The sequence below is a fragment of the Microbacterium jejuense genome (genome assembly GCF_019511665.1).
In the GTDB taxonomy this organism is placed as follows: domain Bacteria; phylum Actinomycetota; class Actinomycetes; order Actinomycetales; family Microbacteriaceae; genus Microbacterium; species Microbacterium jejuense_A.
On record NZ_JAEUAW010000019.1, the window covers coordinates 1 to 57,671 of the forward strand.

The following is a 57,671-nucleotide window of genomic DNA, read 5'->3' on the forward strand; positions in this document are numbered from 1 at the left end:
TGAACGCCGTCACCGTCACGAAGATGACGGCCACCACGATCGCGATCGCGCCGATCCCCACCGCGGTCGCGGGTACGCCGGCGGTGCGCTCCGCCTCCCGCTCCAGGGGCTTCTCGCGCGAACGCGTCTCGGACCGGATGAGGAAGAGGATGGTGATGGCCAGGAACACGAACCCCATCACGTCGACGTCGCCCGGCACGGCGATCGCCGGGATGAGCGAGACGGCGATGATGCCGACCGACCCCAGCAGCGGCATCCGCGCCGTCACGACGACGTGATCGACGATGATCGTGAGCAGCCCCATCGCACCGACGACCACGAAGGCGAGCGAGAGCGTCGGCTCGAGCGGGGCGGCGCCCAGCGTGATCTCCTCCGTCGCGTTGCCGATGAGGATGGGCACGGCCCGGAAGGTGTCGAGGGTCGGGATCACCCACAGCAGCGCCGTGTCGCGAAGGAACACGAGCGTCATGAACACGACCCACACGGCCAGCTCGATGAGGGTGACCGCGACGGCGGGGAGCCGGAGCCGGCGGGCGTTGTAGCCGGCGGCGAGCACGAGGGCCGCGAGCGCCAGCGCGCCGATGAGCCACGCTCCCGACTGCACCACGCGGGCGACCGGCAGCAGCGCCGCGAGCAGCGCGGCGAGGATCGCGAAGGCGAGGAGGCGCTGGCCGCTGCGGCGCGCGCCGCGTTCGGAGTCAGCCGAGGACATGGCTCACCCCGCGTCCGACCGCGTTGCCCCACGCGACCGAGAGGTCGCGGTCGGGGTCGATGCGGGCGATGTGCCAGCCGTGGTCGGCGGCGCGGTCGAGCGCGTCGCCCACGGGATCGGTCGAGAGCACGAGAGGCATCGTGCTGTGGTGGGCCACCGGCGCCAGGGCGTCGGCGTCGACCGGCTCGAACCGGCCGACGATCACCACGACCGGACCCGTCGAGATGCCGGTGAAAAGCCGCGGCAGCCGCCCCAGCAGGTCGTCGCGCTGCGCGGTGACCGTGGCGAACTGCGCCAGCATGCGGTCGACCTCCGTCATGTCGCCGCCGTCGATGCGCTCGGCGAGCACGTGCCCCTCGCTGTCGATCACCTCGACCGCGTACCCGTCGTGCACCAGCCGGGCGACCACCGACACGCACGCCGACACGCCCGCCTCGAAGGCCGGGTCGGCGCCGGGCTCGCGCACCGCCTCCGCCGACCACCGCTCGGCCGACCGGTCGAGGACGACCGTCGCCTCGGGCGTGGACTCCTGCTCCTCCTGCCGCACCATCAGCTCGTCGCGGTGCGCGGTGGCGCGCCAGTGGATGCGACGCATCGAATCGCCGGGCGCATACGGGCGCGCGACGAGGTTGTCGGCACCCTGGCCGATCTGGTTCGTCGTGGTGTGCAGCGTGCCGCCCGTGGCGCCGGCGTAGTCGATGAGCGGTGAGAGGTCGATCACCGCGGGGGCGACGGTGACCGGCGTGCGGCCCGAGAAGGCGATGGTGCGCCGCGCCAGCCCGAACGGATCGGACGAGGTGACCGTCAGAGGCCCGATGGAGTGGACGCCCCGCCGCGCCCCGGTGATCGTATAGGTCAGGTTGACGACGCGCTCGCCGCCGCCCGCCCCGCCGCGCAGCCCCGAGCCGAGCGCCGGGAACGGTCCCTCGGTCACGCCGCGGAGTCCCTTCGGAAGCGCGTCGCGCCACGTGCCCGGCGGCGTCGGCAGCGCCGTGCGCACGCCGACCCGCACCGAGACCATCGTCTCGCGCCCTACGGCGGCGACATCGGGCACGAGCGAGCGCGTCACGACGTCCGTGCGCCGGCCGAGGTATAGCGACGCGACGCTCGCGGCGACCGTAGCCAGCAGCAGGATGCCGAAGTACATGAGCTCGACGATGCCCGCCTCGTTCGCCACGATGAAGCACCCGATGGCGAGCACGACGGCGCCGGTGCCCCGCACGGTGAGCGGCCACGCCCGTCTCATCGCAACCTCCCCGTCGTCCCCTGGTCGCCCGGTCTCACTGCCGCGCGGCGATGGGCACGCGCACGCTCGCGGCGACGCGTTCGAGGATCGTGGTGATGGCATCGGCCGCGGTGCCGGCCCGGGCGCCGCCCGCCGAGCGGGTCGGGATGAGGCGGTGCGCGAACACGGGCAGCAGCAGCGCCGTGATGTCGTCCGGGATGACGAACGACCGCCCGTCGAGCGCCGCCCACACCTTGGCGGCGCGCACCAGCTGCAGCGTCGCGCGGGGGCTCGCGCCCAGGCGCAGGTCGGCATGCGTGCGCGTGGCCTGCGACAGCGCCACCGCATAGTCCTCGATCGCCGGGGCGACGTGGACGGCGCGCGCCCACGCGATGAGGCTCGTCACCTGGTCCGCCGACACGACGGCCTTCAGCTGATCGAGCGGGTTGACCGTGTCGCGCTGGCGCAGCATGAGCGCCTCGGACCGCGCGTCCGGATATCCCATCGAGATGCGCATCATGAACCGGTCGCGCTGCGCCTCGGGCAGCGCATACGTGCCCTCCATCTCGAGGGGGTTCTGCGTCGCGACGACGAGGAACGGCTCGGGCACGAAGTGGGTGCGGCCGTCGACGGTGACCTGTCGCTCCTCCATGGCCTCCAGCAGCGCCGACTGCGTCTTGGGGGAGGAGCGGTTGATCTCGTCGGCGATGACGATGTTCGCGAAGATCGCTCCCGGCTTGAACTCGAACTCGCGCTCGACCGGGTTGAAGACGCTCACGCCCGTGACGTCGCCGGGGAGCAGGTCGGGGGTGAACTGGATGCGGCGCACGGTCGCGTCGACGGAGGTCGCCAGCGCCCGGGCGAGCATCGTCTTGCCGACGCCCGGCACGTCCTCGATCAGCAGATGCCCCTCCGCCAGCAGGCAGACCAGGGCGCTGCGCACCGCGTCGGGCTTGCCGTCGATGACGCTGCCCACGGCGTCGAGGATCGCGTCGGTGACCCGCGCGAACCCTTCCGCCGTGAGCGTTCCGGACGCGCGCGTCGCGGCATCCGTCCCGGTCATCTGCGCATCCGTGGCGGTATCGACCATCGAGGCCTCCTGTTCCGCCTCCCATCAGGCGGTTCGGCGGGTGGACGCGGGCGTCCTCGCCCACGGCTCGATCCTAACCACGGCGCGCGGGGCGCGGCACTGGGAGATCGCTGGATGCCGGCGGCCGCGGCGTGCGGCTCAGGCGAGGGCCGCGACGCCCATCAGCAGCACCGAGACGGCCATGCAGGCCAGCTGCACGCGATCGAGAGCGCGGTGCGAGCGGGTGAGCAGGCCGGCCGAGAGCACCGCGTACGCGATCGCCCCGGCGATCAGCGCGGCCTCCAGCAGCGGCGTTCCGGAACCGCCGTGCGCGTGCGCGGCGGCGGGGCTCGGGACCGCGGCGGCCGGCGCGCCGTGCGCCATGCCGAGCTGCAGGGCGGCCATGGCGACGAGCCCGAGGGCGGTGTGGACGACCATGCCGTTGCGCAGGCCGGCGGGCGGGACGCGCCGGCGGCGGGGCGAGCTCGCTGCGGCCACCGCCATCGCCGTCACGAGCATCGCCGCCGCCCAGTACACCGGCGCGACGACGCGGGTGAGCACGGAGTCGACCATCGCGGCCAGCATGAGCAGCGTCGCGACGGCGTCGGGCCACCGCGCCCGGCCGCGATCGGCTGCCAGACAGCAGGCGCCGAGCGCGGCCGGGGCGATGGCCCAGGCGTGGAGCAGTTCCGTCACGGATCAACCGTGGTGGTGGTGCTCGCTGTGCGCGTGACCGTGGGCGCTCGAGTCGTGTCCGTGAGCGCCGGACGTCGAGCAGTGCGCGGACTCGGGGGCGGGCACGTTCAACGTGGGGTTGCGCTCGAAGAAGTTGTACGGCTTCAGGGTGAACTTCGCGTAGTCCATGGGCATCACCGGCCAGTCCTCGTTGCGGGGGAAGTGGGTGAGGCCGAACGTGTGCCACAGCACGACGTCCTCGCCGATCAGCGGCTCGTCGCCCTCGATGAAGGCGGGGATGCCGCCGCCGCCCGGATGCTGGTTCACGAAGTCGCCCGCGGCGTAGCGCTCGGCCGGGTCGTACTTGGTGACGAACAGGTTCTTCGTGGCGAAGGCCGCGCGAGAGGCGATCGAGGATTCGTCGTCGGCGAGCAGCACCGGCGTCTCGGTCGGGAACAGCACGTACGAGGTCGGCTGGCCCATCGACGTCGTCCTCTCGGTCGACGCGATCTGCCACACGCGGTTGCGCGCGCCGTCGGCGAGGCGGCCGGACTCCTTCTCGGAGGCGATGGGCGTGACGCTCTTAGTGAAGGCGTTGCCCGCGGGGTTCGCCGCCGAGATCGGCACCCGCACGGCGTCGATCTCGTTGACGACGTTCGCCACGCCGTCGACGGTCATGTCCAGCCGCGCCGAGAAGAGGTGCTGGTGGTACGGCGCGCCGAGCCCCGGTGCGACCTCCGACGCGAAGCCGTAGGGCGAGCCGTCCTCGTTCAGACCGGGGTAGGCGGACGTGAACAGGATGCCGGTCAGCTTCGCCTCGCACTCGATGGTGCCGTCGAGGTACAGATACCAGAAGAAGCCGTAGTCGTAGTTGCCGACCGTCGTGAAGAACGAGATCACGAGGCGGCGCGACCGCCGCACCTCGGAGGCTCCCGTGAACAGGTCGGTGTGCTTCCACAGCGACCCGAAGTCCTCCTCGTGCATGCAGACGCCGTTGCGTACGGTGCGCGGCATCCCCAGTTCGTCGGGCAGGACGGCATCCACATAGGTGATGTCGCCCACGCAGTCGCAGCCGAGCTCGAGCTCGTTCGTGTAGCGGCCGAACAGGTACTCGCCGGTGTCGAAGTAGTTCTGCCAGAAGCGGTTCGGCTGCGGGTCGGCGTACGGCACGACCATCTCGCTGATCGACCCGCGGTACATGACGGGGCGCCCGGCGAACGAGAGCTGCCGCAGGATCAGGCCCTCGCGCGTGTCGAAGCCGATGCGGAAGTCCCATTCGCCCCACGTCACGTGCTCGTCGTCGACGGTGAAGCTCGACCCCTCGGGCTGGGTGATCACGATGGGCGTGAGGCCCTCCAGCGGCGCGCCCTGCAGTTCGGGATCGTCGTAGTTGCCGCTCGTCTGCGGTACGGCGTAGCCGGGGTTGTCGACGATCTTGATGAGCGTGCGCGCCGCGACGTCGATGTAGGCGGTGAGCCCGTCGACGGGATGCGCCCACGGGTGGTCGGCGGGGTGGAACTGCTGGAAGGCGAACGTGCGGAGGATGCGGCGCCCGGCCTCGTCCTCGTACCCGTAGTTGCCCGCCGACAGCGGCACGAGCACGACGTCGTCCGGGGTCAGACCGCGTGCGGCGAGAGCGGCGACCCACTCCTCGCTCTCGTTCGCGATGATCCCGACCTCCTCGAACTCGGCGTCGAGGATGGGGAGCTGCCCGGCCGTCCCGTCGAGCGTCGTCGAAGAGACCACCTCACCCGTCGCGAGCGACACGACCAGGTCGAGCGACAGAGCGGAGCGCATGTCGAGCAGCTGCACGCGGGCCCGCCGCTCAGGGAGCGGGCCGGTCCCCGCCTCCCACTCGAGCACCTGCGGCTTGGGCGCCTCCTCGAGGCCGACGTACGCGAACCGCGTGGCGTCGTTCGTCGTGTCCAGCCCGAGCACGATCGCGCGGACGGCTTCGATCTCGGCGGGGGTGAGCGAGGCGAGCGGATGCCGGGGCGCCGGCGGTGCGGCGAAGCCCGGGGCGGTCGCGATGTCGGTGATGGTCATGGTTCTCCTTTGCTGCGGGTGACGCGGTGGGGCGGGATCGGTCGCGGGCTTCAGCCGGCGATCGAGTCGGTGAGCTTGGCGTAGGCGGCGGGACGCCGGTGCTTGATCCAGGCGGCCTGCACATAGCCGATGACCGGCACGGCCACGACGAGCCCGAGCAGGAACCAGCTGACCGCGCCGAACACGGGATTCCCGTCGACGTCGACGTCGCCGACCATGATCGGGAAGTAGGCCACGATGAGGGCCGCCGACAGCACCAGCCCGACGAAGCCCAGTGCGGGGGCGACGACGGTGTTCCACACACGGCCGTCCTTCTTCGTCCGCACGAAGTACACGATGACGGCGACCGAGGTCACGGCCATGAGGATCGCGATCGCGAGCGTCGCGACGCCGGCGAACCACGTGAACACCTGCAGCACGGGATCGAGGCCCAGCGCGGCGAAGACGGCGATGAGCACGACCGCGGTGCCGGTCTGCACGAGCGACGACACGTGCGGCGAGAGGTGCTTGGCGTGGACGCCGCCGAGCTTGTCGGGCAGCACTCCGGCGTTCGCCATCGAGTGCTGGTAGCGCGTGACGACGTTGTGGAACGACAGGACGCACGCGAACATCGCCGTGATGAGGAGGACGTTGACCGCGATCTCGCCGAACGGTCCGAGGTAGCGGGCCATCGTCGCGATGATGAACGTGCCGGGGTCCTCGGCGATCTTGTCGATCACGCCGCTCGGACCCCACGCCATGACCAGGCCCCACGAGGCGAGCGTGTAGAAGACGCCGATCCCGATGACGGCCGCGTAGGTCGCACGGGGGATCGTGCGGTTCGGGTCCTTCGCCTCGTCGCGGAAGATGGCGGTGGCCTCGAACCCGATGAAGGCCGCGATCGCGAACATCAGCCCGACGCCGGGGGAGCCGCTCGCGATGTTTGCCGGCTCGAACGGGGCAAGGCTCAGCCCCTCGGCGCCGCCGGTCGCGGTCACGACGACCACCATCGCGAGCACGATCCCGACCTCGGCGATCAGCAGAACGCCCAGCACCTTGCTCGACAGGTCGATGTGGCGGTACCCCAGCACGCCGACGACGGCGATCGTCGCGAGCGACATCAGCCACCAGGGCAGTGCGGGGCCGCCGAGGGACTGCAGCGTGACCGACAGGATGTACCCGATGTAGCCGTACACCGACACCTGGATGGTCGTGTAGGTCAGCATGGCGACCCACGCGCTGGCGAGGCCCGTCGAGCGGCCGAGACCGTAGCCGACGTACGTGAAGAAGGCGCCCGGCTTGGGCACATGGCGGGTCATCGCCGCCAGGCCCACCGAGAACAGCAGCAGGATGACCGCGCTGATCGCGTAGAGGGCGGGGAAGCCGATCCCGTTGCCCAGGAGCATGCCGAGCGGCGCGGCGCCGCCGATCACGGTGAGCGGGGACGCGGCGGCCACCACCATGAACACGATGGCGGTGACTCCGAGCGAGCCGGTGAGCGTCCGCGTGGCGGAGGCGGCGACTCCCTTCGATTCGAGCTGGGTCATGGCGGGACCTCCGGGACGAGCGGGAACGGGATGCTGCGAGCCTCGCGCCGCCCGGTTGCGCGGCCGTCTCCCGCCGATGAAACCTCCCGCACGCCGACTGAGACGGTCGCCGCGGGGCGTCTCATTCGGGCGATACACCCGCGAAACACACGGGAAGCCGGACGGCAACCGCGGCCGGATAGCGTCGAGCGCGCACCACCGGAGGCGACATGACCGCACTCGAGCGCGCGATCGCGCGTCCTGACCCCGTCCATGAGTTCGGGGCGCGCTCGCCCCTGTACGGCCTGGACCGTCGCAGCGTCGGCTTCCTCGACGTCCTCGCGCAGTCGGTCGCCGCTGTCGCACCGGCCGCGGCCGCGACCACCGTCGTGCTGCTGGTCGCCGGGATCTCGCCGGCCGCCACCGTGCTGTCGATCGTGCTGGCCGGGGTGCTCAGCCTGCTGGTGGCGCGCACGATCGCGCAGTTCGCCCGCCGCTTCGCCGCCGCCGGCTCGCTCTACACGTACACGGCGCGCGGTCTCGGGCCCGGTGCCGGCCTTGCGGCCGGTGCGGCGGTGCTGGTGGGCTACGGCGCCATCGCGATGTTCGCGCTGCTCGGGGGCGCGTACTACCTCACCTTCCTGGTGCAGCCGCTCTGGCCGGCCGCCGGCGGGCCTGGCGGGCTGGCCGCCGCACTCGCCGCCGAGTCGGCCTTCGTGGCCGTCGTCCTGGTGCGCGGCATCCGCCTCTCATCCCGCATCGCGCTGGTGGTCGAGGTGCTGTCGGTGGCGCTGATCGCGGTGCTGCTGGTGGTGCTGCTCGTGCGCATCGGTCCGATCGACCCCGTGCAGGCGCTCGGTCTCGACGGCTTCGACCCGGCGGCCCTCGCGGCCGGTTCCGTCATCGCCATCACGGCCTTCGTGGGGTTCGAGAGCGCCTCGACACTCGGGGTCGAGGCGAGGTCGCCGCTTCGGACCGTGCCGCGGGCCATCGTGTGGACGGTGGTGCTCTCGGGCGGCCTCTACGTGCTGGCGGCGATCGCCCAGGTCGCGGGGTTCGACGCCCTCGGCGCTCCGCTGGCCGACAGCGCCTCGCCCATCAACGAGCTGGCGTCCGCATACGGTCTCGGCGGCTGGGGCGTGGTGGCGGACGTCGGCATCGCTGCCTCCTTCCTCGCCTGCGCGATCGGATCGACCACGGCCCTCACCCGCGTCCTGTTCACGATGGGTCGCGACGACGTCCTTCCCGCCCCGGCCGGTCGTGCGCATCCGCGCTTCGGCACACCCATCGGGGCGGTCGCACTCGCGTTCCCGGTGATCGCCGGCGTTCCGTTCCTCCTGCTGCTGGGCGGGCTCGACGTCCGCGCGGCGATGCACATGACGATCGCCGTCGGCGGGGCGGGCTACATCGTCGGCTACATCCTGGTCTGCGTCGCCGCGCCGGTGTTCCTGCGCCGCATCGGCGAGCTGACGCCCGGAACGGCGGTCGCCGCCAGCGCGTCCGCGGTCGCGCTCACCGGTGCGCTCGTGACGTTCTTCGCGGTCGATGCCGCCGCGGGAAGCCCGGCGCTGTGGATCGTCCTCGCCCTCGCCGTGATCGCAGGCGTCGCGGTGGCGTACCGGCTGCGGCGCGGCCGCCGGTCGCTGGCGCGGATCGGATCGTACGACGAGCCGGTCGCCTCGCAGGTTCTGGGCGGTGTCGCGCGCGACGAGCGGAGCGGCGGTGACTGACGGACGCGCGGCGCCCACGCTGACCGCGCGCCAGCCGAAAGCCGTGCACAGCGCACTCACGGTGCTCGAAGCCGTCGCGCGCCTCGGCGCCGGCGCGAGCGCCCGCGACATCTCGCGCGAGCTCGGGCTGCCGCGCGCGACGACGTACCGGCTCCTCAATCTCCTCGTGCAGGACGAGTACCTGGTGCGCACGCCGGACCTCGCCGGTTTCGCGCTGGGTGCCAAGGTCGTGCAGCTGGCCAGCGTCGCCGCGCCGCCCGCACGGCTCACCTCGGCGGCGCGCGGCGTCCTCGCCGACACCCGCGCGTCCCTGCGCGGAGGTGTCCATGTCGTGTTCTTCGTGAACGGGCGGCTGACGGTGGTCGACGCCGACCCCGACTTCCCGCTGTCGGACGCCGTGCGACTCGTGCGCGAGCCCGACCGCTTCGCGATCGGCCGCCTGCTCCTTGTGGAGCGCGGTGTCGCCGATCCCGGCGCCGTCCGGGACTTCGAAGAGATCGGGGCCACTCGCCAGCTCGGCGAACTCGCACCCGGATACGGCTGCGTCGCCGTGCCCATCCTCGACGGCGCCGGCGGCTTCGCCGGCGCACTCGGGTTCTCGGGTTCGCGGCGCCGCGCGGAGGATCCCACCGAGGTGCTCACTGTGCTGAAGCCGGCTGCTGCGCGCCTCGGTCCGCTGGTCGTGTGACTCCCCACCTCGCGGACCAGGTAGACTCGAGTCAGCTCTCCGCGAGGCGGCATCCAGGCCAACTCCCCCAGGACGGAAACGTAGCAAGGGTAACCAGGCTCTGCCGGGTTCGCGGAGAGTCTTACTTTTCCCGGCGGTCGCCTGTCGCCGTGTCGCCGGGCGACCCTAGGCTGGACGCGTGGCGCAGAGCATCTACATCACGTCGGCAGAGGGCCACTCGGGCAAGTCCACCGTCGCACTCGGCGTCCTCGACGCGCTGAGCCATGCGACGCCGCGCGTGGGGGTGTTCCGGGCGATCGCGCGATCGACCGTCGAGCGCGACTACGTGCTCGAGATGCTGCTCGACCACGACGGCGTCGACCTGCCGTACGACGACTGCGTGGGCGTCACCTACGACGACGTGCGCCGCGATCCCGACGCGGCTCTCGCGACGATCGTCGAGCGGTACAAGGCCGTCGAGGCGCAGTGCGATGCGGTCGTGATCGTCGGCAGCGACTACACCGACGTCGGCAGCCCCGCCGAGCTCGCCTACAACGCGCGCATCGCCGCGAACCTGGGCGCGCCCGTGCTGCTGGTGCTCGGCGGGCGGTCGGCGCAGAGCCAGACCCGGCCCGAGCAGCTGGGCTCGTCGGTGGCGCGCACGCCCGCCGAGGTGGGCCAGATCGCCGACCTCGCGCTCGCCGAGCTCGCACACGGCAGGGCCAAGCTGTTCGCGGTCGTCGCCAACCGTGCCGACCCGGCGCTGACCGCCGAGACGATCATCGAGATCCGGCGCGCGGTCGCGGCATCCACTTCCGCCCCCGCTCCCGGCACGGCGCCCGTGCCGGTGTGGGCGATCCCCGAGGACCGCTTCCTCGTCGCACCGTCGATCCGCGGCATCATGCGGGCCGTCGACGGCGAGCTGCTCTCGGGCGACCCCGATCGACTCACCCGCGAGGCTCTGGGGGTCGTGGTGGCGGGCATGTCGATGGTGAACGTGCTGCCGCGGCTGCTCGAGGGCGGGGTCGTCATCATCCCGGCCGACCGCTCCGAGGTGCTGCTCGCGACGCTTCTGGCCAACGCGTCGGGCACCTTCCCGTCGATCTCGGGCATCGTCCTCAACGGCGGCTTCGAGCTGCCCGAGCCGGTCACGCGCCTGCTGGACGGGCTCGGCTCGAAGGTGCCGATCATCACGACCGAGCTCGGCACGTACGAGACGGCCGTGCGCATCATGAGCACCCGCGGGCGCCTCGCCGCCGACTCGCAGCGGCGCTACGACACCGCGCTGTCGCTCTTCGAGCAGAACGTCGACATCGACGAGCTGCTGACCGCCTTCGGCGTCGCGCGCGCCACGGTCGTCACGCCCCTCATGTTCGAGTTCCAGCTCATCGAGCGGGCTCGCGCGCAGCGCAAGCGCATCGTGCTGCCCGAGGGCGACGACGACCGCGTGCTGCGCGCCGCGGCGACGGTGCTCAAGCGCGGCATCGCGGATCTCGTGATCCTCGGCGAGCCGTTCGAGGTGCGCGCACGGGCGATCGAGCTCGGCATCGACATCCAGGGCGCGGAGGTGCTGTCGCCCCTGGACGCCGTGCACGTGCACAAGTTCGCCGAGGAGTACGCGCGCCTTCGCGCCCACAAGGGCGTGACGGTGGCGCAAGCGGCCGACACCGTGACCGACGTCTCGTACTTCGGCACGATGATGGTGCACCTCGGCCTGGCCGACGGCATGGTGTCGGGCGCCGCCCACACCACCGCGCACACCATCCGTCCGGCGTTCGAGATCATCAAGACCAGGCCGGGCGTCTCGGTGGTCTCGAGCGTCTTCCTCATGGCGCTCGCCGACCGCGTGCTCGTCTACGGCGACTGCGCCGTGATCCCCGATCCTACGAGCGAGCAGCTGGCCGACATCGCCATCTCGTCCGCCGCGACGGCCGCGCAGTTCGGCATCGACCCGCGAGTGGCGATGCTGTCGTACTCGACGGGCGAGTCCGGCTCCGGCGCGGACGTCGAGAAGGTGAGGGATGCCACCGCCCTCGTCCGTACGAGAGCGCCCGAGCTGCTCGTCGAAGGGCCGATCCAGTACGACGCCGCCGCCGACGCCGCCGTGGCGGCGGCCAAGATGCCGGGATCCCAGGTCGCCGGGCGCGCGACGGTCTTCGTGTTCCCCGACCTCAACACCGGCAACAACACCTACAAGGCCGTGCAGCGCTCGGCCGGCGCCGTCGCGATCGGCCCCGTGCTGCAGGGGCTCAACAAGCCGATCAACGACCTGTCGCGCGGCGCGCTGGTCGACGACATCGTGAACACCATCGCCATCACGGCGATCCAGGCGCAGGGGGAGTGAGCAGTCCGGTGGTCGAGCGAGCGAAGCGAGACGAAACCGTGCTCGTCATCAACAGCGGCTCTTCGTCGTTCAAGTACCAGCTGCTCGACATGGCGACAGAGCGCACGCTCGCGTCGGGCCTCGTCGAGCGGATCGGCGAGGCGGTGGGCGTCGCGCGCCACACCGTCTACGCGACGCCGACCGACGGCCCGGCCCCGGCCTTCCTCGACGCGACGCGCACGCGCGAGCTGCCGATCCCCGACCACACCGCGGGCTTCGCGGTCATGCTGGAGGCCTTCGCATCGGACGGCCCGTCGCTCGACGAACAGCCGCCGGTCGCGGTGGGGCACCGCGTGGTGCACGGCGGTGCGCGGTTCTTCGAGCCCACCCTCATCACGCCCCTCGTCGAGATCAACATCGACGAGCTGTCGGTGCTCGCGCCGCTGCACAACCCCGCCAACCTCGCGGGGATCCGCGCGGCCCGGCGCGCGTTCCCCGACGTGCCGCACGTCGCCGTGTTCGACACCGCTTTCCACCAGACCCTGGCCCCCGCGGCCTTTACGTACGCGATCGACGCCGAGGTCGCGGCATCCCATCGCATCCGCCGGTACGGGTTCCACGGCACGTCGCACAAGTTCGTGAGCGAGGCGGCGGCCGCGTTCCTCGGCCGCCCGCTCGACGAGCTGAAGCAGATCGTGTTCCACCTGGGCAACGGTGCGTCGGTCACCGCGATCGACGGCGGACGCTCGATCGACACGTCGATGGGGTTCACACCGCTGGAGGGCCTCGTCATGGGCACACGGTCCGGCGACATCGATCCGGCCGTGCTGTTGCAGCTCACCCGGCGCGCCGGGATGGACGTCGACGCCCTCGACGATCTGCTCAACAAGCGCAGCGGTCTTCTCGGCCTCGCCGGCTCCAACGACCTGCGCGACATCCGCGCCGGCATCGAGCGCGGCGACGAGCGGGCCGTGCTCGCGTTCGAGGTCTACGTCCACCGCCTGCGCGCGTACGCCGGCGCCTACCTCGCGCAGCTCGGCGGGGCCGACGTCATCTCGTTCACCGCGGGTGTCGGCGAGAACACGCCCCTCGTGCGCGCCGGCGCCCTCGAAACGCTCGGCTTCGCCGGCGTCGAGATCGACCCCGACCGCAACGAGAGCCCGGACCGCGGCATCCGCGTCATCTCGACCGACGCCTCGCGCGTGACCGTCCTCGTCGTGCCCACCGACGAAGAGCTCGAGATCGCGCGACAGACGCTCGCCGTCTCCCGCGCGTAACGTGCCCCACGTACCCTGAAGCCCATGGACGCCCTTCCCGATCTCACCGCCTACGACGCCGTGCTGTTCGACCTGGACGGCGTGCTCACACCGACCGCCGAAGTGCACATGCACGCGTGGCAGACCATGTTCGAAGAGCTCTTCGCGGCGTGGGGCATCACGCCCCCGTACACCGAGCGCGACTACTTCGACCACCTCGACGGCAAGAAGCGCTACGACGGGGTGGCGAGCCTGCTGCGCTCGCGCGACGTCGAGGTGCCGTGGGGCGATCCGTCCGACCCGGTCACCGCCGACACGGTGTGCGGCATCGGCAACCGCAAGAACGCCGTCTTCGAGCGCGTGCTCCGCGCTGACGGGATCAACGCGTATCCTGGATCGCTGCGCCTGCTCGACGTCCTGGCCGAGGCCCGAACCCCGGTCGCCGTGGTGTCGAGCTCGAAGAACGCCGAAGAGGTGCTGGCGGCCGCCGGCATCCGCGACCGCTTCGCGGTCGTGATGGACGGTGTGATCGCGGAGCGCGACCACCTCGCCTCCAAGCCCGCTCCCGACGTGTTCGTCGAAGCGGCGCGGATGCTGGGGGTCGAGCCCGCGGGCAGTGCCGCGGTCGAGGACGCCATCAGCGGAGTGCGCTCCGCGGCTGCGGGCGGCTTCGGCCTGGTGGTGGGCGTGGACCGCGGAGTCGGCGTGCAGGACCTGGTGGATGCCGGGGCCCATGTGGTGGTGAAGGACCTGGAGGAGTTCGTACGATGATCGATCGCGATCGGTTCCCCGTCGACCCGTGGCGGCTCGTCGAGACGTCGTTCGACGTGGACGACGCCGGCGTCACCGAGACGCTGTTCGCCGTCGGCAACGGCTACCTGGGGCTGCGCGGCAACCACCCCGAGGGGCGGTTCGCGCACGAGCACGGCACGTTCATCAACGGATTCCACGAGACGTTCCCCATCCGCCACGCCGAGCAGGCGTACGGGTTCGCCGAGGTCGGGCAGACCATCGTCAACGCACCGGACGCGAAGGTCATGCGCGTCTACGTCGACGACGAGCCGCTGTCGCTGGACGTCGCGGACGTGCGCGAGTACGAGCGCGTGCTCGACATGCGCGAGGGCGTGCTGCGCCGTCACATCCTGTGGGTGACGCCGTCGGGCAAGGAGGTGCGCATCGACTTCGAGCGCCTCGTGTCGTTCGAAGAGAAGCACCTGGCGGTCATGTCGGTCGACGTCACGGTGCTCAACGCCGATGCGCCGGTGACCGTCAGCTGCCAGATGATCAACCGCCAGGACGGCGAGGACGTGTACGGCGGCACGCCGCCGACGCGGCGAGCCAAGGCCGCGTTCGACCCGCGCAAGGCCGAGCGCATCCACGAGCGGGTGCTGCAGCCGCAGGAGTACTGGCAGGACGGCACGCGCGCGGCGCTGTCGTACCGCGTGACCGAGTCCGGGATGTCGCTCGCCGTGATCGCCGACCACCTCGTCGAGACCGAGAACGAGTACAGCGCGCGTTCGCTCATCGAGCCCGACATCGCCAAGAACGTGTTCCGCGTGCAGGCCAAGGCCGGCGTGCCGGTGCGGGTCACCAAGCTCGTCAGCTACCACACGTCGCGGGGCGTGCCCGCGCGCGAGCTCGTCGACCGCTGCCGCCGCACCCTCGACCGCGCCCTGGGCGAGGGCGTCGAGGCGATCCGCACCCAGCAGCGCGCGTGGCTCGACGGGTTCTGGGAGCGATCGGACGTGCGCATCGGCGGTCACGACGACCTGCAGCAGGCCACGCGCTGGTGCCTGTTCCAGCTCGCGCAGGCGTCGGCGCGCGCCGACGGCCAAGGCGTGCCCGCCAAGGGCATGACGGGGTCGGGCTACTCAGGCCACTACTTCTGGGACACCGAGATCTACGTGCTCCCGTTCCTCGCGTACACGACCCCGCTGTGGGCGCGCAACGCGCTGCGCATGCGCTACCTCATGCTGCCCGCCGCGCGCCGCCGTGCGTTCCAGCTCAACGAGGCCGGAGCCCTGTTCCCGTGGCGCACCATCAACGGCGAGGAGGCCTCCGCGTACTACGCGGCGGGCACCGCGCAGTACCACATCAACGCCGACGTGAGCTACGCACTGGCGAAGTACGTGCGCGCGACGGGCGACGACGAGTTCCTCTACCGCGAGGGCGTCGACATCGCCGTCGAGACCGCACGCCTGTGGGCGACGCTCGGCTTCTGGCGCTCCAGCGACGGGGCGGCCGGCGCGAGCGGGGCCGGCGACGGCGAGGTCTTCCACATCCACGGCGTCACCGGGCCGGACGAGTACACGACGGTCGTCAACGACAACCTGTTCACGAACGTCATGGCGCGCTTCAACCTGCGCTTCGCTGCGCGCACCGTCCGCGAGATGGCCGAGATCGACGGCGAGGTGTACCGGCAGATGGTCGACCGACTCGCCCTCGAACCCGGCGAGCCCGAGGCGTGGGACCGGGCCGCCGAGGCCATGCACATCCCGTTCAGCCCGAGCCTCGGCATCCATCCGCAGGACCACGTGTTCCTCGAGCGCGAAGTGTGGGACCTCGAGAACACTCCGGCCGACAAGCGCCCGCTGCTGCTGCACTTCCACCCGCTGGTGATCTACCGGTACCAGGTGCTGAAGCAGGCCGACGTCGTGCTCGCGCTGTTCCTGCAGGGCAACCACTTCTCGCCGGAGGACAAGCTCGCCGACTTCGAGTACTACGACCCGCTGACCACGGGCGACTCGACGCTGTCGGCGGTCGTGCAGTCGATCCTCGCGGCCGAGGTGGGGTACCAGGACCTCGCGCTGGACTACTTCCGGCAGTCGATCTTCGTCGACCTCGCCGACCTGCACCACAACGCGGCCGACGGCGTGCATGTCGCGTCGGCGGGCGGCGTGTGGACGGCGCTGGTGTCGGGCTTCGGCGGCATGCGCGACCACTTCGGCGAGCTCTCGTTCGATCCGCGACTGCCGGCGGCGTGGCCGTCGCTGGAGTTCACGCTGCACTGGCACGGAACGGCGCTGGACGTCTCAGTCACCCGCGACGAGCTCCGCGTGAAGGCCGGCGACGGCGACCCCGTCGGGTTCAGCGTGCGCGGGGTCGGGTACGTCGTGGGCGCGGGCGAAGAGGTCGTCGTGGCTCTGGACGGTCAAGGACCGGTCATCGCCGGGCGCCCCACGCTGCGGCAGCTGGGCGAGGCGCGCCGCGAGGACGGCTCGCTGCTGTCGGCGTCCGTGCCGACCGTGACCTCGACGATCCCGATCATCGTCACCGAGACCGAGGCCGCCGCGCACGACTGACGTCGGCGGCACGGTGCAGCGACGAAGGGATGCCGCGGCTCACGCCTCGCCGGCGGCCGCCGCCCGAGCGGCCTCGGCGGCGCGTGCCACCCACTTCGGCACGTCGCCGTAGCGCTGGAACGGCACGAGCTCGCCCGCCGCGCTGTCATGGATGAGCTGCGCGAGGCGCCGTTCGCGCGTGGCCTCCTGCTTGGCCGACAGCACCCAGTGGATCACCTGCCGCCGGTAGGTCGGCGTCGCGGCGTCGAGGAACGCCGTCGCCGCCGGGTCGGCCGCGACGCGGGCGGCCCACTCAGGGGGCAGGGACTGGTCGGGGTTCTCATGCGAGTACACGCCGGTGCGGTCGTCGCGGCGGCGGGCGTACGCCGCGAGCCCGGCCTCGGTCATGAGGCCCTGGGCGATGAGCTGCTCGACGAGCTCGATGTTCACCTTCGACCAGTTGCTCGACGGCTTGCGCGGCGACCAGCGCTGGCGCACGGCGTCGTCGTCGATGCGCTGAGCGACCGAGTCGATCCAGCCGAAGCACAGCGCGACGGGAACGGCCTGCTCCCATGTCAGCGGGCGATCGGCCACGTGCTTCTTGTACAGGCCCATCCACAGCTCGGTGGCCGTGTCGTGGTTGGCCTCCAGCCACGCGCGGAACTCGTCGGGACCCGAGAAGAACACGGCGGGGCGCTCGGGAGTGCCGCCGGGGGTGCCGATCATCGCCATGCGCCGAGTCTGCCAGCCGGGGCCGACATCGGGGCGCTCCGCGGCGGGCACGATGTCGGGCCCACGCCGTAGGCTGGGGGAGTGACCACAGCCCTCTATCGCCGCTACCGGCCCGAGTCGTTCGGCGAGATGATCGGGCAGGGACAGGTCACCGAACCGCTGATGACCGCGCTGCGCGGCGACCGGGTCGGCCACGCGTACCTGTTCTCGGGCCCCCGTGGGTGCGGCAAGACGACGTCCGCCCGCATCCTCGCACGCTGCCTCAACTGCGCCGAGGGGCCGACCGACGTTCCGTGCGGAAAGTGCGACAGCTGCATCGAGCTCGGCCGCGGCGGAGGCGGGTCGCTCGATGTCGTCGAGATCGACGCCGCGAGCCACAACGGCGTCGACGACGCGCGCGACCTGCGCGAGCGCGCCGTGTTCGCCCCGGCCCGCGACCGCTTCAAGATCTTCATCCTCGACGAGGCGCACATGGTGACGCCGCAGGGCTTCAACGCGCTGCTCAAGCTCGTCGAAGAGCCCCCCGACCACGTCAAGTTCATCTTCGCGACGACCGAGCCCGAGAAGGTCATCGGCACGATCCGTTCGCGCACCCACCACTATCCGTTCCGGCTCGTGCCGCCCGCCGCGATGCTCGAGTACGTCGAGCAGCTGTGCGCGCAGGAGGGCGTCGAGGTCGAGCCCGGCGTGCTGCCCCTCGTGGTGCGTGCCGGCGGCGGCTCGCCGCGAGACACGCTGTCGCTGCTCGACCAGCTGATCGCCGGCTCCGACGAGGGCGGTGTCACGTACGCGCGAGCGGTCGCACTGCTCGGCTACACGCCCGACGAGCTGCTCGACGAGGTCATCGACGCGTTCGGCGCGTCCGACGCGGCGGCGGCGTTCTCGGCGGTCGACCGCGTCGTGCAGACCGGTCAGGACCCGCGCCGCTTCGTCGACGATCTGCTCGAACGCCTGCGCGATCTCATCGTGGTCGCCGCGACCGGCCCGGGCGCGGCCGCCGTGCTCCGCGGCGTGTCGGCGGACGACCTCGCGCGCAAGCAGCGACAGGCCGACGCCTTCGGCACGTCGCGCCTGTCGCGCATCGCCGACCTCGTCATCGCGACGCTCGACGACATGACCGGTGCAACCTCGCCGCGGCTGCAGCTCGAACTGATGGTCGCGCGCGTGCTGGCGAGGGGAGCGGACGCCGCAGCCCCGACGGCACCGGCCGCGATGGTTCCGGCCGCCACTGTTCCGGTCGTTGAGCGACCGAGGAGCGAGCGAGACGAAACGCCCGCGTCGACGGTCCGCTCGGTCTCGGCACCGGCACCTGCCCCGGCGCCCGCGCCCGAGCCCGCCGCGCCGCGCGAGCTCACCACCGACAACCTCGTGGCCGCTTGGCCGGACGTGCTGTCGCGGCTCGAGGGCATCAGCCGATCGTCGTGGATGGTCGCGACCGGATCCCGCCCCCTCGCCGTCACGGCGAACGGCGACGACCACGTGGTCGCGCTCGAGTTCAGCAGCGCGGGCGACCTCACGAAGTTCAAGCCCAAGCCGCAGGGCCAGGGCGCGTTCCTCGACGTGCGCAGCGCGATCGAGCAGCTCTTCGGCGTCCAGGTGAAGTTCCTGCCGCGTCTCGCCGAGCCCGGCCCCGGTGGCGGTGGCGCTTCCGCCCGCGGATCGGCGCCGGTCGCACCCGCTGCGTCCGGTCCTTCGCCGGCCGCCGCCGCAGGCCCGGCCACCGCCGCAGGCCCGGCCGCAGCCGGGGGACCGGCGGCTCCGCGGGCGCAGGCCGGTCCGTCCGGTCCCGCGGGGTCGACCGCCACGGCTCCACGGGCATCGGCGTCGAATCCGCCGGCACCACGGGCTGCGGCATCCGCTCCTTCGGCACCGAGGGCTTCGGCCGCTGCGGCGCCCGTCACGGACTGGGCGGTCGCGCCGATCCCCTCCGACGACGAGGCCCCGCCGCCCGATCCCGGTCCCGCCGCGATGCCGAGCATGGGGCAGTTCGCGGTCGACGATGAGCCGGACGACGCTGCGCGCGCCCGCGTCGCCACACTTGCACCGCCCCAGCAGGCGCCGCACGACGGCGACGTGCTGCCGCGCACGGATCTGGAACCCGCGGTCGACCGCGACGAAGAGATCGACGACGACACCGACCTCGACGAATCGGGCGCCCCGGTTGAGGCGCCCCTGCCGCCGACCGTCGCACCGCCGCTCGTGCGTCCGCGGAACGACAGCGCCGCGGCCACTTCGAACAACGGAATCCAGCGGTACGGAGAAGCAGTGGTGCGCCAGATGCTCGGTGCCACCTTCGTCGGCGAGGAGCCCTACGAGCCCCCCACGAGGTTCAGCTAGGCCATGTACGACGGCATCGTCCAAGACCTGATCGACGAGTTCGGCCGCCTTCCCGGCATCGGGCCGAAGTCGGCGCAGCGCATCGCATTCCACATCCTGCAGACGCCGAACTTCGACGTGTCGCACCTCGCCGAGCTGCTCGCCGAGGTGCGCGAGAAGGTGCGCTTCTGCGAGGTGTGCGGCAACGTCTCCGAGCAGGAGCGCTGCTCCATCTGCCGTGACCCCCGCCGCAACCAGACGCTCATCTGCGTGGTCGAGGACGCGAAGGACGTCGCGGCGATCGAGCGCACGCGCGAGTTCCGCGGGCTGTACCACGTGCTCGGCGGCGCCATCAGCCCCATCGCCGGCATCGGGCCCGACGACCTGCGCATCGCGCAGCTGATGCAGCGCCTCGCCGACGGCACGGTGCAGGAGGTCATCCTCGCGACCAACCCGAACCTCGAGGGGGAGGCGACGGCGACCTACCTCAGCCGCCTGCTGCACACGCTCGAGATCTCGGTGACCCGCCTGGCGTCGGGTCTTCCCGTCGGCGGCGACCTCGAGTACGCCGACGAGGTCACCCTCGGGCGCGCGTTCGAGGGCCGGCGCTCGGTCTGAGCCCGCCGCGGCCGACGCCGTGTCGGTCATCGGTCGTAGAGTGGCGCTCGCGATCCTCGTGCCGGCCGGCCGCCCGGGTGATCCTGATCCGATGACGACGACAGCCACGGAGGCTCCCGGATGAATCCTGTCCAGCGGTTCGACACCCGTGCGTGGCTGCTCTTCGCCGCGATGGCGCTGCTGTGGGGCATCCCGTATCTGTTCATCAGCATCGCGGTCGAGTCGTACTCGCCGGCGGCCGTGGTCGCGGGGCGCACGCTTCTCGGGGCCGTCCTGCTGCTGCCGTTCGCGATCCGCGCCAAGGCGCTGCGCCCGGCCTTCGCGAAGATCGGCTGGGTGCTGCTGTTCGGCGCGATCGAGATGGCGGGGCCGTTCCTGCTGCTCGGGCATGCCGAGCAGACGCTGCCCTCGGGGCTCACCGGACTGCTGGTGGCCACCGTGCCGCTGTTCGCCGCGATCATCGCGTTCGGCGGTGGCGATCGGTCGGTGCTCAGCCCGTGGCGCGCCATCGGCCTGGTCGTCGGATTCGCGGGCGTGTTCGTCATCGTCGCGGGTCCGGGACTCGCCATCGAGGGCGGGGGTGGCCTCATCGCCGTCGGCGAGGTGCTGCTGGTGGCGCTGCTGTACGCGATCGCGCCGTTCGTCATCGCCACGAAGCTGCGCGACGTTCCCTCGCTCGGGTCCATCACGCTCGCGCTGTTCGCGGTGGGGATCTTCTACACGCCCATCGCGTTCCTGACGCAGCATCAGGTGCCGACGGTCGCGAGCACCGCGTCGCTCATCGCCCTCGCCGTGCTGTGCACCGCGATCGCGTTCATCACCTTCTTCGCGCTCATCAAGCGCGTGGGGCCGGTGCGCGCGCCGCTGTTCACCTACGTCAACCCGGTGGTGGCGATCGTGCTGGGGACCGTCATCCTCGGTGAGCCCCTCACCCCGGGCCTGCTCATCGGCTTCCCGCTCGTCATCGTCGGGTGCTGGCTGGCCGCGACCGGCGGCACTTTCCGTGCGCCGCGCTCCGACAGCGACCTGCCTCCCGTCGCCACCGGCTGACGTCCGTCCACGCGCCCGACACATGGCCGGGGCCGCATGAACGCCTCCGTAAGATGGAACGTCGGGTGCGGCATCCGGCCCCTCAACACACGCGTGGAGTTTCATCGTGGCGCTGATCGTCCAGAAGTACGGCGGATCGTCGGTCGCGGATGCCGAGAGCATCAAGCGGGTCGCTAAGCGGATCGTCGACACGCGTCGCGCGGGGCATGACGTCGTCGTCGCCGTGAGCGCGATGGGCGACACCACCGACGAGCTGCTCGACCTCGCAGGCCAGGTCGCGCCGATCCCCGCGCCCCGCGAACTCGACATGCTGCTGTCGAGCGGTGAGCGGATCTCGATGGCGCTGCTGGCCATGGCGATCCATTCGATGGGGTTCGAGGCGCGCTCGTTCACCGGCAGCCAGGCCGGCATGATCACGACCGCCGACCACGGGTCGGCGCGCATCGTCGACGTCACGCCGATCCGTCTGCGCGAGGCGCTCGACGAGGGCGCGATCGTCATCGTCGCCGGGTTCCAGGGCTTCAACCGCGACACCCGCGACATCACGACGCTCGGCCGCGGCGGGTCCGACACCACCGCGGTCGCCCTCGCCGCCGCGCTCGACGCCGACGTGTGCGAGATCTACAGCGACGTCGACGGCATCTTCACCGCCGACCCGCGCGTCGTCCCGAGGGCCCGCAAGCTCAACGTCGTGTCGGCCGAAGAGATGCTCGAGCTCGCGGCGAACGGCGCGAAGGTGCTGTACATCCGCGCCGTCGAGTATGCGCGCCGCCACGGCGTGCTGATCCACGCCCGCTCCACGTTCAGCTCGGGCGTGGGAACCTACGTGCTCGGCCCGGGGATGACCGCTCCCGACGGCCAAGAGGGAGAAGAGATGGAAGAGCCCATCGTCGCCGGAGTCGCCACCGACCTCGGCCAGGCCAAGATCACCGTCATCGGCGTGCCGGACGTTCCCGGCAAGGCGGCCGAGATCTTCAAGGTGATCGCGAAGTCCGGCGCCAACGTCGACATGATCGTGCAGAACGTGTCGGCGGCGACCACCGGCCGCACCGACATCTCGTTCACCCTCCCCAAGACCGACGCCGCGACGGCTCTCAAGGCGCTCGCGGGCGACCAGGCCGACATCGGGTTCGAGAGCCTCGTGCACGACGACCAGATCGGCAAGCTGTCGGTCGTCGGCGCCGGCATGCGCACCCATTCCGGCGTCTCGGCGACGCTGTTCGAGGCGCTCAGCGTGGCGGGCATCAACATCGAGATGATCTCGACGTCCGAGATCCGCATCTCGGTCGTGGTGCGCGGAGACGACCTCGCAGAGGCCGCGCGTGTCGTGCACTCGGCGTACGGCCTCGACGGCGACGTCGAAGCGGTCGTCCACGCCGGCACCGGTCGCTGACCCGCGTGATCGCGGCGCTCGACCTCCCGGTCACGCTGACCGCACGCGACGGCGACGTCACGCTCCGCGCTGCCCGTCCTGACGACCTCGACGCGCTCGTGGCGCTCCTGTCGGACGACCCCATCAGCGCCGCGCGCGGCGACGACGCGCGCGACGAGCAGCGGCCGGCCTACGCCCGCGCTCTGGCCCGGATTGCGGCCGATCCGGCGAATGCGCAGCTGGTGGTGACCGACGGCGAACGTCTCATCGGCACGATGCAGCTCACGGTCATCCCGGGCCTCGCGCGCGCCGGCTCCGACCGCCTGCAGATCGAGACCGTCCATGTCGCGCGCGACCGCCGCTCATCGGGCATCGGGGCCGCCATGATGCGCTGGGTCGAAGAGGTCGCCGCCCCTGCGCTCGGCGTCAGCCTGATTCAGCTCACGTCCGACGCCGCACGCGTCGACGCCCACCGCTTCTACGAGCGGCTCGGCTTCACCCCGTCGCACGTCGGGTTCAAGCTCCGTCTGCCCCTCGCCTGAAGCCCGCACCTCACGCGAGTGGATGCCGGAGGCGCCGGCATCCACCCTCCCCGTCCGCGCGGCGCGCCGTTCGCGCTGCCGAAACCGGCACTCGTGGCACTTCTCGTCCCGACCGTTCCGTGTGCGCTGTCGAAATCGGCAAGCGCTGTCGTTGTATTCGGGCGCGGGTGCCGATTTCGATAGCGCAGACGTTCCCGCATGGTCCGTCGAGTGGATGCCGGCGGCCGCGGCACGCCGTCCGCCCGGCGTAACGACGGGCCGAGGCATCCCGGAGCGGCGGTAGAATCGCCGGAACCCCGCGCGTCCGACGGTGCCCGCGCGTCCGCTCCACCGCCCTGCCCCACGCTGAGGAACACGCCATGACCCGCATCTCCGATTCAGGACTCTCCGTCGCCGTCGTCGGCGCCACCGGCCAGGTCGGCGGTGCGATGCTCGACATCCTCGAGGAGCGCGGGTTCCCGGTGCGCGAGATCCGGGCGTTCGCGACGGCCCGTTCGGCCGGCTCCGACGTCGTGTTCCAGGGTCAGGCCGTCACCGTCGAGGATGTCGCGACCGCCGACTTCTCGGGCATCGACATCGCGCTCTTCTCCGCGGGAGCGACCGGCAGCCGCGCGTACGCGCCGCGCTTCGCGGAGGCCGGGGCGACCGTCGTCGACAACTCCAGCGCGTGGCGCATGGACCCCGACGTGCCGCTCGTCGTGAGCGAGGTCAATCCGCACGCGATCGCCGAGGCGCGCAAGGGCATCATCGCGAACCCGAACTGCACCACGATGGCCGCCATGCCGATCCTCAAGGTGCTCGACGCCGAGGCCGGACTGGAGCGCCTCATCATCAGCACCTACCAGGCCGTCAGCGGCTCGGGTCTGGCGGGCGTCCAGGAGTTGCTCGGCCAGCTCGAGGGCGTGCTCGCGCAGGGCGACGTCGAACGGCTCGCCCGCGACGGCGCGGCCCTCGACTTCCCGCAGCCTGAGAAGTACATCGCGCCCATCGCGTTCGACGTGATCCCGTTCGCCGGCAACCTCGTCGACGACGGTCTCAACGAGACGGACGAGGAGAAGAAACTCCGCAACGAGAGCCGCAAGATCCTGGAGCTGCCCGACCTCCGTGTCGCGGGCACGTGCGTGCGCGTCCCCGTGCTCACCGGCCACTCGCTGTCGATCAACGCCGAGTTCGCGCGCGACATCACCCCCGACCGTGCTCGCGAGGTGCTCTCGTCCGCTCCCGGCGTGAAGCTCGAAGAGGTCCCGACGCCGCTGCAGGCGGCGGGCACCGACCCCAGCTACGTCGGGCGCATCCGGGCCGACCAGTCGGCGCCCGAGGGCAAGGGCCTCGTGCTGTTCATCTCGAACGACAACCTGCGCAAGGGCGCTGCCCTGAACGCCGTGCAGATCGCGGAGCTCATCGCGGCGAAGCTCGGCGCCAACGCCTGATCAGCACACCTGTCACGAAGGGGATGCCGCGAGCCGCGGCATCCCCTTCGTACATGGTGGACAGCAGGCCCGGCTCGGCTGGCCTTCGCGGCGACGTCGGTGCGGTGGCGGCGAACTAGGATTGACGGGTGACCGATACGCCCGCTGAATCCGTCCACGCCCCCGCCTCTCACGTCGAGACCGTCGACGTGCTGCTGATCGGCGGCGGGATCATGAGCGCGACGCTGGGGACGCTGCTGCACCAGGTGCAGCCCGACCTCAGGATCGCCGTGTTCGAACGGCTCAGCGATGTCGCACTGGAGAGCTCGAACGCGTGGAACAACGCCGGCACCGGTCACGCGGCCCTGTGCGAGCTGAACTACATGCCCGAGGGCAAGGACGGCTCGGTCGACCCGGCGAAGGCGATCTCGATCAACGAGCAGTTCCAGCAGAGTCGTCAGCTGTGGTCGTCGCTGGTCGAGGCGGGCGTGCTGGACGCCCCCACGACGTTCATCAACTCGACGCCGCACATGACGTTCGTGCGCGGCGAGAAGGATGTCGCGTACCTCAAGAAGCGCTACGAGGCGCTCAAGGACCAGCCGCTCTTCCAGGGCATCGAATACAGCGAGGACTCGCGCGTCATCAACCAGTGGGCGCCGCTGCTGATGCAGAAGCGCCGCAAGGGCGAGCCGTTCGCGGCCACGCGCATGCCGGCCGGCACCGACGTCGACTTCGGCGCGCTCACGCACCAGCTGTTCGACCGCCTCGCGGAGTCGGGTGCCGACGTGCGCACCAACACCGAGGTGCGCCGGCTCAAGCGCCTGGCCGACGGCACGTGGAAGGTGGGCTACCGCCGTACGATCGGCCGCACGCCGGGCGAGATCCGCGCGAAGTTCGTGTTCGTGGGGGCCGGCGGATGGGCGCTCAAGCTCCTGCAGCGCTCGGGCATCCCTGAGATCTCGGGCTACGGCGTGTTCCCCATCGGCGGGCAGTTCCTCAAGACCTCGAACCCCGCGATCGTCGCGCAGCACCAGGCCAAGGTGTACTCGCAGGCGTCGGTCGGTGCCCCGCCCATGTCGGTGCCGCACCTCGACACACGCATGGTCGACGGCGAGGCATCCCTGCTCTTCGGTCCGTTCGCGACATTCAGCCCGAAGTTCCTCAAGACCGGCTCGTGGTTCGACATCGTCGGCCAGGTGCGGTGGGGCAACCTCGGCCCGATGCTCAAGGTGGCGTGGGACAACCCGAGCCTCATCACGTACCTGCTCGGCGAGCTGGTGAAGAACCACAAGAAGAAGGTCGACAGCCTGCGGGTGTTCATGCCGACGGCGAAGGACGAGGACTGGACGCTCATCCAGGCCGGTCAGCGCGCCCAGGTCATGAAGAAGGACCCCGAGAAGGGCGGCGTGCTGCAGTTCGGCACCGAGGTCGTCACGGGCGCCGACGGCACGATCGCCGGCCTGCTCGGCGCCTCGCCGGGGGCCTCGACGGCGGTGTCGATCATGCTCGGCCTGCTCAAGACCTGCTTCCCCGACCGGATCGCCGAGTGGGAGCCGCGCCTGCGCGAGTTGATCCCGAGCTACGGCGAGACGCTCAACCCGCGACCCGAGGTCGCACGCGCGACCCTCGGCGAGACGGCCGAGACGCTCGCCCTCACGGCCTGATCCGCGCGTATGCGGCTGTGGTCGGTGCATCCGTCGATCCTCGACCGGATGGCGCTGGTCGCGTGCTGGCGTGAGGCGCTGCTGGCGCAGAACGTGCTGGCCGGCGCGACGCGCGGGTATACGCGCCATCCGCAGCTGGAGCGCTTCCGCGCGTGCGCCGAGCCGCTCGACGCCGTCGGGCACTACCTGACGTCGCTGCGGCTCGAAGCGGATGCGCGCGGCTATTCGTTCGACGCGTCGCGCATCCGTCGAGGGGATGCCGCGAACCCCGGCATCCCCGTCACCTCCGGGCAGCTCGCATTCGAGCTCTCGCACCTGCGCGCCAAGGTGACCCGGCGCGACCCGGCGTGGCTCGCGCAGCTGCCCGACACCGCTCGGCCGGGCCCGACGTTCGTCGAGACTCCGGGCGGCATCGAGGCCTGGGAGCGCGGCACCCCCGTCGCATGAGGCTGCGCCGGCCACCGACTACGCTCGATCCGTGGCCAAGCTCTACTTCCGTTATGGCGCGATGAACTCGGGCAAGTCGACCTCGCTGCTGCAGGCCGCGTACAACTATGAGGAGCGCGGCCAGCACGTCCTGCTGGCGAAGCCCGCCATCGACACCAAGGGCGCCGACCAGATCGACAGCCGCCTCGGCGTGAAGCGCACCGTCGACTTCCTCGTGCGACCGGAGGACGACATCCGGGCGCTGTTCGCCGAGCACCGTGCGCGGGTCAAGGCCGAGGCGGCCGACACGCTCGTGCCCGAGGTCCTCGAGCACGACGTCGATGTCGCGTGCCTGCTCATCGACGAGGCGCAGTTCCTCACGCGCGAGCAGGTCGACGACCTCCTGCGCATTGTCGTGCTCGACGGAGTGCCCGTGCTGGCGTACGGGATCCGCACCGACTTCCAGACGCAGGCGTTCCCCGGGTCGGCCCGGCTGCTCGAGCTCGCACACAGTCTCGAAGAGCTCAAGACGATCTGCCGGTGCGGTCGCAAGGCGCTGTTCAATGCGCGCCTCGTCGGTGGCCGGTTCGTGTTCGACGGCGATCAGGTCGCGATCGACGAGCTGACCGCCGAGCGCGTCACGTACGAGTCGCTGTGCGCGGAGGACTACCTGCGGGCTTCGGGCGGACGCCTGGAGTGACGGGCCGGCCTCGCCCGCCTCAGGCCGTCTCGGCGGCCGGGCGCCGGCGGTGGGGGAGCGGGACGAGCATCGACGTGGATCGCTGGTAGTCGCGGTAGGCGGGGTACTTGGCCGACGAGATCGACTCCGTGAACACCGTGGAACCGATGAACAGCACCGTCAGCAGCGCGGCGCCCACGATCGTCCAGTTGAGCCAGCTGCCGCCGTCGGCGACGAGGGCCACGGCTCCGAGGGCGTAGAAGGCCCACCACTGCGCCTGCTCGAAGAAGAAGTTGGGGTGGCGGCTGTAGGCGAACAGTCCCGTCGTGAGGAAGCCCGGCTCCAGCGTGCCGCCGGCCGCCTTCTTCGCCTGGTGGAACCGCCACTGCTGCTGGTCGGCCACGGTCTCGCCGACGAGGAACGCGACGAACAGCAGCGAGAAGACGGCATCCCATCCGTTGAAGGGTGAGGGATGCTGCCACGCGATGTACGCGGGCAGGCTGATCAGCACCAGCAGCGCGCTCTGGAACAGCACGATGAAGAGCAGGTTGAACACCTGGAACTGCCACCGCGACATGCGGCCGCGCAGGATCGCCCACCGGTAGTCCTCCATGCCGGTGTAGCCGCCCTTGCGCGCGAAGTTGAACGTGAGCCGCACGCCCCACGCCGTCACGAGCACCGCCATCACGACCAGGCGGGTCGCGTCGGCGCCCGCGATGAGCGCGGCCGCGGCGAAGATCCACACGTAGATCACGGGGACGATCGACCAGATGCGGTCGATCCACGACGTCTCGTTCGTCACGAGGGACGTGATCCAGCAGAAGGCGGCGGCGACACCCGCGACGATCAGCACGAGGAGGAGGGGATCCATGAGGTCAGGCTACCGCTCCGTGACGACATCCGGCGTCACGCGGGTTGCCTGTGGTCCGACCACACGTTATCGTGGCCTGACCACAGGGCGCAGCAGCCGTGACCCGACATGGATGAGGAGATCCGTGACTGGAACCCCCACACGATCCGGCGCGTCGCCCGCTGCGGCAGCCGCTCCCGCCGCGCGCGCCTGGCGCGTCGTGCTCGAGCGGATCGAGACCGACCTGCTCGACGGCACGCTGCGCCCCGGTGACCGGCTCCCACCCGAGCGGGAGCTGTCGGCGACGCTCGGCGTCGGGCGCTCCAGCGTGCGCGAGGCGCTGCGCGTCCTCGAGGTGATGGGTCTCATCCGCACCGGTACCGGCTCGGGACCCACGTCCGGCGCGATCATCATCGCGACGCCCCAGGGCGGCATGTCGGCGCTGCTGCGGCTGCAGGTGGCCGCACAGGGCTTTCCGTTCGACGACGTCGTCGCCACCCGTCTCGTGCTCGAGTCGGCCGTCGTCGAGGCCCTCGCCGCCGACGCCACGCGCTCCACCGCCGACGCGCGCGACATCCTCGTCGCGATGGACGCGGACGACCTCACGGTCCCCGAGTTCCTCGCCCTCGACGCCCAGCTGCACCTCGCGCTCGCCGAGGCGTCGGGCAACGTCGTGATCGCGGCGATGATGGCGGGGCTCCGCACCGCCATCGAGTCGTACGTGCAGGCCGGTGCTGCCCGGATCGTCGAATGGGATGCCGCGGCCGCACGCCTGCGCAGCGAGCACCACGCCATCCTCGACGCCGTGGACGCCGGCGACGGCACTCGCGCGCGCACGCTCGTCCACGACCACATCGCCGGCTACTACGAGGCCGCGGGACTGGCTCCCACGGCCGCCGGCATCCCGAATCCCACCCGCCCCTGAACCGGAGAGGTACCCCGATGGTCACCCGCCAGCTGCCGAAGCCCGCAGAGCTGCTCGAGCTCATGCAGTTCAAGAAGCCCGAGCTCGATGCGCGCAAGCGCCGCCTGGACGCCGCGCTCACGATCTACGACCTGCGCAAGATCGCCAAGCGCCGCACGCCCAAGGCCGCGTTCGACTACACCGACGGCGCCGCAGAGGGCGAGCTGTCGCTGGCGCGCGCCCGCCAGGCGTTCGAGGACGTCGAGTTCCACCCCGACGTGCTGCGCCCGGCCGAGCGCGTCGACCTGTCGACCGAGATCCTGGGCGGCCCGTCGGCCATGCCGTTCGGCATCGCGCCCACGGGATTCACGCGCCTCATGCAGACCGAGGGCGAGGTCGCCGGTGCCGGTGCCGCCGGGGCCGCCGGCATCCCGTTCACCCTCTCGACGCTCGGCACGACGTCGATCGAGGGCGTCAAGGCCGCGAACCCCAACGGCCGCAACTGGTTCCAGCTGTACGTCATGCGCGATCGCGAGATCTCGTACGGGCTCGCCCGCCGGGCCGCCGCCGCGGGCTTCGACACGCTGCAGTTCACGGTCGACACGCCGGTCGCGGGCGCGCGACTGCGCGACAAGCGCAACGGGTTCTCGATCCCGCCGCAGCTCACGCTCGGCACGATCGTCAACGCGATCCCGCGGCCGTGGTGGTGGTACGACTTCCTGACCACTCCGAAGCTGGAGTTCGCGTCGCTGTCGACGACCGGCGGCACCGTCGGCGAGCTGCTCGACGCGGCCATGGACCCCACCATCAGCTACGACGACCTCGCGATCATCCGCGACATCTGGCCGGGCAAGATCGTCGTGAAGGGCGTGCAGAACGTCGCCGACTCCAAGCGGCTCATCGACGCCGGCGTCGACGGCATCATCCTGTCCAACCACGGCGGGCGCCAGCTCGACCGTGCCCCGATCCCGTTCCGCCTGCTGCCCGAGGTCGTCCGCGAGGTCGGCCGCGATGCCACCGTGATGGTCGACACCGGCATCATGAACGGCGCCGACATCGTCGCCTCGATCGCCCTCGGCGCCAAGTTCACGCTGATCGGGCGCGCGTACCTCTACGGCCTCATGGCCGGCGGACGCCAGGGCGTCGACCGCACCATCGCGATCCTGCGCAGCGAGATCGAGCGCACCATGAAGCTCCTGGGCGTCTCGTCGATCGCCGAGCTCGAGCCGCGCCACGTCACGCAGCTGCAGCGCCTCGTGCCCGTCGCGGCGCCGGTCGCCGCAGCGGCCGAAACCGCTGCGTCGCGCCCGCGTGCGCCGCGCGCGACGGCCGGTTCGGCTTCCGCCTCGGCCGCCGCGAAGACCGCTGCGAAGGGGGATGCCGCGGCCTCCCGCCCGGCGAAGCCCGCTGCGTCGCGCGCCAAGGCCTGACGCTGTCACCCGGTCGTCGAGCGGAGGGCTCTCCGACGCCCGAAGACGAAACGCGCCTGACCTCGCTGAAGGTCAGGCGCGTTTCGTCTTCGCTCGTTCCTCGCTTCGCTCAACGACCGGCGAGCGGGACGCGTCAGACGCGGACGGGAAGCGTGGGGATCAGCGCCTCGAGGTACGTGACGGTGTCTTCCCAGCCGTCGACAGCGTGGCAGCGCACGCCCATGGCGAGGACGGGGTAGTCGTTGCCGTCGGGGTCGAGGCGGTCGCCGACGAACAGCATGTCGTCGAGGCTGATGCCGGTCTGCTCGGCGAGCTGGCGCATGCCGTAGGCCTTGTCGATGCCGCGCTCGGTGATGTCGACCGAGGTCGAGCCGCCGGAGCGGACCTCCAGGTCGGGCAGAAGCGCGGCGACGGCCGCGCGCAGCGCGTTCTTCTTCTCGCCCGTCGGATCCCATGCCGACTTCGCGGAGACAGGAGCCTTCTGCCCGAGGGCCGAGAAGGTGATCTGCGAGCCGCGATCCTCGAGGATCTCGCCCCACGTCTCGGACTCCCACAGGCCGAGGCGGCGGGCCTCGCCCTCGACGGCGGCGAGCGCGCGCGCCTTCTGGTCGTCGGTCAGCGACCGCTGGTAGATCGTGACGACGGCGTCGGCCGACAGACGGTAGTACTGCGTGCCGCACGTGGGCAGCAGGTGCAGACGGGTGCGCGCGTCGGTGGCCTCGGCAGGGAGCCTGTCGACGACCTGCGTCGTGAACTGCGCGAGCTGGCCGCCCGAGATGACGGCGACCTCGACGCGTTCGGCCAGCGCGACCAGCAGCTCGCCGATGCGTGCGTCGATGGGGCTCTTGGACGGCGCCAGCGTGTCGTCGAGGTCGAACGCGACGAGTCGGGGGATGAAGCTGTCTGCCACGAAGCCGGTCCTTTCATGGAAGAGGCTCCGCCTTCCGGCGGAGCCTCTGTGGTCGGGGTGACAGGATTTGAACCTGCGGCCTCTTCGTCCCGAACGAAGCGCGCTACCAAGCTGCGCCACACCCCGTTTTGCAACCCTCCGAGTCTAACCGATCGTCAGGGGTGCTGTTGACCACGCCGGGGGATCAGCGTGAGAAGCGTGGCTTCGGGACGGCACGCGAAGCGCACCGGTGCGTAGATCGAGTGGCCGAGGCCCGCGCTCACGTTGAGTGGCACCGTGTTCCCCAGGTGCGTCCATTCGCTGAGTCCGCGCGCCTGCCTCAGCGGAATGTCGCAGTTCGCGACGAGCGCGCCGAAGCCCGGCACGCGCACCTGGCCGCCGTGCGTGTGACCGGCGAAGATCGCCTCCGCGCCGAGGTCCACGAAGTCGTCCAGCACGCGGCGGTACGGGGCGTGGGTCACGCCTATCGTGAGATCACGCGGGTCCATGGCGGCCACGAGCTCCGGCAGCACCTCGAGCCGGTCCCACCCGCGGTGGGCGTCGCTCACGCCGAACCCGCCGATGCGCAGGCCGCCGGCATCCACGGATCCGGTCCGGTTGTTGAGGTCGAGCCAGCCGAGCTCGTCGGTGAGATAACGGTCGAGCGCGTCGGTGTCGAGCGGCTCCGCCGTGTGCTTCACCTTCGATGGCCCCGTGAAGTACTTCAGCGGGTTGCGCGGCGAGGGAGCCGCGTGGTCGTTCGACCCGTGGACGAAGAATCCGGGGATGCCCCGCAGCGGGTCATACGCGCTGCGCAGGCCGCGCAGGCCGTCCTCGTGGCCCATGTTGTCGCCGGTGTTGACGATCAGGTCGGGCTGGAGCTCGGCGAGCGCGGCGATCCACCGCTGCTTGCGGTGCTGCCAGGGAGCCATGTGGGCGTCCGACAGGTGCAGCACCCGCAGGGGAGCGGCGCCCTCGGGGAGCACCGGGACCTCGTGGATGCGGAGGGTGAAGAGGTAGCGCTCGATGCCGATGCCCCACACCGCGGCGCCGACACCGACCGCCCCCACCGTGCCGAGCACGGTGAGGGCGGTGCGCGTGGATGCCGTCGGCACTAGCCGTTACCGCCGCCGCGGCCGCCGCCACCACCGCCGCCGCAGTCGGCTGCGGCGTAGTCGACGGTGATCGAGGCATTGCGGTTCACGACGGTGCCGGTCGCCGGGTTCGTGCCCGTGGCCCGCGGATCCTTCGCCGCGTCGTTCACGGTGCAGGTCCCGTCGCTCACGTTGCCGAAGCCGGCCTGGCGCAGCGCCCGTTTGGCGTCTTCGAGCGAGCGCCCTGAGACGTCCGGGACCGAGATGCCCTGCCCGTTGCTGGGGTTGATCGTGACGGTGGTGCCACCCGCGACCTCGCCCGCGCCGGGGTTCTGCGCGCCGACCGACCCGGCCGGCTGGTTGGAGTCGACCTCGGGTCCGATCTCGACGGTGAATCCGGCCTCCTCGAGCTGAGCCTTGGCCGCATCCATCGTCATGCCGAGCACGTTGGGCAGCTGGACCATCTGCACCTTGGTGAGGGCGTCGTCGGGCTTGGCGAAGGCCTCACCGGGATACGCCTCGTCGACCGTCCGCTGGATCGCCTTCGAGATCGGGAAGCGGATCTGGTTCAGCGTCCAGCCGTTGTAGCGCGTCTTGGTGATGTCGCCGCCGCCGTCGACGTTGCCGACCCAGGTCGCCGTCGACACGCGCGAGCTCGACTGGACCATCCAGGTCGTGATCTCTTCGTGCGTACCGGTCTTGCCGAGGACGGGCGTGCGGTCGCCGGGGTTGGCCTGCGCGCCGCTGCCGCCGCTGGCCAGCACGCCCTGCAGGGCGTAGGCCGCCGTCGCCGCGACGTTGGGGGCGATCACCTGCGAGCACGCGCGCTGCGGCTTGGGCAGTTCGTTCCCCTTGTCGTCGGTGACGCGGTCGATCGCCTGCGGCTGGCAGTACACGCCGTTGTTGGCGATGGTGGCGTACGCCTCGGCCATCGCCATCGGCGACACGAAGTTGGTGCCGATGATCGAGTTGAGGTTGGTCATCGAGACCTCTTTGCCGTTGCCCTGCGTCACACCCATGCGCGTCGCGACGTTCTTGATGTCGCACAGGTCGAGCTTCTCGGCCATGGCGAAGAACCCCGTGTTGAGCGAGTCCTTCGTGAATCGCATGGGCGTGCCCATGTAGCCCTTGTTGCCGCCGAAGTTCTTGATGAGATCGTTCGTGGTGTTGTGCCAGTCGCCCTCGCACGAGTTCTTCATCTTCTTGAACACGTGCAGCGTTCCGTTGAGCGTCTCGTTGACGGAATGGCCCTTCTCGAGCCAGTCCACGAGGGTGAAGAGCTTGAACGTCGAGCCCGCGGGGAATCCTCGCGAGTTGCCGTAGGTCAGGTCCCCAGCGAAGACGAGCGACGAGTAGTTGGGGTCGCTCGAGAGCGCGGCGTCCTCGCTGAACTTCGTGTTCTGGGCGATCGCGAGGATGCGCCCGGTCGTCGCCTCGATGCTGACGGAGGTGGCGCCGAACCGGCCGGGGGAGGGAACCGTACGGCCGATCGGCATGTCGGCGGCCGACGGGGCGTACTCCGTCATCGCGCTCTGCGCGGTCGCCTGCACGCGCGGGTCGAGCGTCGTGTAGACGTTGAGGCCGCCGCGAGCCAGGAGCGCCTGACGGTCCTCGCGCGTCTCACCGAAGGCCGTGTCGTTGAGGATGACGTCCTTCACGTACTGGCAGAAGTACTCCGAGCCCACGGAGTTGACGCAGCCCGTCTTGGGCGGCGTGACGGCGGGCGTGATGGGCCATACCGCCGCCTCGACGTACTGCTCGCGCGTGATCTTGCCGTCGTCGAGCATGCGGCTGAGCACATAGAGCTGACGCACCTTGGTCGACGTGTAGCCGTCGGCCGCAGCGAACTTCTGCTCTTCGGTGATCTCGCCCGACTTGACCAGCTCGTCGAGGGCGACCAGGTTGGCGCCCTCATCGATGACGCCATCCGGGGCCTTGTTGAAGCTGGTGGTGCCGTCCGAGCTCCAGATCGACCCCTCAGGCTTGTCGATGCGGAAGTTGTTGGGGTTCTGCACCATTCCGGCGAGCGTCGCGGCCTGCGCGACCGTCAGGTTCGCGGCCGACGTGCTGAAGTACTGACGCGCCGCCGACTCGATGCCGTAGGTGACCCCGCCCCAGTTGGCGATGTTCATGTAGCCGAGCAGGATGTCGTTCTTGGAGTACTTCTGCTCGAGCGCGATCGCGTAGCGCATCTCCTGCAGCTTGCGGGTGTAGCCCTCCGCGCCCTCGGCGGTCGTCGCATCGCTCCAGCACTTCGCCAGCACGGCGTCGCGGCTGAGCTCGACGACGGCGGCGCCGGTCTCGTCGAGGACGACCTCGCCCTTGTCGTCGGTCTTGTAGACCGTCTTGGCGTCCTGCTCGCACTTCTGGATGAGCACGTTCTTGACGTACTGCTGGCTGATCGACGAGGCGCCCTGCGTGTTGCTGCCGCCTTTGGCGTTCGACAGCAGGGCGCGCGCGGTTCCGATCAGATCGATGCCGCCGTGCTGGTAGTACCGCGGGTCCTCACTCGACAGCAGCGCGTCGTACATGACGGGGCTGATCTGGTCGAACTCGACCGGCGTCCGGTCCTGCTCCAGGAACTGCGTCAGCAGCGTCGGCTGTCCCGTGGCCGGGTCGGTTGCGTAGAAGTTGCTGGGGAGCATGAGCTTGTCGATCTCGAGGACGCTCGGCAGATTGTCGAACATCGTGATCGCGCGCTCCGCCGCGGTGCTCGTGATCGCGACCGCGGGGGTGACGGTCGCGGCGATGAGGACACCGGCTGCGGCACTCAGGCCGACGAGCCCGGCAAGTCCGCCGAGCACGCCGGTGGCCGTGCGTTTGGTATCAGGCATAGGCTTGATCGTAGGGGAGATACCTGGGCGATCCATCAAGGACTCTCAGCCGACAGAGGTGTTTCCCAGCCTTCATCCACCGCTGATTTTGCGCACACTTGAGGAGTCGCGATGACGACGTGGGAGTACCTCACCACGCCCCTTCTGATCCACAACACGGCCGCGATCCTCAACAACTGGGGCAAGCAGGGCTGGGAGCTCGTCCAGATCGTCCCGGGCCCCGAGGGCGGCCTGGTCGCGTACTTCAAGCGTCCGTCGGGCGGCGGGCAGCAGAACGCGGGACTGGATGCCGCGGCGCAGGCCGCCCGTCAGTTCGAGGGGGAGTGACCGTGGCCGTCAGCGAGCGTCTCGCCGAGCTCGGCATCGAGCTGCCCTCCGTCGTCCCGCCCGTGGCGGCGTACGTCCCGGCCAAGGCGCACGGCGACCTCGTCTACACCGCCGGCCAGCTGCCGATGGTGTCGGGCGCGCTCCCGGCGACCGGCAAGGTGGGCGAGGGCCACGGGCTCGTCCCCGCCGAGGACGCCAAGGCCTATGCGCGCCAGAGCGCGCTGAACGCGATCGCCGCTGCCGCCGGTGCCGTGGGCGGGGTCGACCGCCTCACAGGCGTGCTGAAGGTCACCGGGTTCGTCGCCTCGGTGCCCGAGTTCACCGGCCAGCCGGGCGTCATCAACGGCGCGAGCGAGGTGCTGGGCGAGATCTTCGGCGACGCCGGCCGTCACGCCCGCTCAGCCGTGGGCGTCCCGGTCCTGCCACTCGATGCACCCGTCGAGGTCGAGGTCGTCTTCTCGTTCGCCTGAGCCTCGCGCTCGTCGCCGACGACAGAGGGGATGCCGCAGCCTTGGGCTGCGGCATCCCCTCTTCTTGTTCTTACTTGACCTGCGCCGAGATCACCGACATGACCGCGGTGTCGGCCAGCGTCGTGGTGTCGCCGACCTCGCGGCCCTCGGCGACGTCGCGCAGCAGGCGGCGCATGATCTTGCCGGAGCGGGTCTTGGGCAGCTCGCCCACGATGTAGACGTCGCGCGGGCGGGCGATCGGGCCGATCTGCTCGCCGACCCACCGGCGCAGCGTGTCGCCGAGGCCCTCCACCGGGTTCTCGTCGAGGTACGACTGCTTGATGATGACGAAGGCCACGACGGCCTGGCCGGTCGTCTCGTCCGAGGCGCCGACGACCGCGGCCTCGGCGACGGCCTCGTTGCCCACGAGCGCCGACTCGATCTCGGTCGTCGACAGGCGGTGGCCCGACACGTTCATGACGTCGTCGACACGGCCCAGCAGCCACACGTCGCCGTCGTCGTCCAGGCGCGCGCCGTCACCGGCGAAGTAGTAGCCCTGCTTCTGGAACTTCTCCCAATACGTCTCGACGAAGCGCTCGGGGTCGCCCCAGATGCCGCGCAGCATCGACGGCCACGGCTCGGTGATGACGAGCAGTCCGCCGTTGCCGTTGCCGACGTGCGTGCCGTCCTCGTCGACGACGTCGATCGAGATGCCGGGGAGGGGAACCTGCGCCGAGCCGGGCTTGGTCTCGGTGACGCCCGGGAGGGCCGAGACCATGATCGCGCCGGTCTCGGTCTGCCACCACGTGTCGACGATCGGGGCGGTCTTGCCGCCGATGATCTTGCGGTACCACATCCAGGCCTCGGGGTTGATGGGCTCGCCCACCGAGCCGAGCAGGCGCAGCGACGACAGGTCGAACTGCTTGGGGATCGCGCGACCCAGCTTCATGAACGAGCGGATCGCGGTCGGCGCCGTGTAGAGCACCGTCACGCCGTACTTCTGCACGATCTCCCACCAGCGTCCGGGGTGGGGCGCGTCGGGCGTTCCCTCGTACAGCACCTGGGTGGCGCCGTTGGCGAGCGGGCCGTACGTGACGTAGGTGTGGCCGGTCACCCAGCCGATGTCGGCGGTGCACCAGTACACGTCGGTCTCGGGGTGGATGTCGTGCACGACCTTGTTCGTGAACGCCGCCTGCGTGAGGTACCCGCCCGAGGTGTGGAGGATGCCCTTGGGCTTTCCGGTGGTGCCCGACGTGTAGAGGATGAAGAGGGGGTTCTCGGCCGGGAACGCCTGCGCCTCGTGCTCGGCCGACGCCGCCGGAACGACATCGTGCCACCAGAGGTCGCGGCCCTCGGTCCAGTCCACCTCGTTGCCGCCGCGCTTGACGACGAGAACGTGCTCGACCGTCTCCTGGACGCCCGCGCCGCGGTCGCCGAGGGCGAGGTCGACGGCCGGCTTGAGCGCCGACACCTTGCCCTTGCGGTAGCCGCCGTCGGCGGTGATCACGAGCTTCGCGCCGGCGTCGTCGATGCGGGCGCGCAGGCTGTCGGCGGAGAAGCCGCCGAACACGACGGAGTGGATCGCACCGATGCGCGCGACGGCGAGCATCGAGGCGACGGCCTCGGGGATCATCGGCAGGTAGATCGCGACGCGATCGCCGGCGCCCACGCCTAGGCCTTCGAGCACATTCGCGAGGCGCTTGACCTCGTCGGTCAGCTCGGCGTAGGTGACGCGGCGCTCGTCGCCGGGCTCGCCCTCCCACAGCAGCGCGACGCGGTCGCCGTTGCCGGCTTCGACGTGGCGGTCGAGGCAGTTGTAGGCGACATTGAGCTCGCCGTCGGCGAACCACTTCGCGAAGGGAGGGTTCGACCAGTCGAGAACCTCGGCGAAGGGCTTGTGCCAGTGCAGCTCGCGCGCCTGCTCGGCCCAGAAGCCCTCGCGGTCCGCCTTCGCCCGGTCGTACAGTTCGGCCGTCGCGATCGCGTTCGCGGCGAACTCGGGAGTGGGCGCGAAACGCCGATCCTCGGTGAGCAGGTGGTCGATCTGGCTGCTGCCGGCGTGCGTGATCGGGTTCTGTTCGCTCATGGGAGCGCGCTCCTTTGCGGGCTTGAGGGATGCCGAGGGATGTCGGCGAGTCTGCCAGGAAATGTACCCACGACGGTCGGTGGCGACTACCCCCGATAGTAGGTGGCGGCATCGACGCACGACGCAACCGATATATCAGTGAGAATCCTCTCCTTTTCGTTTTGTTCGGACCCTTGCCTCCCCTATGCTGACCGTTGGCCGAACATTCGATTCTGGCATTGCGGCACCCGACGTCACCCCCCGAATTCGGGTCCGCGCACGGCGGCATCCCATTCCCCCCATGGGATGCCGCCTTCATTCGTCTGGGAGCGGTTCCGTTCGAACCGCCCTTCCTCCACAGTCCGGCACACCGCGCAGTCATCCACGGATCCCCGGTTCCGGCCGTCGAGCGACGGCGGGCGCTCATAGCGTCGGATCATGTCCACGCCGTTCACCGTCCGACCCCGCCCGGGCGCCACTGCCGCGCGGCCGATCGGGCGGGAGGTGGATGCCGCCGACCGCGGTGCGGCGGCGGCCCCGGGTTCGCGCGCGGTGTCGACGGCGGCGTCCACATCAGTCACGTGGGTGCCCGAGCGTGCGGCGTCTGCGCGAGCGGTCCCCGTTCGCGGGATGCTGGTCGGCTCCCCGGTCGGCGGCACGGGCGCGGCGTCCCGTGAGGTCGTGGGCGAGCCCTTCGACCCGCCGCGCGGAGCGCCGGCGGCCGGTGCGAGCGCGGGGGAGCGGCATCCCTCGCTCCAGCCCTTCGCCGCGTACCTCGACGATCCCGAGGTCACGGACCTGTTCGTGAACGGAGCCGCGGGACTGTTCGTCGACCGCGGCGCCGGCGCGATGCGCGCACGAGAGTGGCGGGCGACCGAAGAAGAGGTGCGCGACCTCGCGGTGTCGCTGATCTCGTTCGGCGGCAGGCACATCGACGACGCCGCGCCGTGCGTGGACGTGCGCCTGGACGGCGGAATCCGGGTCCATGCGGTCCTGCCACCGGTCTCGCCCGAAGGCACCGTGATCTCGATCCGCGTGCCGCGCCTGACGTCGCCTCGCATGGACGACCTGCGCCGGACGGGCATGTTCGACGATGTCGTGCGTCGCCGGCTCGGCGACGCCATCGCTCAGCGGTCGAACCTCCTGGTCACCGGCGCGGCCGGTGCCGGCAAGACGACGCTGCTCGCCGCCCTGCTCTCCGAGGCGCCCGCGCACGAGCGCATCGTCACGATCGAGGACGTCGCCGAGCTGCGCATCGCGCACCCGCACCACGTGCGCCTCGAGGCCCGTCAGCCCAACCTCGAGGGCGCCGGCGGCATCGGTCTCGCGCGGCTCGTCCGCGAGGCGCTGCGCATGAGACCGGACCGGCTCGTCGTCGGCGAATGCCGCGGCGAGGAGGTCCGCGAGCTGCTGTCGGCGCTCAACACCGGCCACGACGGAGGCGCCGGCACGGTGCACGCGAACAGTCTTCCCGACGTCCCGGCGCGCCTGGAGGCGCTCGGCGCGCTCGCAGGGCTCGACGACCTCGCGCTCGCGCGGCAGGTCGCGAGCGCGATCGACCTGGTCGTGCATGTCGAGCGCGGACGCGACGGCATCCGCCGGATCGCGGCGATCGGCCGGCCGGCCGTCGACGCGGCGGGGCGTCTGGCGATGGAACCGGTCGACGGAGACGGATCGTGAGCGCGGCCGCGTCACGGGGCCGCGCGCTGCGGCTCCGCCGGCGACCTGGCGCGGTGCGCGAGCCCGGTGCCGAGGTTGTCGCCGCGACCGTGCTGCGACTGGCGGTGCTGCTGCAGGCGGGCGTCGCGCCGGCGCGCGCCTGGACGCACCTGGCCCAGGCCGGCGACGAGGCCGCCGCGCGCGTCGTTGCCGCTGTGTCGCGCGAGATCCCGCTCGCGACGGCGATCGCGCGCGCCGGCGGCGGCGCCTGGTGCGAGGTGGCTGTCGCCTACCAGGTCGCGACGACGGTCGGCGCGCCGCTCGCGGTCTGCCTGCGCAGTCTCGCCGGAGCCCTGAGCGATGCGCAGCAGGCGGCGGACGACGTGCGGGTGGCGCTCGCCGAGCCGGCGGGCACAGCCCGGCTCATGGGCTGGCTGCCGCTGCTGGCCGTGGGTCTCGGGGTCGCGCTGGGGTTCGACACCCTCGGCACCCTCGTGACGACACCGCTGGGCATCGCGTGTCTCGTGGCCGGTGCCGTGCTCATCGTCGTCGCGCAGCGCTGGACCACGCGGCTCGTCCGCGCTGCGCGACAGGCGGAGGGCGTGCCGGGGCTGGAGGCCGAGCTGGTCGCGATCGCGCTCACCGGCGGCGTCTCGATCGAACGGGCTCGCGCGGTGGTGGCCGAGGCGGCGGCCCTGCGGCAGCCGGAGGCGTCGGTCCGCGCGCCGGCGGCGCCGGCCGCGGGTACGTCGTCCCCCGCCGCCGACGATCTGGACACGGTGCTGGCACTGTCGCGCTCGGCCGGCGTCCCCGCGGTCGAGCTGCTGCGTGCGTCCGCCGCGCACGCCCGCCACCGCGCACGGGTGGACGGACGCCTCCGCGCCGCGAAGCTCGCGTCCCGCCTGCTCGTCCCGCTCGGGGTGTGCACGCTCCCCGCCTTCCTGCTCCTCGGCGTCGCCCCCATGCTGCTGAGCGTCATGTCGACCATGTCGCTGTCGCTCTGACCCGCTCGTGCCCGATTCCATCCACTGAACGGAGAACCGATGTCCCCTCGACCCACCCATCCCCTTCCCCTCCTCACCCGCCGACGCGCGGAGCGGCTGTTCCGCCCGACGGACGCGCACGGCCGAGGACCCGACGACACCGGCGCCGCGACCGCGGAGTACGCCATTGCGACCATGGCGGCCGTCGCCTTCGCGGGGCTGCTGGTCGTCATCATGAGATCGGACGAGGTGCGCGGCATCCTGACCGATCTCATCCGCCGGGCGCTCACGGTCGCCTGATGAGGACGCGGACCGGCGACGATCGGCGCCGATGGCGTCCCGACGAGCACGGCTCGGTCGTCGCCGAGTTCGCGATCGCCCTTCCCGCCGTCACGGTGGTGCTCGCGCTCGGCGTCGCGGCGCTCGCCGGCGCGTCTCGCCAGGTGCGCCTGCAGGACGCGGTGGCGGATGCCGCCCGCCTGAGCGCACGCGGCGAGCCGGCATCGCGTGTGATCGGGGCCGTCGTGGCGGCCGTGGGCGAGGCATCCGTCGAGATCTCGCCCCGCGGCGACCTCGTGTGCGTCACGGCCACGGCGCCGGCGATGCTGGGACTCCGCGTGAGTGCGTCGGGCTGCGCCCTTGCGGGTGGACTGTGAGCCTTCGCGGCGATGACGGAGCGCCCGAGGCCGGGGGCTGCTGATGGCAGGGTCGATGGCCGCGGTCGGCATCATCGCCGGCGCGATGATCCTCACCGGCGGGCTGGCCGCGGTCGGCACGGCGTCGGTCGTGGGGCAGCGGCTCGCCGGCGCGGCGGACGCCGGCGCGCTCGCCGCCGCGGACGCGGCATCGGGAGCCGTGCCGGGCGTCCCGTGCGAACGTGCGAGCGAGGTCACGGCCGCTTTCGGTGCCGGCCTTGCCGTGTGCGACCTCGATGAACTGGTCGCCACCGTGACCGTGGAGATGCGCTTCGGCCCCCTCGTCGCCCGCGCCTCCGCACGGGCGGGGCCCCCGCCGTGATCCGATCCTCACAGCCCGCACACCGTTAAGTGGCGTGTATGGTGTGCGACGAAGAAAGGACGCCCCCGTTGGCAGAAGGCAAGAAGCTCGTCATCGTCGAGTCTCCGACGAAGATGAAGTCGATCCAGGGGTATCTCGGCGATGGCTACGAGGTGCTCAGCTCGGTCGGCCACATCCGCGACCTCGCAGACAAGAGAGACATCCCGGCCGACAAGAAGGAGGCCTACGGGAAGTACTCGATCGACATCGACAACGGCTTCGACCCGTACTACGTCGAGAGCGAGCGCGGCAAGAAGACCGTCGCCGAGCTCAAGCGCGCGCTGAAGGGGGCTGACGAGCTCCTGCTCGCAACCGATGAGGACCGCGAGGGCGAGGCCATCGCGTGGCACCTGCTGCAGACCTTGAAGCCGAAGGTCCCGGTCAAGCGCATGGTGTTCCACGAGATCACCAAGGACGCGATCCAGGCCGCCGTCGGCAACACGCGCGAACTCGACCTCGCGCTCGTCGACGCGCAGGAGACCCGCCGCATCCTCGACCGCCTCTACGGGTGGGACGTCAGCCCGGTGCTCTGGTACAAGGTGCAGCAGGGCACGTCGGCCGGCCGTGTGCAGTCGGCCGCGACGCGCCTCGTCGTCGATCGCGAGCGCGAGCGCATGGCCTTCGTGTCGGCGTCCTACTGGGACATCGAGGCGCTCGCCGCCCCGAACCGTCCGCAGGGCCTCGACGAGTCCTTCTCGACGCGTCTGGCGCGCGTCGACGGCGCCGTCCTCGCCCGCGGCACCGACTTCGACGACCGCGGCCAGCTCAAGAAGGCCGTCGTGGTGCTCGACGAGGCGCAGGTGCGCGAACTCGCGGCCGCCATCGAGGCGGCGGCCGAGGCATCCGTCACGGCTCTCGAATCCAAGCCGGGAACCCGCAGCCCGAAGCCCCCGTTCACGACCTCGACCCTGCAGCAGGAGGCCGGGCGCAAGCTCTCGATGAGCGCCAAGCACGCCATGGGCGTCGCGCAGCGACTGTACGAGAAGGGCTTCATCACTTATATGCGCACCGACTCGACGGCGCTGTCGACGCAGGCCGTGCAGGCCGCGCGCGAGCAGGCCGTCGCGATGTACGGCGCGGAATCGGTGCCGCTGAACCCGCGCAGCTACCGCAACAACAGCAAGAACGCGCAGGAGGCGCACGAGGCGATCCGGCCGTCCGGCGAGCGCTTCCGCACGCCCTCGTCGGTCTCGGGCGAGCTGGACCGCGACGAGCTGCGGCTGTACGACCTCATCTGGAAGCGCACGATGGCCAGCCAGATGTCGGACGCGAAGTACGAGACGACCACCGTCACGCTCGAGGTGACGGCGGGGGGTCGGCGCGCCGAGTTCACCGCGTCCGGCACCGTGTACACGTTCAAGGGCTTCCTCGAGGCGTACGAAGAAGGCCGTGACGAGAAGCGCAGCGACGCCGACAAGTCCGACGACCAATCGCTGCCCGCCATGGCGGTGGGCGATGTGCTGCGCCTGCGCGACGTCGAGCCCAAGGGGCATGCGACCAGCCCCAAGCCCCGCTACACGGAGGCCTCGCTGGTCAAGGCGCTCGAAGAGAAGGGCATCGGCCGCCCGTCGACCTTCGCGAGCATCATCGACGTGATCCTGAACCGGGGGTACGTCACCAAGCGCGGGCAGGCCCTCATCCCGAGCTGGCTCGCCTTCAGCGTCGTGCGCCTGCTGGAGCAGCACTTCGCCGACCTCGTCGACTACGACTTCACGGCGGCCCTCGAGGACGACCTCGACGCCATCGCGCGAGGCGAGCAGAAGCGCCAGGACTGGTTGCGGGAGTTCTACTTCGGCTCGAGCGACCACGTCGGGCTGCGCAACATCGTCGACAACCTCGGCGAGATCGACGCACGTGCCCTCAACTCCACGCCGATCGGCGACGTCGCGACGCTCCGCTTCGGAAAGTACGGCCCGTACCTCGAGGTCCCGGACCCTGCGAACCCGACCGGGGAGCCCCGCCGCGTCAACATCCCCGAAGACCTCGCACCCGACGAGCTCACACCCGCGAAGGCCCAGGTGCTCATCGACGCCCCGGTCGCGGGCGACCGCGTCCTGGGCGAGAACCCGGCCAACGGCAAGCTCGTCGTGGTGAAGGACGGCCGCTTCGGTCCGTACGTGCAAGAGACCGACCCGCCCGCGGCGGAAGAGGTCGACGAGGCCACCGGCGAGGTCGTCGCCGTCGAGCCCGAGCCGGCTCCGAAGAAGCGCGGTGCCAAGAAGGAGGCGGCGCCCAAGCCGCGCACGGCGTCGCTGTTCAAGTCGATGTCGGTCGACACGATCGACCTCGAGACGGCGCTGAAGCTCCTCGACCTGCCGCGCACCGTCGGCATCGACCCCGAGACCGAGGTCCCGATCACGGCCCAGAACGGTCGTTACGGCCCGTACCTCAAGAAGGGCACCGACTCGCGCACGCTGCAGAGCGAGCAGCAGATCTTCGACATCACGCTCGAAGAGGCGCTCGCCGTGTACGCGCAGCCGAAGTACGGCGCACGCGGCGCGAGCTCGGCCCTCAAGGAGTTCGAGGCCGACCCCACCAGCGGCAAGCCGATCAAGCTCAAGGACGGCCGGTTCGGGCCGTACGTCACCGACGGCGAGACCAACGCCACGATTCCGCGCGGCGAGGACGCCATGGAGGTCACGTTCGAGCGCGCCGTGCAGCTGCTCGCCGACAAGCGCGCGAAGGGGCCCGCCAAGCGTCCGGCCGCGCGTCGCACCACGACGCGCAAGCCCGCGGCGAAGAAGTGACCGCCACCGGACTGTTCATCACCTTCGAGGGTGGCGACGGCGTCGGCAAGACGACCCAGGCCAGGCTCCTGGAGGAGTGGCTGACGGATGCCGGGCGCACCGTCGTGCGCACGCGCGAGCCCGGCGGCACCGAGGTGGGGGTGCTGATCCGCGACATCGTGCTGCACCACCGCGGCGAGGTGTCACCGCGGGCCGAAGCGCTGCTGTACGCCGCCGACCGTGCGCACCACATCGAGACCCTCGTCCGTCCCGCGCTCGCCCGCGGCGAGGTCGTGATCCAGGACCGCTACCTCGATTCGTCGGTCGCGTACCAGGGTGCGGGACGGGTGCTCGGACGCGACGAGGTGCGCGACCTCTCGCTGTGGGCGGCGGAGGGACTCCTCCCCGACCTCACGGTGCTGCTCGACCTCGACCCGGTCGCCGCGCGTGCCCGCCTCGACGCCGACGACAAGCCGTTCGATCGCCTGGAGGCCGAGAAGGAGCACTTCCACGCGCGGGTGCGCGAGGAGTTCCTGGCGCTCGCGGCGGCGGAGCCCCAGAGGTTCCTGGTGCTCGACGCCTCGCGTCCCGCGGATGAGCTCGCCGCCGCGGTGCGGGCACGGGTCCAGGCGCTGCTGGCCTGACAGCGGACGCCCCGGGCACAGCCGAGGGCCTCGACCGGCGGCATCCGCACCCCGCTTCCGAGATCAGGAGATCTGGCGAGGGCAGGACATTCCGCGCGTTTTCGTCCTGCCTGGGCGAGATCTCCTGATCTCAGGGGCGATGAGGACGGTGTCGGCCGCACGCTTTAGGCTGAGCGGGATGGATGCCGCGACCACCCCCGTGCCCGCCGCCTCGGCCGAAGCGCCGTGGGGCGACGTGTGGGGCCAGGACGCCGCGGTCGCCGCCCTGCGCGAGGCGGCGTCCGACCCGGCGGCCATGACGCACGCGTGGCTCATCACGGGGCCTCCCGGCTCCGGTCGCTCGACGCTCGCCCACGCCTTCGCGGCGGCGCTGATCGCCGAGCCCGGCGACGAGCGCACGATGCACCAGGTGCTGGGCGGCACCCATCCCGACCTCACCGCGCTGCGCACCGAGGGCGTCATCATCTCGATCAAGGACGCGCGCGCCCTCGTCGAGCGGTCGTACTTCGCGCCGTCGCTCGGTCGCTATCGCGTCATCGTGATGGAGGACGCCGACCGCATGGCCGAGCGAACCTCCAACGTGCTGCTGAAGGCCCTCGAAGAGCCGCCCGAGCGCACCGTCTGGATCCTCTGCGCGCCGAGCGACGCCGATCTGCTGCCGACGATCCGCTCCCGCGTGCGCACGCTGCGCCTGCGCGAGCCCGACGTGGCCGACGTCGCCGAGCTCATCGTGCGGCGCAGCGGCGTCGACCGGGCCGTCGCCGAGCAGTCCGCGCGCCACGCGCAGCGCCACATCGGCATGGCGCAGCGGCTGGCGACGGATGCCGCGGCCCGCGCCCGCCGCGATGCCACGCTGCGCGGCGTGCTCGGGGTGAGGGGCGTGGGCGACGCCGTCGAGGTCGCCGGCGCGATCGTGGCGGCCGCGACCGACGACGCCAAGGCACTGACCGCCGAACGCGACGAGGCCGAGCGCGCCGCGCTGCTGCGGACAGTCGGCATCGCCGAGGGCGCCGCGATCCCGCCGGCCGTGCGCTCTCAGCTGTCGGCTCTGGAGGACGAGCAGAAGCGCCGTGCCACGCGGAGCCTGCGCGACGGCATCGATCGCGTGCTGACGGACCTGGAGTCGATGTTCCGCGACGTGCTGATGCTGCAGTTCGGGCGCGACGCCGACGGACTCATCAACCGCGAGCTCGAACCCGAGCTGCGCGCACTCGCCGCGGCGTGGACCCCCGACCGCACGCTCACCGTCGTCGACAGGATCGGCGTCACGCGCGAGAACCTCGAACTCAACGCCGCCCCCGCGCTCGCCCTAGAGAGCATGCTCGTGACCGTCGCGAGCGGAAGGATCCCGTGAACCCGACCCAGCCGCGCAGCCGTCGCCGTCCCCGCCTGATCGCCCGTGCCGGGGCCGTCCTGGCGGGCGTGGTCGCGGCATCCCTCGTCCTCAGCGGATGCCTCTACTCGATGATCCCCGAGGACGCGCCTCGTCCCACCAGCAGCAAGGCGCCGGACTCCGACGGCGTCGCCGACGACCTGCTGCCGTACTACGAGCAGACCGTCGACTGGGCGACCTGCAACGGCACGTTCGACTGCGCGACGATCACGGCGCCTCTGGACTGGTCGGACCCGTCCAAGGGCGACATCGACCTGGCCCTGATCCGCCACCGCGCCGAAGGCGGCGGCGAGCCGATCGGATCGCTGCTGACGAACCCCGGCGGACCGGGGGCGAGCGGCATCGGCCTGGTGCGCGACTCGGTGGACTACGCCGTCGGCGCCCCGGTGCGCGAGAAGTTCGACGTCATCGGCTTCGACCCCCGCGGGGTCGGCGAGTCGACCGCGGTGACCTGCTACGACGCCGCCGACATGGACGCGTACCTGTTCGACATCCCGGCGAACCCCCGGGGCACGGACGCGTGGAACGACGAGCTGCTCACCAACCACAAGGCGTTCGGCGAGGCGTGCGACGCCAACAGCGACGGCATCCTCCCGTACATCACGACCGACAACTCCGCGCGCGACATGGATCTCATCCGCGCCGTCCTCGGCGACAAGGAGCTCTACTACCTGGGCTACTCTTACGGCACGTTCCTCGGTGCCACGTACGCCAAGCTGTTCCCCGACAAGGTGGGGCGGCTCGTCCTCGACGGCGCGATCGACCCGTCGATCCCCGGCCTCGACGTCGGCGTGTCGCAGGCTGTCGGCTTCGAGTCGGCGCTGCGCGCGTACATGGCCGACTGCCTGACCGACAGCGACTGCCCCTTCCGCGGCACCGTCGACGACGCGATGGCCGACCTCGGCACGCTGCTGGCCAGCGTCGACCGCGACCCGATCGCGAACGCGGACGGCCGCCAGCTCGGCGCCGACTCGCTCATGACCGCCATCGTCGCCGCGCTGTACTCGCAGGACAGCTGGGGCTATCTCACGCAGGCGCTGAGCGATGTGCTCGGCGGCGACGCGAGCGTGGCGTTCCAGCTCGCCGACTTCTACTACAACCGTCAGGACGGCGTGTACCTCGACAACCAGACCGAGGCCTTCCGGGCGTACAACTGCATGGACTACCCGGTCGATGCGACCGAGCAGCAGCAGGCCGACGCCGACGCGCTCCTGGCCGCGGAGGCGCCCACGATCGCGCCGTACTGGGACGGTCCCGACCCGTGCGAGGTGTGGCCGTACCCGGCCACGGGCGTGCGCGAGCGCATCACGGCCGACGGCGCCGCGCCGATCGTCGTGGTCGGCACCACGAACGACCCCGCCACCCCGTACCAGTGGGCGGTGTCGCTGGCCGACCAGCTGTCGTCCGGCGTGCTCGTGACGCGCGTGGGCGAAGGGCACACCGGCTACAACAAGGGCAACTCGTGCGTCGACGACGCCGTGAACACGTACCTGCTCGACGGCACGGCGCCGCAGGACGGCCTGCGCTGCGAGTGATCCCACACGCAAGGACGGGGTGGATGCCGCGACGGCATCCACCCCGTCCTTCTCGAGGTGTCAGCGGCGCAGCACCCGCCGCGCGAGCGCGTTGCCGAGGAACTGCACGAGCTGCACGATCACGATGATCACGAGCACGGCGGCCCACGTGACCCACGGGTTGAACTGCTTGAAGCCGTAGACGATGGCGAACTCGCCCAGGCCGCCGGCGGCGACGGCCCCGGCGATCGCCGTCATGTCGACCAGTGCGACCACGATGAACGTATAGCCGAGGATGAGCGGGCCGAGCGCCTCGCGCGGCAGCAGCCGCAGCAGGATGCGCGAACGGCTCGCGCCCGTCGCGCGCGCCGCCTCGATCACGCCCGGACGCACGGTGAGCAGGTTCTGCTCGACGATGCGGCTGATGGCGAACAGCGACGCGATCGTGATGGCGAAGATCCCGAACTCCGGACCGATGCCGGGGATGCCGACAGCGCGGGCGAGCGGCTGGACCGCTGCGAGCAGGATCACGAACGGGATCGGCCGGAAGAAGTTCACGATGACGTTGAGGGCGCCGAACAGGAACCGGTTGGGGAACAGGCTCCCCGGCCGGGTGGCGTACAGCGCGAGTCCGACGAACAGTCCCGCGATGCCGCCGAGCACGAGGCTCAGCGACACGACGTACAGCGTCTCGGCGGTCGCCTCCCACAGGTCGGGCAGCAGGTCGATGAGCCTATCCACGGGCGTCCTCCTCGATGAGCGGCGCGAAGGCCGAGACCGCGTCGATCGCCCGCTGGACGGCATCCGCTTCTCCCGTGAGCGCCAGCGTGAGATGACCGAACACGCGGCCCCGGATGTCGTTGATGCCGCCGTGCACGAGCTCGAACCGCACGTCGTGCGTCGCGAGCGCGGCGAAGACGTCCGCCTGCGTCGCGCCGCCGGCGCCGGCCTCGGCGCCGCCGTGCCCGATCTGCCCGCCGTCGCCGACCCGGAGCGTCACGATGCGACCGGGGTGCCGCTCGCGCAGCGTGCGCAGCTGCGCTCCCGCGGGCACGTCCTCGATGATGCTCGCGACGAAGCGCTGCGTCGCCGCGTGCTGGGGCGACGAGAGTACGTCGAACACGTCGCCGCTCTCGATGATGCGGCCATGCTCCATCACGACGACGCGGTCGGCGAGCGTGCGGATCACGTCCATCTCGTGCGTGATGACGAGGATCGTGACGCCCAGCTCGTCGTTGACGCGCTTGAGCAGGGCGAGCACCTCCTGCGTCGTGTCGGGGTCGAGGGCGCTGGTGGCCTCGTCGGCGAGCAGGATGCGGGGACTCGTGGCGAGGGCGCGGGCGATGCCGACGCGCTGCTTCTGGCCGCCCGACAGCTGCTCGGGGTAGCTCCCTGCCTTGTCGGCGAGGCCGACGAAGCGCAGCAGCTCGTCCACCCGCGCGGCGATCTCGGCGCGCGGGCGGCGGGCGACCTCGAGCGGATACGCGACGTTCTTCGCGACCGTGCGCGAGTCGAACAGGTTGAACTGCTGGAAGATCATGCCGATGTCGCCGCGCAGCGCGCGCAGCTCGCGCTCGCGCAGGTGGGTGATGTCGCGGCCGTCGATCTCGACGGTTCCCGAGGTCGGCGTCTCGAGGGCGTTCACGAGCCGCAGCACGGTGCTCTTGCCCGCGCCGGAATAGCCGATGATGCCGCACACGTCGCCCTCGGCGACGGTCAGCGAGACGTCGTCGACCGCCACGACGGGGGAGCCGTCCTTCGACGACGGCGGAAAGGTCTTGGTCACGCCGGTGAGGCGGATGAGGGTCATGCGTGCTCCTCGCGGGGAACGCGTGTGCGGCCCGCTCGCGCAGAGGCGATCGGGCCGCACACGACGGTGGTGCCGGTGTTACGAGTTCGCGCGGATGTCGTCCTCGACGTCGGTGAGCGACGCCACCAGGTCGTCGACCGGGGTCTTGACGAGCACGGCGGTGCCGCCGGACGCCTCCACCACGCCGTCGAGCACCTCCTGCGTGTTCTGGTAGATCTCCACGAGCTTCAGGTAGGTCGGGTTGTCGGCGTCCTCGGCCTTGGCCGCGAAGATGTTGATGTAGGGGATCGCGGCGGGGTCGGACGGGTCGTCCTGCGCGATCGCGTCGGCGGCAGTGAGACCGGCATCCTCGAGGAAGTCGTTGTTGACGATGGCCGCCGCGACATCGGGCAGCGAGGTGGCCGTGAACGAGGCATCCAGCGCCTCGACCTTGACCTTGGACTCCGGCAGCACATCGGCGACCGTCGAGAAGGGCGAGCCGCCGTCCTCGAGCTCGATGAGGCCCGCGGACTGCAGCACGAGGAGCCCGCGCGCCTGGTTGGACTCGTCGTTGGGCACGGCCACGGTGGCGCCGTCGGGGATGTCGTCGACCGAGTCGTACTGCGACGAGTACAGGCCGAGCGGGTAGATCGCCGTCGAGCCGATGGGCTGCAGGTCGTCGTCGCTGTTGACGTTGTAGGTGGCGAGGTAGATGACGTGCTGGAACTGGTTGAGGTCCAGCTCACCCGCCGAGAGCGCGGGGTTCGGCTGCGTGTACTCGGTGAAGTTGACGAGCTCGACATCGATGCCCTCGTCGGCGGCGGCCTCGGTGAAGGTCTCCCAGTACGGGTCGCCCGAGTTGACGACCCCGATGCGGACGGTCTGCTGCTCGTCGGTGCTTCCCGATGCCGAATCGGCGGCGGTTCCGCCGCAGCCGGCCAGGAGGAGGGCGGCCGGCAGAGCGAGTGCTGCGGCCGCGATGAGCTTCTTGGACGTGGACATGTGTGCGTGCTCCTGTGGATCGAGGCCCGTCGGGGCTTGTGACCGCGCACGCGATCCGTCGGACCGCGCACGCTTCGTCGCGGGCCGATTCGACCGTACGAGGGCCGGTGCCGATTCCCCGAACCGACGCGTAACACGTCGACACCGTGGAGGATCCAGGCCTTCAGGAAGGTGCGATCGGATGCCGCCACCCGGCGTGGTTCGCGAGCACTCCGCAAACCCTGTAATATCGATGCTTGTGCAACGCGCAAGCGAAGCGCGCCACCTTAGCTCAGTGGTAGAGCATCCCACTCGTAATGGGAAGGCCGTCAGTTCAATCCTGACAGGTGGCTCCGATGTGAAGACGGCCGCAGATCTGCGGCCGTTTTCCGTATCCCGGAGACGGAGGCCCGGTGTCAGACGCGATCGATGCCATCGCTGAGATCTTCGCCTGGATCGGATTCGGGCTCGGGGCGCTGCTGGCGGTCGTCGCGCTGATCATGCGCCTCGTGGACGGCACGTGGGTGCGCACTCAGGGGGTCGTGGACGACGGTCCGCACGGCCGTCTGGTGCGGTGGTTCGACGATCATGGCGGGGGAGTGGGTGCCGCCTACCTGACGCACGAGCAGGAGCGGCGCCTCGGCGCGGCCCAGACCGCCGACGTCTATGTGCGACCGGGGCGCCACGACCGGGTCCGGCTCACGCCGGGCTCGCCCGCCGTGCGCGCCGTCGGGCTGCTCGCAGCCGGCCTCCTGGCCCTCGGCGTGATCGCCCTGGCGACGTCGCTCGTCCTGCTGTTCGTCCGCGGCTGAGGCGGGCCTCCGCGGCTGAGCCTCCCTCCGTCACGCGAGCGCGAGCATGCCGCCGGCGACGAGCGCCAGTCCGAGCCCGAGCCACTGGATCGCCGCCACGCGTTCGCGCAGCACGAGAGCGGCGAGCAGGATCGTCCCCGCGGGGTAGAGCGCGGTCAGCGCCGACACGACGGCCAGGTCGCCCTCGCGCAGTGCGAGCAGCATGAGGGCGTTGGCGGCGGCATCCGCCACGCCGCAGAAGGCCGCGAGCCACCACGCGCGCCCGGCAGACGGCACGACCGTGACGGCGCCGCTCGCCGTGTGCTCCAGGTCCGCGCGCCCGCTCGGGGTGGCACCGAGGGAGGGCTCCGAGACGTGCAGGACCGACCTCGCCGCTGCGCCGCGGCGCACGGCCGCCAGCACGAGCACGCCGACCACCGCGAACGTGATGACGCCGCTCGTCGCCCTGCTGGCCACGAGCGGTGCAAGACCGCTCGCCGGAGAGGTCTGGTCGATGATGATCAGGAACGCTCCGATCGCCAGTCCCGCACCGGCCGCCATCGCCAGTCCGCGCGCGCTGGGACGCACGATCCTCTCGCCGGGGATGAAGCCGACCAGCACCACGGCGACGAGCGCGACGGCGAGGCCCGCGTAGCCGATCGGGGCGAGGGCCTCGCCGTCGACGAGCAGCCCCCACAGCATCGGCGCCACCGCCGAGACGACCGCCGTGAGCGGCGAGAGGATGCTCATCGGTCCGAGGGCGAGGCATGCGTACAGCAGGGCGATCGCGACGACGCTCACGACCCCTCCGAGAACGCCCCACGCGATGTCGGCGCCGCTCCCGGCGCCCCCGAGCAGCGGCTGGGCGACCGCGAGCGCGATGAGTCCCGACAGGGCGGCGACGGCGGTGACCACGAGTGAGCGCAGGCGCTTGGCGGCGAGCCCGCCGAGGAAGTCGGCGGAGCCGTAGACGAGGGCGCCGAACAGCGCGAGAGCGGCGGAGAGCATCGCCACGGAGCCTAGCGAAAAGGCGGTCGGCGACCGGGGACGGGATCCGCCGGCGATTTGCATCATCACCCAATTTGCTAGATAAGCTAGCGATATGACGCAGCCCCACCACGCGAGACGAGTGCCGACCCGATGGCTGCGGATCGGCATCCCGGTCCTTCTCGTGCTCGTGTGGCTGGCGGCAGGGTCGATCGGCGGCCCGTACTTCGGCAAGGTCGACGAGGTCTCGTCGAACGACCGCTCCACCTTCCTGCCCGAGAGTGCGGACGCGACGCAGGTGAACGCGCGGCTCGCGGACTTCCTCGGCGAAGAGAGCATCCCGGCTGTCGTCGTCGTCACCGGCGACGGTGAACTCACTGAGGACGACATCGCCGACGTCCAGGCGCTCGCAGACGACATCGCCGAACTGGACGCCATCGCGGGCGACGTCTCGCCGCCGATTCCTTCCGAGGACGGCGAGGCGGTTCAGCTGTTCGTGCCGATCGACGCCTCAGGCGAGGTGGGCGACACCGTCGCCGAGATCCGCTCGATGGCTGCCGAAGAGCTGCCGGACGACCTCACGGCGTGGGTCACCGGGCCCGCGGGGTTCACCGCCGACCTCGTCGAGGGGTTCCTCGGCATCGACGGGCTGCTGCTCGCGGTGGCCCTCATCGCCGTGTTCATCATCCTGGTGATCGTGTACCGCTCGCCGCTGCTGCCGGTCCTCGTGCTCGCGACATCGGTGTTCGCGCTGTGCGCCGCGCTGCTGACGGTGTGGTGGCTCGCCTACGCGGGCATCGTCGTGCTGAACGGCCAGGTGCAGGGCATCCTGTTCATCCTCGTGATCGGCGCCGCCACCGACTACGCCCTGCTGTACGTCGCGCGGTACCGCGAGGCGATCGCGACCGGCGCCCGCAAATGGGATGCCACCCTGACGGCCTGGCGCGGCGCGTTCGAGCCGATCCTGGCGTCCGGCGGGACCGTCATCGCGGGCCTGCTGTGCCTGCTGCTGTCGGACCTCGCCACCAACCGCGCCCTGGGTCCGATCGCCTCGATCGGCATCGCCTTCTCGGTGCTGTCGGCGCTGACCTTCCTGCCGGCGCTCCTGGCCCTGTGCGGCCGCGCCGCGTTCTGGCCGTTCATCCCGAAGCAGGCCGCGGCCGCGATCCCCGACGACCTGACCCAGCCGGCGAAGGGCCTGTGGCCGCGCCAGGCGCGCTTCATCGCCCGGCACGCGCGAGCCGTCTGGATCGTGTGCACCGTGGTCCTGCTGGCGGGTGCCCTGGGCATCACGCAGCTGAAGGCCGACGGCGTGCCGACGAGCGACCTCGTGCTCGGGGCGTCCGAGGCGCGTGACGGGCAGGATGTTCTGGCCGAGCACTTCCCGGCAGGATCAGGCTCGCCCGTGTACGTCATCGTGCCCGAGGACGAACTGGCGGCGGCCGTCGAGGTGCTCGACGACTCGGACGGCATCGAGTCGGTCTCGGTGGCGTCGGCGGACTCCCCGACGGGCCAGGCGGCCGTCGAGCTCGAGGACGGCGAGCCGGTGTTCACCGCCGTCGGCCCTCCGGGCACCCCCGCCCCCGAACCGACGGTCGCCGACGACGATGTGCTCGTCATCGGGACCCTGACGGATGCCGCCGACTCGGTGGCCGCCGAAGACACCGTCCGCGAGCTCCGCGTCGACCTGGACGACGCGCTCGGCGCGGGCACGGCACTCGTCGGCGGAGAGACCGCGACCGACATCGACACCAACGACACCTCCACGCGCGACCGCACGCTCATCATCCCGGTCATCCTCGCGGTGATCCTGGTGATCCTCATGCTGCTGCTGCGGTCGATCCTCGCCCCGGTGCTGCTCATCGCGACGGTCATCCTGTCGTTCGCGACAGCGCTCGGCGTCAGCGCCCTGGTGTTCAACGGTGTGTTCCAGTTCCCCGGGGCCGACCCGGCGGTGCCGCTGTACGGGTTCGTCTTCCTGGTGGCGCTCGGCGTCGACTACAACATCTTCCTGATGTCGCGCGTGCGCGAGGAGTCGCTCGTCCATGGCACGAGACCTGGGATCCTGCGCGGGCTCGTCGCCACCGGTGGCGTCATCACGTCGGCCGGGCTCGTGCTCGCCGCGACCTTCGCGGCGCTCGGCGTCATCCCGATCCTGTTCCTGGCGCAGATCGCCTTCATCGTCGCGTTCGGCGTGCTGCTCGACACGTTCGTGGTGCGCTCGCTGCTCGTGCCCGCGCTGTCGTACGACATCGGGCGTGCGATCTGGTGGCCGTCGAAGCTGTGGAGAGTGGATGCCGGCGGCCCGGCATCCACCCCCGCCACAGGCGACAGAACCCGGCGTACGCTCGAACCATGAGCAAGGCACTGTTCATCGTCGACGTTCAGAACGACTTCACCGAGGGCGGCGCGCTGGGGGTCGAGGGCGGCGACGCCGTCGCCCAGGGGATCTCGCAGTTCCTCGTGACGCACGCCGAGGACTACGCCGTGATCATCGCCTCGCGCGACTGGCATGACGGCGACAACGACAACGGCGGCCATTTCGCCGCCGGCGAGCCGGACTTCGTCGACACATGGCCCGCCCACTGCGTCGCGGGCACCGAGGGCGCCGAGTACGATCCGGGGCTCGACACGGCCGCCGTCACGCACCACGTCAAGAAGGGCCAGGGCAAGCCGGCGTACTCGCTGTACGAGGGAACGACCGATCAGGGCGAGACCGTCTCTCAGCTGCTGGACGCCCACGGCGTGGTCGACGTGGACGTGGTCGGCATCGCGACGGACTACTGCGTGCGGGCCTCCGCCCTCGACGCGATCGAGCACGGCCGCCACGTGCGCGTGCTCACCGACCTCGTGGCAGGTGTCGCGCCGGCGTCGAGCGAGGCGGCCCTGGCCGAGCTGGCCCACGCCGGCGCAGAGCTCGCCGAGGCGGCATCCCGCGACTGAGGCTCAGGCCGCCGGGCCCTCGATGAGCGTCACGGCGGCCGACCGCGGTGCCCCCGAGCGGTCGACCCACGTGAGCGTGACGGTGTCGCCGGGCTCGTAGCCGGCGAGCAGCGTCGAGAGCGCGTCCGCATCGGCGACCGCCGTGCCGTCGACGGCCGTGATCGTGTCGCCCGCGGCGAGTCCCGCGTCGGCGGCCGGGGTGCCGTCGATCGCACCGGCGATGAGAGCGCCCTGGGAGCCGGAACCGCCGTAGCGGTACCCGGCGGGCACGCGCGCCACCTGCACGCCGAGGAAGGCGGGCGAGCCGATCGCGACGCCGTCGGTCTCGTCTCCGGCGCGGATCTTGTCGACGATCGCGAGTGCGTCCTCGATCGGGATGGCGTACGCGACGGTGGTCGCCGAGCCGCTCGAGGCGGCGGTGGTCATGCCGACGACCTCGCCCTCGGCGTCGAGCAGCGCACCGCCCGAGTCGCCCGCCACCACATCGGCGGCGAACTCGATCATGCCGTCGAGCGTCTCGCCGGCCGTCAGGCGGTCGGACGACGTGGTCACCGACGAGTCCAGTTCGGTGATCGCGCCGTCGGCAGCGAGGAGCACGCCACCGCCCGACGCGTTCCCGACCGCGGTCACCGCGTCGCCGACGGTCTCGGCATCGTCGTCGATGGTGACCGTCTGCAGGCCGCTCGCGCCCTGCAGCTGCAGCAGCGCCACGTCGTCGTCGGCATCCGTCCCGACGACGGCCGCCGTGTACGTCTGGCCGGTGGCGGCGATCGTGACGGTGATCTCGGTCGACCCCTCGATCACATGGTTGTTGGTCAGCACCAGGCCGTCGGGGGTGAGCACCATGCCGGTGCCCGCGGCTTGGGCGTCCTCATAGCCGAGCGTGGTCTCGATGATCACCACGCCCGTGGACTCCGCGGTGTCGGCCGTCGTCGCGGGCGTCTGGCCGGACGCGCTCTGCGACGAGCCGCCGTATCGGGTCGTGCCGCCGCCGTACGCGTCGTACGGCCAGTCGCTTGCCGCCGGAGCGGCGGGGAGGGATGCCGCCACCGCCGTCGGCGGGGCGCTCGCCGTGTTCGCTGCGGCGGCGAGCGGCGCGGCCAGAGCGAGCGAGCCCGCCACGACGAGGCCGACGCACGCGAGCGGCGCGCGCCGTCGATACCAGGGTGCGGGCATCGCTCGCGTGGAGTCGGCGGCCTGTCCGGGTGTGCGGTGTGTGAACATGGTGCCCTCGCTCTCTGTCCGGTCTCCATCGGAACACCCGACGCCGTGAGCGGACGATCCGGCGCCTATGCGCCGGTTATGGATCAGCGCGCCGTGGGACCGCTAGCCTCGGCATCGTGACCACCATCCGTGCGCTGCTTCCCGCCGACCGCGACGTCTGGGAGCCGCTGTGGCGCGGCTACCTCGAGTTCTACGAGACCGAGCTTTCCGAAGAGCAGACGGCGCTCACCTGGAACCGGCTGGTCGATCCGCAGTTCCCGATCCACGGTGCGCTCGCCGTCGACGAAGGCGGCACGGCCGTCGGGATCGTGCACTGGCTCACGCACGCCGCGACGTGGTCGGCCGAGCCGTACTGCTACCTGGAGGACCTGTTCGTCGATCCCTCCCAGCGCGGCGCGGGCGTCGGGCGCGCGCTCATCGCGCATGTCGCCGACTGGGCCGAGGCGCACGGCTCACCGAAGGTCTATTGGCTCACCCAGGAGACGAACACGACGGCGCGGGGGCTGTACGACCGGGTGGCGACGCGCACCGGCTACGTCCACTATCAGATCGGACTGGGCGCATGACCGCGGGCGAGTCCGGTGCTCTCGAACGCCGCACCGGCGACCTCATCGCGACGCTGCTGCTCATCGGCTTCTCGGTGGGCGTGGCCGTCGTCATGTTCTTCGTGGCGCTGCTGTGGGCGGTCGGCGCGCACGACAACACGCTCGCGATCGTGCTGGGCGGTTACCTCCCGCTGGCGTTCTGCATCATCGGCGGGGTCTTCGGCATCGTCGCCCTCTCGCGTCGCCGGCTCGCCTTCTGGTACCCGCTGATCGCTCTCGTGCTCAGCGCGGTGGCCT

The 57,671-nt window shown here is 71.1% G+C and carries 50 protein-coding genes, 2 tRNA genes and 1 other RNA gene (1 of these 53 running past the window's edge); 35 read left to right on the top strand and 18 right to left on the bottom strand.

From position 1 onward, the window contains the following. The 6 genes from JNB62_RS17355 to JNB62_RS17380 form a co-directional block, all read right to left on the bottom strand. On the bottom strand, positions 1-712 hold a 712-nt coding region (locus JNB62_RS17355), incomplete at its 3' end, for a transglutaminaseTgpA domain-containing protein (protein ID WP_220302158.1). After that, the gene (locus JNB62_RS17360; protein WP_220302159.1) at positions 699-1,958 is read right to left on the bottom strand and encodes a DUF58 domain-containing protein; all 1,260 of its coding nucleotides are present in this window, start codon (positions 1,956-1,958) and stop codon (positions 699-701) included. The genes JNB62_RS17355 and JNB62_RS17360, both read right to left, overlap by 14 nt. 34 nt (positions 1,959-1,992) lie before the next feature. Then, positions 1,993-3,000, bottom strand: a complete 1,008-nt coding sequence (locus JNB62_RS17365; protein ID WP_220302208.1) for an AAA family ATPase — start codon at positions 2,998-3,000, stop codon at positions 1,993-1,995. A 165-nt stretch (positions 3,001-3,165) separates the two neighbouring features. After that, a complete protein-coding gene (locus JNB62_RS17370; protein ID WP_220302160.1) occupies positions 3,166-3,702 on the bottom strand; it encodes a hypothetical protein in 537 nt (178 codons plus the stop codon). A gap of 3 nt (positions 3,703-3,705) precedes the next feature. Further along, positions 3,706-5,727 carry a primary-amine oxidase gene (locus JNB62_RS17375; protein WP_220302161.1) on the bottom strand — a complete coding sequence of 674 codons (2,022 nt, stop codon included), beginning with the start codon at positions 5,725-5,727 and terminating at the stop codon, positions 3,706-3,708. 50 nt (positions 5,728-5,777) lie between these two features. Next, positions 5,778-7,253, bottom strand: a complete 1,476-nt coding sequence (locus JNB62_RS17380) for an APC family permease (protein ID WP_220302162.1) — start codon at positions 7,251-7,253, stop codon at positions 5,778-5,780. A 209-nt stretch (positions 7,254-7,462) separates the two neighbouring features. Here JNB62_RS17380 and JNB62_RS17385 point away from each other — a divergent pair, with 209 nt between their 5' ends. The 7 genes from JNB62_RS17385 (at position 7,463) to JNB62_RS17415 (ending at position 16,510) form a co-directional block, all read left to right on the top strand. Beyond that, entirely contained in the window at positions 7,463-8,962 is a 1,500-nt protein-coding gene (locus JNB62_RS17385) for an APC family permease (protein ID WP_220302163.1), read from the top strand. Next, positions 8,955-9,650, top strand: coding sequence for a helix-turn-helix domain-containing protein (locus JNB62_RS17390; RefSeq protein WP_220302164.1), 696 nt, complete (start codon positions 8,955-8,957; stop codon positions 9,648-9,650). The genes JNB62_RS17385 and JNB62_RS17390 overlap by 8 nt, the downstream gene beginning before the upstream one ends. 30 nt (positions 9,651-9,680) lie before the next feature. Then, positions 9,681-9,777: signal recognition particle sRNA small type (gene ffs, locus JNB62_RS17395), an RNA gene on the top strand. Positions 9,778-9,828: 51 nt separating this feature from the next. Further along, positions 9,829-11,973: a phosphate acetyltransferase gene (gene pta / locus JNB62_RS17400; protein ID WP_220302165.1), complete on the top strand. Its 2,145-nt coding sequence runs from the start codon at positions 9,829-9,831 to the stop codon at positions 11,971-11,973. Beyond that, positions 11,970-13,229 (top strand): acetate/propionate family kinase, encoded by a 1,260-nt coding sequence (locus JNB62_RS17405; protein WP_308291840.1) that lies wholly within the window; start codon positions 11,970-11,972, stop codon positions 13,227-13,229. The genes pta and JNB62_RS17405 overlap by 4 nt, the downstream gene beginning before the upstream one ends. A gap of 24 nt (positions 13,230-13,253) precedes the next feature. Then, entirely contained in the window at positions 13,254-13,979 is a 726-nt protein-coding gene (locus JNB62_RS17410) for an HAD family hydrolase (RefSeq protein WP_220302166.1), read from the top strand. Continuing rightward, a complete protein-coding gene (locus tag JNB62_RS17415) occupies positions 13,976-16,510 on the top strand; it encodes a glycoside hydrolase family 65 protein (protein WP_220302167.1) in 2,535 nt (844 codons plus the stop codon). Before JNB62_RS17410 ends, JNB62_RS17415 begins: the two co-directional genes overlap by 4 nt. A gap of 39 nt (positions 16,511-16,549) precedes the next feature. On the opposite strand, the gene JNB62_RS17420 is transcribed toward JNB62_RS17415, so the two are convergent. After that, complete coding sequence (locus JNB62_RS17420; RefSeq protein ID WP_220302168.1) at positions 16,550-17,221, bottom strand: YdeI/OmpD-associated family protein; 672 nt, start codon at positions 17,219-17,221, stop codon at positions 16,550-16,552. Between the two features lie 81 nt (positions 17,222-17,302). On the opposite strand from JNB62_RS17420, the gene JNB62_RS17425 reads away from it, so the two are divergent. The 9 genes from JNB62_RS17425 to JNB62_RS17465 all read left to right on the top strand — a co-directional run bounded on the left by JNB62_RS17425 (position 17,303) and on the right by JNB62_RS17465 (position 27,318). Continuing rightward, complete coding sequence (locus tag JNB62_RS17425; protein WP_220302169.1) at positions 17,303-19,558, top strand: DNA polymerase III subunit gamma and tau; 2,256 nt, start codon at positions 17,303-17,305, stop codon at positions 19,556-19,558. A 3-nt stretch (positions 19,559-19,561) separates the two neighbouring features. Further along, the gene (gene recR / locus JNB62_RS17430; RefSeq protein ID WP_018172655.1) at positions 19,562-20,155 is read left to right on the top strand and encodes a recombination mediator RecR; all 594 of its coding nucleotides are present in this window, start codon (positions 19,562-19,564) and stop codon (positions 20,153-20,155) included. A gap of 120 nt (positions 20,156-20,275) precedes the next feature. Beyond that, positions 20,276-21,205 (top strand): DMT family transporter, encoded by a 930-nt coding sequence (locus JNB62_RS17435; protein ID WP_220302170.1) that lies wholly within the window; start codon positions 20,276-20,278, stop codon positions 21,203-21,205. Between the two features lie 106 nt (positions 21,206-21,311). Further along, on the top strand, positions 21,312-22,598 hold the full coding sequence (locus JNB62_RS17440; RefSeq protein ID WP_220302171.1) for an aspartate kinase: 1,287 nt from the start codon (positions 21,312-21,314) through the stop codon (positions 22,596-22,598). A 5-nt stretch (positions 22,599-22,603) separates the two neighbouring features. Further along, a complete protein-coding gene (locus JNB62_RS17445; protein WP_220302172.1) occupies positions 22,604-23,119 on the top strand; it encodes a GNAT family N-acetyltransferase in 516 nt (171 codons plus the stop codon). Between the two features lie 359 nt (positions 23,120-23,478). Further along, positions 23,479-24,549 (top strand): aspartate-semialdehyde dehydrogenase, encoded by a 1,071-nt coding sequence (locus JNB62_RS17450; protein WP_220302173.1) that lies wholly within the window; start codon positions 23,479-23,481, stop codon positions 24,547-24,549. A gap of 128 nt (positions 24,550-24,677) precedes the next feature. Continuing rightward, positions 24,678-26,192: a malate dehydrogenase (quinone) gene (mqo, locus tag JNB62_RS17455; RefSeq protein WP_220302174.1), complete on the top strand. Its 1,515-nt coding sequence runs from the start codon at positions 24,678-24,680 to the stop codon at positions 26,190-26,192. A 9-nt stretch (positions 26,193-26,201) separates the two neighbouring features. Beyond that, positions 26,202-26,639, top strand: a complete 438-nt coding sequence (locus JNB62_RS17460; protein WP_220302175.1) for a pyrimidine dimer DNA glycosylase/endonuclease V — start codon at positions 26,202-26,204, stop codon at positions 26,637-26,639. A 31-nt stretch (positions 26,640-26,670) separates the two neighbouring features. Then, a complete protein-coding gene (locus tag JNB62_RS17465) occupies positions 26,671-27,318 on the top strand; it encodes a thymidine kinase (RefSeq protein WP_220302176.1) in 648 nt (215 codons plus the stop codon). Between the two features lie 19 nt (positions 27,319-27,337). On the opposite strand, the gene JNB62_RS17470 is transcribed toward JNB62_RS17465, so the two are convergent. Continuing rightward, entirely contained in the window at positions 27,338-28,168 is an 831-nt protein-coding gene (locus JNB62_RS17470; RefSeq protein WP_220302177.1) for a DUF1295 domain-containing protein, read from the bottom strand. Positions 28,169-28,292: 124 nt separating this feature from the next. Here JNB62_RS17470 and JNB62_RS17475 point away from each other — a divergent pair, with 124 nt between their 5' ends. Together JNB62_RS17475 and JNB62_RS17480 are read left to right on the top strand one after the other, a co-directional pair. After that, a complete protein-coding gene (locus tag JNB62_RS17475; RefSeq protein WP_220302178.1) occupies positions 28,293-29,072 on the top strand; it encodes a FadR/GntR family transcriptional regulator in 780 nt (259 codons plus the stop codon). Between the two features lie 17 nt (positions 29,073-29,089). Beyond that, positions 29,090-30,481 carry an alpha-hydroxy acid oxidase gene (locus tag JNB62_RS17480; protein ID WP_220302179.1) on the top strand — a complete coding sequence of 464 codons (1,392 nt, stop codon included), beginning with the start codon at positions 29,090-29,092 and terminating at the stop codon, positions 30,479-30,481. Between the two features lie 133 nt (positions 30,482-30,614). On the opposite strand, the gene JNB62_RS17485 is transcribed toward JNB62_RS17480, so the two are convergent. From JNB62_RS17485 to JNB62_RS17500, 4 genes are all read right to left on the bottom strand, one after another. Next, positions 30,615-31,391: an HAD-IIB family hydrolase gene (locus JNB62_RS17485; protein ID WP_220302180.1), complete on the bottom strand. Its 777-nt coding sequence runs from the start codon at positions 31,389-31,391 to the stop codon at positions 30,615-30,617. Positions 31,392-31,440: 49 nt separating this feature from the next. Further along, positions 31,441-31,517, bottom strand: a tRNA-Pro gene (locus JNB62_RS17490). Positions 31,518-31,546: 29 nt separating this feature from the next. After that, entirely contained in the window at positions 31,547-32,485 is a 939-nt protein-coding gene (locus JNB62_RS17495) for a metallophosphoesterase (RefSeq protein WP_220302181.1), read from the bottom strand. Beyond that, on the bottom strand, positions 32,485-35,298 hold the full coding sequence (locus JNB62_RS17500; RefSeq protein WP_220302182.1) for a transglycosylase domain-containing protein: 2,814 nt from the start codon (positions 35,296-35,298) through the stop codon (positions 32,485-32,487). The genes JNB62_RS17495 and JNB62_RS17500 overlap by 1 nt, the downstream gene beginning before the upstream one ends. 111 nt (positions 35,299-35,409) lie before the next feature. Between JNB62_RS17500 and JNB62_RS17505 the strand changes: the two genes are divergently transcribed. Then, entirely contained in the window at positions 35,410-35,625 is a 216-nt protein-coding gene (locus JNB62_RS17505) for a DUF4177 domain-containing protein (RefSeq protein ID WP_141893777.1), read from the top strand. A 2-nt stretch (positions 35,626-35,627) separates the two neighbouring features. Next, entirely contained in the window at positions 35,628-36,095 is a 468-nt protein-coding gene (locus tag JNB62_RS17510) for a RidA family protein (RefSeq protein WP_220302183.1), read from the top strand. 70 nt (positions 36,096-36,165) lie between these two features. On the opposite strand, the gene acs is transcribed toward JNB62_RS17510, so the two are convergent. Further along, positions 36,166-38,160 carry an acetate--CoA ligase gene (gene acs / locus JNB62_RS17515; protein WP_220302184.1) on the bottom strand — a complete coding sequence of 665 codons (1,995 nt, stop codon included), beginning with the start codon at positions 38,158-38,160 and terminating at the stop codon, positions 36,166-36,168. A 609-nt stretch (positions 38,161-38,769) separates the two neighbouring features. On the opposite strand from acs, the gene JNB62_RS17520 reads away from it, so the two are divergent. The 9 genes from JNB62_RS17520 to JNB62_RS17560 all read left to right on the top strand — a co-directional run bounded on the left by JNB62_RS17520 (position 38,770) and on the right by JNB62_RS17560 (position 48,135). Then, the gene (locus tag JNB62_RS17520; RefSeq protein WP_220302210.1) at positions 38,770-39,819 is read left to right on the top strand and encodes a TadA family conjugal transfer-associated ATPase; all 1,050 of its coding nucleotides are present in this window, start codon (positions 38,770-38,772) and stop codon (positions 39,817-39,819) included. Further along, the gene (locus tag JNB62_RS17525) at positions 39,816-40,802 is read left to right on the top strand and encodes a type II secretion system F family protein (protein ID WP_374451180.1); all 987 of its coding nucleotides are present in this window, start codon (positions 39,816-39,818) and stop codon (positions 40,800-40,802) included. The genes JNB62_RS17520 and JNB62_RS17525 overlap by 4 nt, the downstream gene beginning before the upstream one ends. Positions 40,803-40,841: 39 nt before the next feature. Continuing rightward, complete coding sequence (locus tag JNB62_RS17530) at positions 40,842-41,081, top strand: DUF4244 domain-containing protein (RefSeq protein WP_220302185.1); 240 nt, start codon at positions 40,842-40,844, stop codon at positions 41,079-41,081. Then, a complete protein-coding gene (locus tag JNB62_RS17535) occupies positions 41,081-41,437 on the top strand; it encodes a TadE family type IV pilus minor pilin (RefSeq protein WP_223231235.1) in 357 nt (118 codons plus the stop codon). Before JNB62_RS17530 ends, JNB62_RS17535 begins: the two co-directional genes overlap by 1 nt. Positions 41,438-41,480: 43 nt before the next feature. Further along, the gene (locus JNB62_RS17540) at positions 41,481-41,798 is read left to right on the top strand and encodes an Rv3654c family TadE-like protein (protein ID WP_220302186.1); all 318 of its coding nucleotides are present in this window, start codon (positions 41,481-41,483) and stop codon (positions 41,796-41,798) included. A gap of 68 nt (positions 41,799-41,866) precedes the next feature. Next, positions 41,867-44,584 carry a type I DNA topoisomerase gene (gene topA / locus JNB62_RS17545; protein WP_220302187.1) on the top strand — a complete coding sequence of 906 codons (2,718 nt, stop codon included), beginning with the start codon at positions 41,867-41,869 and terminating at the stop codon, positions 44,582-44,584. Then, positions 44,581-45,207: a dTMP kinase gene (gene tmk / locus JNB62_RS17550; RefSeq protein WP_220302188.1), complete on the top strand. Its 627-nt coding sequence runs from the start codon at positions 44,581-44,583 to the stop codon at positions 45,205-45,207. Before topA ends, tmk begins: the two co-directional genes overlap by 4 nt. 178 nt (positions 45,208-45,385) lie before the next feature. Continuing rightward, complete coding sequence (locus JNB62_RS17555; protein WP_220302189.1) at positions 45,386-46,561, top strand: DNA polymerase III subunit delta'; 1,176 nt, start codon at positions 45,386-45,388, stop codon at positions 46,559-46,561. Then, positions 46,558-48,135 carry an alpha/beta hydrolase gene (locus tag JNB62_RS17560; RefSeq protein ID WP_220302190.1) on the top strand — a complete coding sequence of 526 codons (1,578 nt, stop codon included), beginning with the start codon at positions 46,558-46,560 and terminating at the stop codon, positions 48,133-48,135. Before JNB62_RS17555 ends, JNB62_RS17560 begins: the two co-directional genes overlap by 4 nt. A 60-nt stretch (positions 48,136-48,195) precedes the next feature. On the opposite strand, the gene JNB62_RS17565 is transcribed toward JNB62_RS17560, so the two are convergent. The 3 genes from JNB62_RS17565 to JNB62_RS17575 form a co-directional block, all read right to left on the bottom strand. Continuing rightward, positions 48,196-48,855, bottom strand: coding sequence for a methionine ABC transporter permease (locus JNB62_RS17565; protein WP_220302191.1), 660 nt, complete (start codon positions 48,853-48,855; stop codon positions 48,196-48,198). Then, on the bottom strand, positions 48,848-49,924 hold the full coding sequence (locus JNB62_RS17570; RefSeq protein WP_220302192.1) for a methionine ABC transporter ATP-binding protein: 1,077 nt from the start codon (positions 49,922-49,924) through the stop codon (positions 48,848-48,850). Before JNB62_RS17570 ends, JNB62_RS17565 begins: the two co-directional genes overlap by 8 nt. 78 nt (positions 49,925-50,002) lie before the next feature. After that, on the bottom strand, positions 50,003-50,905 hold the full coding sequence (locus tag JNB62_RS17575) for a MetQ/NlpA family ABC transporter substrate-binding protein (RefSeq protein ID WP_220302193.1): 903 nt from the start codon (positions 50,903-50,905) through the stop codon (positions 50,003-50,005). 260 nt (positions 50,906-51,165) lie between these two features. On the opposite strand from JNB62_RS17575, the gene JNB62_RS17580 reads away from it, so the two are divergent. Beyond that, a tRNA-Thr gene (locus JNB62_RS17580) sits at positions 51,166-51,237 on the top strand. 60 nt (positions 51,238-51,297) lie between these two features. Next, positions 51,298-51,696 carry a hypothetical protein gene (locus JNB62_RS17585; protein WP_220302194.1) on the top strand — a complete coding sequence of 133 codons (399 nt, stop codon included), beginning with the start codon at positions 51,298-51,300 and terminating at the stop codon, positions 51,694-51,696. 30 nt (positions 51,697-51,726) lie between these two features. On the opposite strand, the gene JNB62_RS17590 is transcribed toward JNB62_RS17585, so the two are convergent. Then, positions 51,727-52,683, bottom strand: a complete 957-nt coding sequence (locus JNB62_RS17590; protein ID WP_220302195.1) for an EamA family transporter — start codon at positions 52,681-52,683, stop codon at positions 51,727-51,729. 94 nt (positions 52,684-52,777) lie between these two features. Between JNB62_RS17590 and JNB62_RS17595 the strand changes: the two genes are divergently transcribed. Both JNB62_RS17595 and JNB62_RS17600 read left to right on the top strand, forming a co-directional pair. Then, on the top strand, positions 52,778-55,021 hold the full coding sequence (locus JNB62_RS17595) for an MMPL family transporter (RefSeq protein ID WP_220302196.1): 2,244 nt from the start codon (positions 52,778-52,780) through the stop codon (positions 55,019-55,021). Beyond that, positions 55,018-55,605, top strand: a complete 588-nt coding sequence (locus tag JNB62_RS17600; protein WP_220302197.1) for an isochorismatase family protein — start codon at positions 55,018-55,020, stop codon at positions 55,603-55,605. Before JNB62_RS17595 ends, JNB62_RS17600 begins: the two co-directional genes overlap by 4 nt. A 3-nt stretch (positions 55,606-55,608) precedes the next feature. Here the strand turns inward: JNB62_RS17600 and JNB62_RS17605 are convergent, their stop codons facing one another. Next, positions 55,609-56,781 (bottom strand): S1C family serine protease, encoded by a 1,173-nt coding sequence (locus tag JNB62_RS17605; RefSeq protein ID WP_220302198.1) that lies wholly within the window; start codon positions 56,779-56,781, stop codon positions 55,609-55,611. Positions 56,782-56,945: 164 nt separating this feature from the next. Between JNB62_RS17605 and JNB62_RS17610 the strand changes: the two genes are divergently transcribed. Further along, a complete protein-coding gene (locus JNB62_RS17610) occupies positions 56,946-57,395 on the top strand; it encodes a GNAT family N-acetyltransferase (RefSeq protein ID WP_220302199.1) in 450 nt (149 codons plus the stop codon). Continuing rightward, positions 57,392-57,671, top strand: partial view of a hypothetical protein gene (locus tag JNB62_RS17615; RefSeq protein WP_220302200.1) — the 5' portion only. The gene runs 29 nt beyond the window's last position; the window shows 280 of its 309 coding nt (coding positions 1-280); the start codon lies at positions 57,392-57,394; its stop codon lies beyond the right edge, outside the window. Before JNB62_RS17610 ends, JNB62_RS17615 begins: the two co-directional genes overlap by 4 nt.

Excerpts from the sequence above, each read along its gene's own strand:
- JNB62_RS17570 (WP_220302192.1), bottom strand. The coding sequence starts at position 49,924 with ATGACCCTCATCCGCCTCACCGGCGTGACCAAGACCTTTCCGCCGTCG.
- JNB62_RS17605 (WP_220302198.1), bottom strand. The coding sequence starts at position 56,781 with ATGCCCGCACCCTGGTATCGACGGCGCGCGCCGCTCGCGTGCGTCGGC.
- JNB62_RS17480 (WP_220302179.1), top strand. The coding sequence starts at position 29,090 with ATGGTCACCCGCCAGCTGCCGAAGCCCGCAGAGCTGCTCGAGCTCATG.
- JNB62_RS17575 (WP_220302193.1), bottom strand. The coding sequence starts at position 50,905 with ATGTCCACGTCCAAGAAGCTCATCGCGGCCGCAGCACTCGCTCTGCCG.
- JNB62_RS17460 (WP_220302175.1), top strand. The coding sequence starts at position 26,202 with ATGCGGCTGTGGTCGGTGCATCCGTCGATCCTCGACCGGATGGCGCTG.
- JNB62_RS17410 (WP_220302166.1), top strand. The coding sequence starts at position 13,254 with ATGGACGCCCTTCCCGATCTCACCGCCTACGACGCCGTGCTGTTCGAC.
- JNB62_RS17375 (WP_220302161.1), bottom strand. The coding sequence starts at position 5,727 with ATGACCATCACCGACATCGCGACCGCCCCGGGCTTCGCCGCACCGCCG.
- JNB62_RS17435 (WP_220302170.1), top strand. The coding sequence starts at position 20,276 with ATGAATCCTGTCCAGCGGTTCGACACCCGTGCGTGGCTGCTCTTCGCC.
- JNB62_RS17520 (WP_220302210.1), top strand. The coding sequence starts at position 38,770 with ATGCTGGTCGGCTCCCCGGTCGGCGGCACGGGCGCGGCGTCCCGTGAG.
- acs (WP_220302184.1), bottom strand. The coding sequence starts at position 38,160 with ATGAGCGAACAGAACCCGATCACGCACGCCGGCAGCAGCCAGATCGAC.
- JNB62_RS17530 (WP_220302185.1), top strand. The coding sequence starts at position 40,842 with ATGTCCCCTCGACCCACCCATCCCCTTCCCCTCCTCACCCGCCGACGC.
- JNB62_RS17360 (WP_220302159.1), bottom strand. The coding sequence starts at position 1,958 with ATGAGACGGGCGTGGCCGCTCACCGTGCGGGGCACCGGCGCCGTCGTG.
- JNB62_RS17600 (WP_220302197.1), top strand. The coding sequence starts at position 55,018 with ATGAGCAAGGCACTGTTCATCGTCGACGTTCAGAACGACTTCACCGAG.
- JNB62_RS17420 (WP_220302168.1), bottom strand. The coding sequence starts at position 17,221 with ATGGCGATGATCGGCACCCCCGGCGGCACTCCCGAGCGCCCCGCCGTG.
- JNB62_RS17505 (WP_141893777.1), top strand. The coding sequence starts at position 35,410 with ATGACGACGTGGGAGTACCTCACCACGCCCCTTCTGATCCACAACACG.
- JNB62_RS17365 (WP_220302208.1), bottom strand. The coding sequence starts at position 3,000 with ATGACCGGGACGGATGCCGCGACGCGCGCGTCCGGAACGCTCACGGCG.
- JNB62_RS17380 (WP_220302162.1), bottom strand. The coding sequence starts at position 7,253 with ATGACCCAGCTCGAATCGAAGGGAGTCGCCGCCTCCGCCACGCGGACG.
- JNB62_RS17385 (WP_220302163.1), top strand. The coding sequence starts at position 7,463 with ATGACCGCACTCGAGCGCGCGATCGCGCGTCCTGACCCCGTCCATGAG.
- JNB62_RS17535 (WP_223231235.1), top strand. The coding sequence starts at position 41,081 with ATGAGGACGCGGACCGGCGACGATCGGCGCCGATGGCGTCCCGACGAG.
- JNB62_RS17595 (WP_220302196.1), top strand. The coding sequence starts at position 52,778 with ATGACGCAGCCCCACCACGCGAGACGAGTGCCGACCCGATGGCTGCGG.
- JNB62_RS17415 (WP_220302167.1), top strand. The coding sequence starts at position 13,976 with ATGATCGATCGCGATCGGTTCCCCGTCGACCCGTGGCGGCTCGTCGAG.
- JNB62_RS17450 (WP_220302173.1), top strand. The coding sequence starts at position 23,479 with ATGACCCGCATCTCCGATTCAGGACTCTCCGTCGCCGTCGTCGGCGCC.
- JNB62_RS17540 (WP_220302186.1), top strand. The coding sequence starts at position 41,481 with ATGGCAGGGTCGATGGCCGCGGTCGGCATCATCGCCGGCGCGATGATC.
- JNB62_RS17555 (WP_220302189.1), top strand. The coding sequence starts at position 45,386 with ATGGATGCCGCGACCACCCCCGTGCCCGCCGCCTCGGCCGAAGCGCCG.
- JNB62_RS17500 (WP_220302182.1), bottom strand. The coding sequence starts at position 35,298 with ATGCCTGATACCAAACGCACGGCCACCGGCGTGCTCGGCGGACTTGCC.
- recR (WP_018172655.1), top strand. The coding sequence starts at position 19,562 with ATGTACGACGGCATCGTCCAAGACCTGATCGACGAGTTCGGCCGCCTT.
- JNB62_RS17470 (WP_220302177.1), bottom strand. The coding sequence starts at position 28,168 with ATGGATCCCCTCCTCCTCGTGCTGATCGTCGCGGGTGTCGCCGCCGCC.
- JNB62_RS17590 (WP_220302195.1), bottom strand. The coding sequence starts at position 52,683 with ATGCTCTCCGCCGCTCTCGCGCTGTTCGGCGCCCTCGTCTACGGCTCC.